The sequence below is a fragment of the Agrobacterium sp. DKPNP3 genome, from assembly GCF_052686535.1.
The window spans coordinates 1-45,076 of sequence record NZ_JBQYSN010000035.1 but is presented as its reverse complement, the minus strand read 5'-3'; the positions used below and the strand labels follow the sequence as shown (position 1 = coordinate 45,076).

46 protein-coding genes are annotated in these 45,076 nt (G+C 58.4%); 20 read left to right on the top strand and 26 right to left on the bottom strand.

Annotated elements, in window-relative coordinates; all coding sequences use genetic code 11:
• The 3 genes from ACUTJJ_RS12055 to ACUTJJ_RS12045 all read right to left on the bottom strand — a co-directional run.
• Positions 1–869 (bottom strand): glycosyltransferase (locus ACUTJJ_RS12055; RefSeq protein ID WP_445542322.1); only part of this gene is annotated, 869 nt, incomplete at its 3' end.
• The gene (gene galE / locus ACUTJJ_RS12050) at positions 866–1,849 is read right to left on the bottom strand and encodes a UDP-glucose 4-epimerase GalE (protein ID WP_445542321.1); all 984 of its coding nucleotides are present in this window, start codon (positions 1,847–1,849) and stop codon (positions 866–868) included. The genes ACUTJJ_RS12055 and galE, both read right to left, overlap by 4 nt.
• Position 1,850: 1 nt before the next feature.
• Complete coding sequence (locus ACUTJJ_RS12045) at positions 1,851–2,873, bottom strand: UDP-glucuronic acid decarboxylase family protein (RefSeq protein WP_445542320.1); 1,023 nt, start codon at positions 2,871–2,873, stop codon at positions 1,851–1,853.
• A 397-nt stretch (positions 2,874–3,270) separates the two neighbouring features.
• Here ACUTJJ_RS12045 and ACUTJJ_RS12040 point away from each other — a divergent pair, with 397 nt between their 5' ends.
• Positions 3,271–3,615 (top strand): hypothetical protein, encoded by a 345-nt coding sequence (locus ACUTJJ_RS12040; RefSeq protein ID WP_445542319.1) that lies wholly within the window; start codon positions 3,271–3,273, stop codon positions 3,613–3,615.
• Positions 3,616–3,666: 51 nt separating this feature from the next.
• Here the strand turns inward: ACUTJJ_RS12040 and ACUTJJ_RS12035 are convergent, their stop codons facing one another.
• Positions 3,667–4,440, bottom strand: a complete 774-nt coding sequence (locus tag ACUTJJ_RS12035; RefSeq protein WP_445542318.1) for a helix-turn-helix transcriptional regulator — start codon at positions 4,438–4,440, stop codon at positions 3,667–3,669.
• 898 nt (positions 4,441–5,338) lie between these two features.
• Between ACUTJJ_RS12035 and ACUTJJ_RS12030 the strand changes: the two genes are divergently transcribed.
• The 5 genes from ACUTJJ_RS12030 (at position 5,339) to ACUTJJ_RS12010 (ending at position 12,695) form a co-directional block, all read left to right on the top strand.
• Entirely contained in the window at positions 5,339–6,304 is a 966-nt protein-coding gene (locus ACUTJJ_RS12030) for a hypothetical protein (RefSeq protein ID WP_063950047.1), read from the top strand.
• A gap of 148 nt (positions 6,305–6,452) precedes the next feature.
• Positions 6,453–8,471 (top strand): hypothetical protein, encoded by a 2,019-nt coding sequence (locus ACUTJJ_RS12025; protein ID WP_445542317.1) that lies wholly within the window; start codon positions 6,453–6,455, stop codon positions 8,469–8,471.
• A 77-nt stretch (positions 8,472–8,548) separates the two neighbouring features.
• Entirely contained in the window at positions 8,549–10,750 is a 2,202-nt protein-coding gene (locus ACUTJJ_RS12020; RefSeq protein WP_445542316.1) for a type I secretion system permease/ATPase, read from the top strand.
• 8 nt (positions 10,751–10,758) lie between these two features.
• Complete coding sequence (locus tag ACUTJJ_RS12015; protein WP_063950050.1) at positions 10,759–12,117, top strand: HlyD family type I secretion periplasmic adaptor subunit; 1,359 nt, start codon at positions 10,759–10,761, stop codon at positions 12,115–12,117.
• An 83-nt stretch (positions 12,118–12,200) separates the two neighbouring features.
• Positions 12,201–12,695, top strand: coding sequence for a hypothetical protein (locus ACUTJJ_RS12010; protein ID WP_445542315.1), 495 nt, complete (start codon positions 12,201–12,203; stop codon positions 12,693–12,695).
• Here ACUTJJ_RS12010 and ACUTJJ_RS12005 read toward each other — a convergent pair.
• The 4 genes from ACUTJJ_RS12005 to ACUTJJ_RS11990 all read right to left on the bottom strand — a co-directional run bounded on the left by ACUTJJ_RS12005 (position 12,692) and on the right by ACUTJJ_RS11990 (position 17,268).
• Entirely contained in the window at positions 12,692–13,960 is a 1,269-nt protein-coding gene (locus ACUTJJ_RS12005) for an O-antigen ligase family protein (protein WP_445542314.1), read from the bottom strand. The two genes, ACUTJJ_RS12010 and ACUTJJ_RS12005, sit on opposite strands and share 4 nt — an antisense overlap.
• A 7-nt stretch (positions 13,961–13,967) precedes the next feature.
• Positions 13,968–15,236 carry a polysaccharide biosynthesis/export family protein gene (locus tag ACUTJJ_RS12000; protein WP_445542313.1) on the bottom strand — a complete coding sequence of 423 codons (1,269 nt, stop codon included), beginning with the start codon at positions 15,234–15,236 and terminating at the stop codon, positions 13,968–13,970.
• Between the two features lie 182 nt (positions 15,237–15,418).
• Positions 15,419–16,099: a sugar transferase gene (locus ACUTJJ_RS11995; protein WP_063950054.1), complete on the bottom strand. Its 681-nt coding sequence runs from the start codon at positions 16,097–16,099 to the stop codon at positions 15,419–15,421.
• A 620-nt stretch (positions 16,100–16,719) separates the two neighbouring features.
• A complete protein-coding gene (locus ACUTJJ_RS11990; RefSeq protein WP_003500658.1) occupies positions 16,720–17,268 on the bottom strand; it encodes a cupin domain-containing protein in 549 nt (182 codons plus the stop codon).
• A gap of 144 nt (positions 17,269–17,412) precedes the next feature.
• On the opposite strand from ACUTJJ_RS11990, the gene ACUTJJ_RS11985 reads away from it, so the two are divergent.
• The gene (locus tag ACUTJJ_RS11985; RefSeq protein WP_445542312.1) at positions 17,413–18,747 is read left to right on the top strand and encodes an aspartate aminotransferase family protein; all 1,335 of its coding nucleotides are present in this window, start codon (positions 17,413–17,415) and stop codon (positions 18,745–18,747) included.
• A gap of 142 nt (positions 18,748–18,889) precedes the next feature.
• Complete coding sequence (locus ACUTJJ_RS11980) at positions 18,890–20,704, top strand: methyl-accepting chemotaxis protein (RefSeq protein ID WP_144577690.1); 1,815 nt, start codon at positions 18,890–18,892, stop codon at positions 20,702–20,704.
• 87 nt (positions 20,705–20,791) lie between these two features.
• Here ACUTJJ_RS11980 and ACUTJJ_RS11975 read toward each other — a convergent pair whose 3' ends face one another.
• From ACUTJJ_RS11975 to ACUTJJ_RS11965, 3 genes are all read right to left on the bottom strand, one after another.
• Positions 20,792–21,577, bottom strand: coding sequence for a L,D-transpeptidase (locus ACUTJJ_RS11975; RefSeq protein ID WP_063950057.1), 786 nt, complete (start codon positions 21,575–21,577; stop codon positions 20,792–20,794).
• 19 nt (positions 21,578–21,596) lie between these two features.
• Entirely contained in the window at positions 21,597–22,652 is a 1,056-nt protein-coding gene (locus ACUTJJ_RS11970) for a L,D-transpeptidase family protein (RefSeq protein ID WP_445542311.1), read from the bottom strand.
• 178 nt (positions 22,653–22,830) lie between these two features.
• The gene (locus ACUTJJ_RS11965; RefSeq protein ID WP_445542310.1) at positions 22,831–23,604 is read right to left on the bottom strand and encodes an SDR family oxidoreductase; all 774 of its coding nucleotides are present in this window, start codon (positions 23,602–23,604) and stop codon (positions 22,831–22,833) included.
• A gap of 185 nt (positions 23,605–23,789) precedes the next feature.
• Here ACUTJJ_RS11965 and ACUTJJ_RS11960 point away from each other — a divergent pair, with 185 nt between their 5' ends.
• Positions 23,790–23,966 carry a hypothetical protein gene (locus ACUTJJ_RS11960; protein ID WP_445542309.1) on the top strand — a complete coding sequence of 59 codons (177 nt, stop codon included), beginning with the start codon at positions 23,790–23,792 and terminating at the stop codon, positions 23,964–23,966.
• Between the two features lie 100 nt (positions 23,967–24,066).
• Complete coding sequence (locus tag ACUTJJ_RS11955; protein ID WP_445542308.1) at positions 24,067–24,648, top strand: DNA-3-methyladenine glycosylase; 582 nt, start codon at positions 24,067–24,069, stop codon at positions 24,646–24,648.
• Here the strand turns inward: ACUTJJ_RS11955 and ACUTJJ_RS11950 are convergent.
• The 3 genes from ACUTJJ_RS11950 to ACUTJJ_RS11940 form a co-directional block, all read right to left on the bottom strand.
• Positions 24,638–24,811 (bottom strand): hypothetical protein, encoded by a 174-nt coding sequence (locus ACUTJJ_RS11950; RefSeq protein WP_404495569.1) that lies wholly within the window; start codon positions 24,809–24,811, stop codon positions 24,638–24,640. The two genes, ACUTJJ_RS11955 and ACUTJJ_RS11950, sit on opposite strands and share 11 nt — an antisense overlap.
• Positions 24,812–25,030: 219 nt before the next feature.
• Positions 25,031–25,228 carry a hypothetical protein gene (locus tag ACUTJJ_RS11945; protein ID WP_445542307.1) on the bottom strand — a complete coding sequence of 66 codons (198 nt, stop codon included), beginning with the start codon at positions 25,226–25,228 and terminating at the stop codon, positions 25,031–25,033.
• Positions 25,229–25,403: 175 nt separating this feature from the next.
• Positions 25,404–26,417: a substrate-binding domain-containing protein gene (locus ACUTJJ_RS11940; protein ID WP_445542306.1), complete on the bottom strand. Its 1,014-nt coding sequence runs from the start codon at positions 26,415–26,417 to the stop codon at positions 25,404–25,406.
• Between the two features lie 267 nt (positions 26,418–26,684).
• Between ACUTJJ_RS11940 and ACUTJJ_RS11935 the strand changes: the two genes are divergently transcribed.
• The 7 genes from ACUTJJ_RS11935 (at position 26,685) to ACUTJJ_RS11905 (ending at position 34,043) form a co-directional block, all read left to right on the top strand.
• Positions 26,685–27,950 (top strand): ABC transporter substrate-binding protein, encoded by a 1,266-nt coding sequence (locus ACUTJJ_RS11935; protein WP_445542305.1) that lies wholly within the window; start codon positions 26,685–26,687, stop codon positions 27,948–27,950.
• Positions 27,951–28,013: 63 nt separating this feature from the next.
• A complete protein-coding gene (locus ACUTJJ_RS11930) occupies positions 28,014–28,988 on the top strand; it encodes a carbohydrate ABC transporter permease (protein WP_063950064.1) in 975 nt (324 codons plus the stop codon).
• Complete coding sequence (locus ACUTJJ_RS11925) at positions 28,985–29,818, top strand: carbohydrate ABC transporter permease (RefSeq protein WP_063950065.1); 834 nt, start codon at positions 28,985–28,987, stop codon at positions 29,816–29,818. The genes ACUTJJ_RS11930 and ACUTJJ_RS11925 overlap by 4 nt, the downstream gene beginning before the upstream one ends.
• A gap of 10 nt (positions 29,819–29,828) precedes the next feature.
• Positions 29,829–30,857, top strand: a complete 1,029-nt coding sequence (locus ACUTJJ_RS11920) for an ABC transporter ATP-binding protein (protein WP_445542304.1) — start codon at positions 29,829–29,831, stop codon at positions 30,855–30,857.
• A gap of 55 nt (positions 30,858–30,912) precedes the next feature.
• Complete coding sequence (locus ACUTJJ_RS11915; RefSeq protein ID WP_063950067.1) at positions 30,913–31,698, top strand: ThuA domain-containing protein; 786 nt, start codon at positions 30,913–30,915, stop codon at positions 31,696–31,698.
• Positions 31,699–31,718: 20 nt separating this feature from the next.
• Positions 31,719–32,768, top strand: coding sequence for a Gfo/Idh/MocA family protein (locus ACUTJJ_RS11910; RefSeq protein ID WP_063950068.1), 1,050 nt, complete (start codon positions 31,719–31,721; stop codon positions 32,766–32,768).
• A gap of 177 nt (positions 32,769–32,945) precedes the next feature.
• Positions 32,946–34,043, top strand: a complete 1,098-nt coding sequence (locus ACUTJJ_RS11905) for a DNA alkylation repair protein (RefSeq protein WP_445542303.1) — start codon at positions 32,946–32,948, stop codon at positions 34,041–34,043.
• Between the two features lie 17 nt (positions 34,044–34,060).
• Here ACUTJJ_RS11905 and ACUTJJ_RS11900 read toward each other — a convergent pair whose 3' ends face one another.
• From ACUTJJ_RS11900 to ACUTJJ_RS11880, 5 genes are all read right to left on the bottom strand, one after another.
• Complete coding sequence (locus ACUTJJ_RS11900; protein WP_445542302.1) at positions 34,061–35,086, bottom strand: sulfate/molybdate ABC transporter ATP-binding protein; 1,026 nt, start codon at positions 35,084–35,086, stop codon at positions 34,061–34,063.
• 5 nt (positions 35,087–35,091) lie between these two features.
• A complete protein-coding gene (gene cysW, locus ACUTJJ_RS11895) occupies positions 35,092–35,979 on the bottom strand; it encodes a sulfate ABC transporter permease subunit CysW (RefSeq protein ID WP_445542301.1) in 888 nt (295 codons plus the stop codon).
• Between the two features lie 3 nt (positions 35,980–35,982).
• On the bottom strand, positions 35,983–36,804 hold the full coding sequence (cysT, locus tag ACUTJJ_RS11890; RefSeq protein WP_445542300.1) for a sulfate ABC transporter permease subunit CysT: 822 nt from the start codon (positions 36,802–36,804) through the stop codon (positions 35,983–35,985).
• A gap of 74 nt (positions 36,805–36,878) precedes the next feature.
• Complete coding sequence (gene cysP, locus ACUTJJ_RS11885) at positions 36,879–37,865, bottom strand: thiosulfate ABC transporter substrate-binding protein CysP (protein WP_144577671.1); 987 nt, start codon at positions 37,863–37,865, stop codon at positions 36,879–36,881.
• A gap of 168 nt (positions 37,866–38,033) precedes the next feature.
• Positions 38,034–39,092, bottom strand: a complete 1,059-nt coding sequence (locus ACUTJJ_RS11880) for an enoyl-CoA hydratase/isomerase family protein (RefSeq protein WP_445542299.1) — start codon at positions 39,090–39,092, stop codon at positions 38,034–38,036.
• A 292-nt stretch (positions 39,093–39,384) separates the two neighbouring features.
• On the opposite strand from ACUTJJ_RS11880, the gene ACUTJJ_RS11875 reads away from it, so the two are divergent.
• On the top strand, positions 39,385–39,639 hold the full coding sequence (locus ACUTJJ_RS11875; protein WP_445542298.1) for a DUF2934 domain-containing protein: 255 nt from the start codon (positions 39,385–39,387) through the stop codon (positions 39,637–39,639).
• A gap of 68 nt (positions 39,640–39,707) precedes the next feature.
• Here the strand turns inward: ACUTJJ_RS11875 and ACUTJJ_RS11870 are convergent, their stop codons facing one another.
• Both ACUTJJ_RS11870 and ACUTJJ_RS11865 read right to left on the bottom strand, forming a co-directional pair.
• Positions 39,708–40,493, bottom strand: coding sequence for an SH3 domain-containing protein (locus tag ACUTJJ_RS11870; protein WP_445542297.1), 786 nt, complete (start codon positions 40,491–40,493; stop codon positions 39,708–39,710).
• A complete protein-coding gene (locus tag ACUTJJ_RS11865) occupies positions 40,490–40,711 on the bottom strand; it encodes a hypothetical protein (protein WP_063950075.1) in 222 nt (73 codons plus the stop codon). The genes ACUTJJ_RS11870 and ACUTJJ_RS11865 overlap by 4 nt, the downstream gene beginning before the upstream one ends.
• A 41-nt stretch (positions 40,712–40,752) precedes the next feature.
• Between ACUTJJ_RS11865 and ubiG the strand changes: the two genes are divergently transcribed.
• Positions 40,753–41,499, top strand: a complete 747-nt coding sequence (gene ubiG / locus ACUTJJ_RS11860) for a bifunctional 2-polyprenyl-6-hydroxyphenol methylase/3-demethylubiquinol 3-O-methyltransferase UbiG (protein ID WP_063950076.1) — start codon at positions 40,753–40,755, stop codon at positions 41,497–41,499.
• 7 nt (positions 41,500–41,506) lie between these two features.
• Here ubiG and ACUTJJ_RS11855 read toward each other — a convergent pair whose 3' ends face one another.
• The 5 genes from ACUTJJ_RS11855 to ACUTJJ_RS11835 are packed head-to-tail and all read right to left on the bottom strand — an operon-like array spanning position 41,507 to position 44,495.
• Positions 41,507–42,076 (bottom strand): DUF3291 domain-containing protein, encoded by a 570-nt coding sequence (locus tag ACUTJJ_RS11855; RefSeq protein ID WP_445542296.1) that lies wholly within the window; start codon positions 42,074–42,076, stop codon positions 41,507–41,509.
• An 8-nt stretch (positions 42,077–42,084) separates the two neighbouring features.
• Positions 42,085–42,513 carry a DUF1178 family protein gene (locus ACUTJJ_RS11850; protein WP_445542295.1) on the bottom strand — a complete coding sequence of 143 codons (429 nt, stop codon included), beginning with the start codon at positions 42,511–42,513 and terminating at the stop codon, positions 42,085–42,087.
• Complete coding sequence (locus ACUTJJ_RS11845) at positions 42,510–43,370, bottom strand: carbon-nitrogen hydrolase family protein (RefSeq protein ID WP_445542294.1); 861 nt, start codon at positions 43,368–43,370, stop codon at positions 42,510–42,512. The genes ACUTJJ_RS11850 and ACUTJJ_RS11845 overlap by 4 nt, the downstream gene beginning before the upstream one ends.
• 30 nt (positions 43,371–43,400) lie before the next feature.
• Positions 43,401–43,655 carry a glutaredoxin 3 gene (grxC, locus tag ACUTJJ_RS11840; protein WP_003522552.1) on the bottom strand — a complete coding sequence of 85 codons (255 nt, stop codon included), beginning with the start codon at positions 43,653–43,655 and terminating at the stop codon, positions 43,401–43,403.
• A gap of 60 nt (positions 43,656–43,715) precedes the next feature.
• Positions 43,716–44,495: a ComF family protein gene (locus tag ACUTJJ_RS11835; protein ID WP_445542293.1), complete on the bottom strand. Its 780-nt coding sequence runs from the start codon at positions 44,493–44,495 to the stop codon at positions 43,716–43,718.
• A gap of 142 nt (positions 44,496–44,637) precedes the next feature.
• Here ACUTJJ_RS11835 and ACUTJJ_RS11830 point away from each other — a divergent pair.
• Positions 44,638–45,076: class I SAM-dependent methyltransferase (locus ACUTJJ_RS11830; protein ID WP_445542292.1), on the top strand; the 439-nt coding region annotated here is incomplete at its 3' end.

The window sequence follows — 45,076 nt, the reverse complement described above, 5'->3', positions numbered from 1 at the left end:
AGCTCCGGCCCGAGGCCGCCAACCTCGCGCAGGGCTTTCGTGCGCACGGCATAGTGCGAACCGATGCAGAGCGGCGCCCAGCCATTATTATAACCCAGCTGCAGCGCGCCATGCAGGCTCGCTTCGGCATAGAGCCTGCCGCGGGCGGCCCAGCTTTCACCGGCGTTGGCGTCGCAGATGCTCGGAGCCGAAACATATCCAACCGCCGGATCGGCAAAGGGACGCATGATCTCACGGAGATAATCGGGTTGAGGTACATGGTCGGCATCGAACTGCGCGACGAAATCATAACGTTCATAACCGTAATGATCGTAGAAATAGGCAAGATTGCCTTCCTTGCAGCGTGTGCGCCGCGGCCAGGTCTTGCGATGATAGTCGGCGACGCCCTGCCGGGTCGAAACGAAAACTCCGTGCGCGCCGCACCATTTCAGCGTCTGGGCATCCGGCGCTTCATCGGCCAGCCAGACATCGAACTCAAGACCCTTTTGCTCGAGCATGGCAAGCAGCGTCTTTTCCACGACCGCAAAAGGTTCCGAGGGCGCCTTGGTGACGACCATCGCCACCCGGCCGCGCGGCAGCGGCGAACGGCGGTCGACGACCTTCGCGTTCAGAAAGATGAAGATGAAATAGGAGGGCAGAAGCGTGATCCACGCGAGCGTGACCGTGACGATCGTGTAATAGGGCCAGTCGACCACCCGGTCGCGGTCGAGCCACCAGATCCAGAAGTAAGCAAGCGTTACCAGCCAGCCACCGATGCCGAGCAGATAGGCGATACGGTTCCAGCCGGCAAAGACAGGCAGCATCCGCAAGTGGACGGCCCCTGCAGCGGCGGCGGCTTTGGGCACCGAAGGAATGGCGTGTTCCTTCATGACCGCACCTCCAGCCCGAAACCGGGGCCAGCTGTGCGGATGATGGTGTCTATATCGGAGCGCGTGGGAGTGAAACCGAGGGTTTCTTCCGCACGTTTGATATCCGCAAACAGCGCGGGCGGGTCGCCGGCACGCCGGGCGCGGAAATGGACTGGCACCTCCTGCCCCGTGACACGGTGGATGGCGCGAATGATATCCCCCACCGAGGTACCGCGGCCGGACCCCAGATTGACCCGCAGCGTCTCCCCGCCATCTATGAGATATTTGACAGCGGCGACGTGCGCATCGGCAAGATCGGTGACGTGGATGTAATCACGAACGCACGTGCCATCGGTGGTGTCATAATCCGCACCGAAAACGTCCAGTTGCGGCAGCTTGGCAGCGGCAGCCATCAGCGCACGCGGGATCAGATGGGTTTCAGGCTCGTGCCGTTCGTAAAGCTCGCCATCCGGATCGGCTCCCGCCGCATTGAAGTAGCGCAATGCCACGAACCGCAGGCCATAGGCAGCGGCATAGTCTTCCAGCGCCATCTCGAAAATCAGCTTGGTTCGCCCGTAAGGGTTGACCGGCATCTGCGCAGTTTCCTCGCGGATCGGCAATTGCGGCGGCACGCCATAGGTTGCGCAGCTGGAAGAAAACACCAGACCGCCGATATTTTCGTCGAGGCAGGCATCCAGCAGCGCCAGGCTCCCGGCAACATTGTTGCGGTAATATTTGCGCGGATCCTCTACGGATTCACCGACATAGGCATTGGCCGCACAGTGGATGACGAAGGATGGCGCGAATTCCCGGAGCGTTGCTCTCAGGAGGCCGTTGTCGAGAATGTCGCCCTCGATAAAGGGACCCCATCGAACCGAATCCGCATGGCCGGTCGAAAGATTGTCGTATGCGATGGGCCTGAAGCCGGATCGTGCAAGCGCCTTGCAGATGTGGCTGCCTATGAAGCCGGCCCCGCCCGTGACGAGGATTGTGCGTGGCATGTCATGCGACCTCCGCCACGGCCTTGCCTGCCAGCATCGCATCGAAATAAGCGATGGTTCTCTCCAGGCCGATTTCAAGCGGTACGCGCGGCTGCCATCTCAGCAACTCGTTTGCCCGTGAGATATCGGGGCGACGCTGCTGGGGGTCGTCGACCGCTGCAGCCAGATGCACGATGCGCGACCGCGAGCCTGTCATGCGGATGACGATATCGGCCAGTTGCCGCACCGGAATTTCCGTCGGGTTACCAAGGTTGATCGGCCCGGTGCAGTCTTTCGACTTCGCCGAGAAGCGCACGAAGCCGTCGATGAGGTCATCGACATAGCAGAAGGACCGCGTCTGGCTGCCATCGCCGTAAATGGTAATGTCGTCGCCCTTCAGCGCCTGGACGATGAAATTCGAAACGACGCGGCCGTCATCAGGGCGCATACGCGGCCCATAGGTGTTGAAGATACGTCCCACCTTGATGTCGACGCCAAAAGTTCGGTGATAATCGAAAAACAGCGTTTCTGCGCTGCGCTTGCCTTCATCGTAGCAAGCTCGCGGCCCGATTGTATTTACATTGCCGAAATAGGTTTCGGGCTGCGGATTGACATGAGGGTCGCCATAAACCTCCGAGGTCGAAGACTGTACGACGGTTGCACCGCACTTGCGCGCCACCTCAAGCACATTGACCGCGCCAAGCACATTGGTCAGCAGCGTGCCGACAGGGTCGCGCTGATAGTCGGGCGGCGACGCTGGTGAAGCGAAATTAAAGATCAGCGATACATCGATATCATAGGGCTTGCGAACATCGTGCTCGACCAGCGAAAACCGCTTATTTTCCCGCAAATGGGCAACATTTGCCGTGCGTCCGGTGGAAAGATCGTCGAGGCAGATCACCTCGTGGCCGCTGCTCAGCAGGCGCTCGCAAAGATGGGAGCCCAAAAAACCAGCCCCACCATTAACGAGGACACGTTGACCAGGTTTCCATTCCGAATAAATGGTTACGCCATTGTCGTGATCGTTGGGAACGAAATTACGCATGACACACGTCTCCCCATGAGGAATCAGCACGGCTGATCCAACTAGCTTTGATCAAACTTCAGATTGCACGGCATTTTGAATATCACCCTCCGGTTTTTACTTCTTCTGGAGGAATTAATATTCACATTCGAAACTTTTCAACTTCCATGATAGGCATAGCCAAAGACAGGTCAACTCTATTTTATCGAAATATTACAATTGATTACCCTAGATTGCTCGAAATAACCCGTCCGTTTAATCCTTTTTAATTATGCCTCTATTATGCCTATCTTATTGAGCATTAGCGCAAGCTTCGCTCAACCCGTCGGGTCTATGTTGGTTTTGTAAGGCTCGGTCCACCGGGATCAAAACCGCCCGGCGAGATGCGACAGACAGTCGGTTTCAGGGGACATAAACCATGAATGAAATGCCTTATTCCCATAGCGGCAAAACACGCCATTTTCGCCTGGCGCTTGTTGCCGCAGCACTCGCAACTTTGACTTTCGCAACGGCATCATGTTCCGTCGTCGAAGACGCTGTTCTGATCAAGGCCGCGTCTGCCGACAGCGCAACCGTCAAGACCCGGGTTGCTCAGTCGAAGGCATCCTATGGCTATCAAAAAACCGGCAACGCGGCCGTCACTCTGGTCGCCGATGCCGCAGACACGCCAGCGGCATCACGGCAGCCTTCCTGGGGCTCATCTCCATACATCTGCTCGCCGAGCGGATTCGGGCAGAAATCCCGCTGCTTCCTGAGACCCTGAGCCTCCGGAAAACCGGAGAACTGGCGTCGGGGCTGATGGTCGCCCTGACGCTCAGTTCTTCCAGCCGCCGGAGACCGTCGCGTCTTCATCTTTACTGAAGAAGCGCGACGCGGCCTCCGTGCGGTTGCGCACGTTCATTTTCTTATAAATATTGCGAACGTGGACCTTGACGGTGTTCTCGGACAGACGAAGCCGATCGGCGATGATCTTGTTTTGCGTACCCTTGCAAAGCAGGTCAAGAATTTGCACCTCGCGCGTCGTTAGCGCCGCCATCTCGCTCTTGGACGCGGCCAAGGCATCGGCGCGGTTGGCGATCACACGGTTGTCCCGCACGCTCTTGGTGCTGACGGAAGAGGTATGGGGCGTAAGCCTGCCGAGAAGAGCTGCCGGAAAATGCTCCCCGCCCTTCATGAGCAGATCCACCGCCGCCATGAACACATCGAGCCTCAGGTTGAGCGGCAGCACGCCATCAATGACACGCATCCCCACCAGCGTCTTTAGCGACTCCTCGAACTTGTCGATTGTTTCCACAACAAGCGCGATCGGGGCATCCGGGTGCTTTTCACGAACATCAGAAAGAACAACCTGCAGGCGCTCTCCTGCCATACGGTAAGGCAGAACCAACCGCACATCGTTGCCGTAATCCTCCTCGACCTCGCCTGACGACGGAATACTAACCACAGCGAACGATGGGAACTTTTTGCCCAGCGCCTCCATGAGACACTCGGAAAAAAGGTCCGGATCCGCTATCACCAATACTGTACCATTTATAGGAATCCCGGCGGTTTTTTGTTTAGCCGTATAATCTGACGTTCCCATGAACATTGACGCCTCCCTCAAGGGCTTACGCGTTACTATCTTTTGGTTGTACAGTCTCTTGCCCGCAGAGTACCCCTCCTCCCCGGATAGCCAGGGACGATTTTCCGCGTCATGCCATGTCAACTATTATTAATCACCCGTTAATTCAGACACGCTAATACGAAAAGCTGTGTAAATAAATGGCCCAAACGGGTTATTTTTTACAATTGACATACAAAATAGGTTACGGCGGGATAGAATCATTCATCCTCGTTCTACCCTGAAACAAGCACCGCGAAAAAACTTTCCCTTTGGTTTCACTATCTGGAAGAACGAAACTTTAGGTTGATATTCGTTCGCATAGCCCCGAAGCGCAGGATGCGCGGGCTGTGCCATTCTGGGATGAAGACGCCTTCCGGCCAAAATAAACCATGTTTCCGGAAAACCCGGATATTTCTGGCTGCGGCTCGAATTTCCAGCGAACTTGAGCGCTGAAAGGCACCCGAAAGACTATACTTTCGCAACAAGCGCCGTGGTGTCTAACCCAAATTGATAGCTAGGAAGCAAAATTTTTCTGCGGCACAGTCTGACCGTCGCTGAACGGCGGCTGACGAAAAGATGCTTCCGGTCCTGACGTGTGTTTGAAGACACCGGTCTCTTTTCAAAAAACAAGCAAGTGAAAAAGACGAGGCCACCGCGCTCCCCATCGGAGCGAGGAACGGATTTGTGCGCCGTTTTAACGAGTAGCGCACAAGGGCTGAATGACAAGAGCCCGGCTACGGGCCGATACCAAGCCGCAGATGATGCGTCATGAGTCCATCTGCAAACATCAATCTTCATACTATTCGGGGCAAGCGCGATAAAATCCCATTTGAGATGAGAGGGATTTCGAAAGCTGCTCCGAGCTTTTTCGGAGGAAATCGAAATGGGTTACAAGCCACAGCCTGCTGGCGACGACATCACCAAGATCGGCGCACTTTCCGAGGGTTTTGCTAACACCTCGACCAACGACGCCGATGTCGACGACAGCAATGTCGGTACCGCGAACGGCGAAAACCGCAACAACGATTACAGCGACAACAGCACGGACAACAGCTCGCATGTTGATCTCGACGCTACGGTCGATGTGGCTGTTGGCAACGGTGACAATCGCGACAACGACTACGACTGGAGCTACGAAAGCAAGTCGTACAGCGACAACGACACCATCACCAAGACGACCACCATCAACGACAACGACACCGACTATGACTGGAGCTACAGCTCCAAGTCCTACAGCGACAACGACACAACTGTGCAGACGATTACGGAAACGGATACCAAGACGTTCTCCTACTCCGACAACGACACGTCAGTGGCGACGACCACCACCACCGGCAGCTTCAACTCGTCAGACAGCTACTACACGTCCGATGACGACTTCGGCAACGTTGGGGGTGTCGCGGATGTCGGCAATCTCGGCATCGCCGGCGGGGACCTCACCTTCAACCTGGGTGACGACTTCTCCTTCACCCTTGATGTCGACAACATCCTCAACAGCTCGCTCAATGGCGAAGGCAACGACACCGGCTTCAGCATGGTGCAGGCCAACCACTTGGCGGACCAGGATCAGGCCTGGGACGTCGACATGCAGAACGGTGGCGCTCAAAACCACCTCAGCGCCAATGCCGGCGACGCCTATGGTGCTGAAGGCATGGACGGCAATTGCTGGGACCTCAACGCCGGCGACGACGCAGCAGGTTCGAGCACGGCAGATGCATCGGCAATCCTGGCAAACTCCGGCTTCCATCTGGAACTGGTGCAGGGCGCTAACATGCTCTCCAACGCTGTTGACGTCACGATCACAGGCGGCAACTCCAGCGTTTCGGACGTTGGTGAAGACCACTCCTGATATCCACCCTTGGTGAAACGAACTGCACCGGCACGCGCCGGTGCAGTTTGCGGTTGATCGACCAGGTCAGGCAAATGACACACCGTCCTTGAGACAGGTGCGACAGCCTCTCCCCGTCCCTGCCGCAATGATCAGGGAGGGATCATCAATGCATATCGACAAGATTTCCGACATGATCGCACATTTCATCGGGCTGTTTGACACGGTTATCGATGAAGCGCGTCTCAGAGCCAATCTGACCGAAGGGCACGTTCGTGCCGCTCCGGACAGACTAGCGGCAGATGAAGCAGCGGGGCTGCCCGACAAGAATTATGACGTTCCGCTTCAGGACTACGAACCCGGCGTCAATTACCGGGCCGGCTATTACGATTTCGACTATGTCCGGCCGCACTTCGCGCGCGGCGTCGAACACGACAGCCAGCAACTCGCGAACAATGTTCCCGCTGACATGTCAGCCAGCAATTTCCGCTTCCCCGGCCGCACTTCATTTGAAGAAGAGCGCGAGTTGGTGGTTCACACCGGTCCAGGCTCCGTCATCGGTCATCTTTCCCAGGTCAATATTCTTCAGGACGATGACTATCTGAACATGACGGATGGTCCGGATGTGGCACGCGACACCTCTTTCGTGACGCAACGGACCGTGGAATTCTATAACGAGGCGTCCGTCTTTACGCCGTTTTCCACCTTCCAGCGCGTCGATGGTTACGATGCCCTGCAGGCGCTGGCCAAATCCGCGCATGACTATATCGATCATGCCCGCGAAAACGGCGTGACCTCCCTCGGCACCGGCGCGGATAAGGATTTCGTTCTCGCCGGCCATGATATCAACGGCCTTTACATCAACGGAGAATTGGCCCAGGCCAAGCCGACGCTTGACGACCTCATGCCGGATCGGGGCATCGCCAAGCCCGCCGATTCGCCTGAAAAAAGCGAGGTTTCGCTGCACGAAGACAGCCCTGCCGGCAACAGCCTTGACGTTGCCGCGGGCGCCAATGTCGTCGCCAACATCGCCACGCTGATCAATACCGGCGTCATGACCTCCGTAACGGCTGTCATGGGCGATTATCACCAGATCGACGCGATCACTCAATCCTATGTCTATAGCGACCGTGACGAGATCGACTCTGTCTTCACGCGGTCCGGTGATCAGGTGGCCACCGCCGCCTATAACATCGCCAGTTTCGAGCGGACGGTTTTTCCGGGTGCCGAGAAGGATGCGGGAGGCGGCGACGACAATGGCGAACCGCCGACATTTCCCACGGCGTGGCGCGTGAGTGTGCTGGCAGGCGACGTCTCCTTCGTTCACTGGATCGAACAATATCAATTCGTCAGCGACAACGACACGATGACGGTAACGACCTCGGGCGCCAGCGTCAGTCTGCTGACGGGCGGCAATGCGACACTCAACGTCGCCAATTTCCTCGGCATCGGCATGCAGTACGATCTCGTCATCGTCGGCGGTCATGTGCTCGACATGAACATCATCAGCCAGGTCGCCGTGCTTTACGACAATGACTGGGTTCGGGCCAATCCGGATGCCCCTGAGGGTGCCACCGTCCAGTCAAGCAACAACCTGCTCTGGAACGACGCCACAATCCACAATGTCGGCAGCAACGAACGTTTCGAGACGATGCCCGACTACATGAATCAGACAGTGACCGCGATCAACGAGCGCGACCCCAACATGCCGGACGGCTTGGCCCATGATGCTAATTTCGCCGGTTATCAGGGGCTCAACGTCCTCTACATCACCGGCAATCTCTACGATGTCAGCATCATCAAGCAGGTCAGTGTGCTCGGCGATTCCGACGATGTGACGCAGGCCGCGGCCAGGGTTATCGAGAACAACGAGGATGCGACCGTCCACATCGACACCGGCAGCAACGCCGTCGTCAATCTCGCGCAGATCATCGATTACGACAGCTTCGGATCAACGACATATGTCGCCGGCGGCGTCTATTCCGACGCGATACTCATCCAGGGCGGCATTATCGAAAATGACATGTCGCAACCCCAGCACGGCCAGCTTGCGAACGAGGTCATCGCCTTTCTTCACGACGATCCGGCCACAATCGAAAACGAATCCGATGGCGTCATCAATGCCGGCCATGACCTGTCCTGGTCGAACGCGCATTCCGCCGACGTCATGCAGACGGTGACCGCGTAGCTCTGGCTGGCGGGGCGGCGAGCGCCCTGCGAAGTCGAACCGCAGACACCGTGAGAACACCGAGGGGACGGATAAAAATGGATCATATATCAAGAAAAACCATTGCCGATGGGCAATCGCTGGACCTGCCGCTCGATCAGGATGTGGAAGACAGCAAACTGACAGCCGCCTGCATTTCAGCCATCAACGAAGCCGTGGAAAACCTGCGCCATCTCTCCGGTTCAGACCAAGAATCAAGAGTGACATCAGCGCCCACTCAGTCCCCTCCCTCACAGGCTCTTTACCAGCCGCAGATAAAAGCGTCCCAGGCGGAGCAATTGCGGGATATTCCCTCGGCAAAACCGGCACCGCAGCCAGACCGGCCACCCGCCTCCCCATCACAACCGCAGACCAAGGTCGACAGTCCCGACCTGCCTTTCGTCAAGACCATCGACAATAATGTCGGTCCAATTCGTGAAAATGAACGCCGTCCGGCAACGGGTGGTGGCGGCAAAGAGCCAATAGAGAATGGCAACGGAGGTGGTGGTGGCGGCGGTGGAAGCCAGAGTGGCTTTCACAAGCGCAGCGAGCCGATCAACTTCGCCGCAAGCCTTGCCAAAGGCATCGCCGCGGTTCGGCGCAACATGGTGGTGGTGATGCTGTTCACCATCGCCATCAACATCCTGCTGCTCGCCATTCCTCTTTATCTGTTCCAGATTTCCGACCGCGTGCTGACCAGCCGCTCCATGGATACGCTCGTCATGCTGACGGTCGCGGTCCTCGGCGCTGTTCTGTTGCAGGCCTTCATGGATGCCATCCGCCGCTTCATTCTGATGCGCACCGCCGTTGAACTGGAAGTCCAGCTTGGGGCACCCATTCTGTCGGCCGCTGCCCGCGCCTCACTGCACGGCAGCGGCAAGGATTATCAGATCCTCCAGGATCTTCAGCAACTGCGCGGCTTTCTGACATCGGGCACGCTGATTGCGTTTCTCGATGCACCGCTGATGCCGCTCTTCATCGTGGTGGTCTATCTCGTCCATCCACACCTCGGCATCATCATCATGGTCTGCTGCGCCGTCCTTTTTGGCATTGCCTGGCTCAACCAGCGTTTTACCGCACGGCAATTTGCCGAGGCATCCGGTTATGCCAGCCGCGCCAACTTCCACCTCGACTCCATGTCGCGCAATTCGCAGATCATCAATGCGCTCGCCATGATCCCCGAGGCGGTGAAGATGTGGGGCCGCGAAACCGCAGGCTCCCTCAAGTCGCATGTGGCGGCGCAGGACCGCAACATCATGTTCTCGGGTGTCTCCAAGGCTGCCCGCATGATCACCCAGGTGGCGCTGCTTGGCTGGGGCGCGCATCTGTCGCTGTCGGGTGAGTTGACGGGCGGTATGGTGATCGCGGCTTCGATCATTTCCGGCCGCGCGCTTGCGCCCATCGAAGGCGCGATCGAAGGCTGGCACCAGTTCAACAAATCCGCAGCCTCCTACGGCCGCATCAAGCAGCTTCTCGTCAACTCGCCGCTGAACTTTCCTCGCCTTCGCCTCCCCAATCCCGAAGGGCGGCTCGATGTGGAGCGCATCCTCTTCGTGCCGCCGCCACAGAAAAAGGTGATCTTGAACGGCATTTCCTTTTCGCTGAAAAAAGGCGAGTCCCTGGCAATTATCGGCAACTCCGGCTCCGGCAAGACGACGCTCGGCAAGATGCTCGTGGGCTCCATCCTGCCGACATCCGGCAATGTGCGCCTTGACCTCATGGATCTGCGCAACTGGGACCAGCGGCAGTTCGGCGAAAGCATCGGTTACCTGCCGCAGGACGTGCAGCTTTTCCCTGGCACCATCAAGGCCAATATCTGCCGCATGCGTGACGATGTCGAGGACCGACAGATTTATGAGGCCGCCGTGCTGGCTGACGTGCACGAGCTGATCGCTGGCTTTCCTCAAGGGTATGAGACCGTGGTTGCCGCCGATGGCGCACCGCTCTCCGGTGGCCAGAAGCAGCGCATCGCGCTTGCCCGCGCCTTCTTCGGCGATCCGAAATTCGTTGTGCTTGACGAGCCGAACTCCAATCTGGATACGGCTGGCGAACAGGCTCTGGCAAAAGCACTGCTGCACGCCAAGAAGCAGGGCATTACGACCGTCACCATCACACAACGTCCGGCGCTTCTGCAATGCGTCGACAAGATCATGGTGCTGAAGGACGGGTCCGTCGCCATGTTCGGTGAAAGGTTGGATGTGCTGAAAGCGCTGTCCGGCAACGGCCGTCCGGGCAGCCAGTCCCCGCAGATCGAGGGTTGAGGATCGTCATGTTCAAGAAGAAGAATGCCGTCGCAGAGGTCAAACCGCAGGGTCAGCTGGAATGGTACAGCGAGGTTCCCCGCTCAATCCGCCTGCACAGTTCGATTGGCCTTGCCGTTTTGCTCGCCTCCTTTGGCGGCTTTGGCTACTGGGCGGGCACAGCTCCGCTGTCCTCCGCCATCATCGCACAGGGCAGCTTCGTCGCCACGGGCAACAACAAGGTTGTTCAGCATCTGGAAGGCGGCATCATCAAGGAAATGATGGTGAGCGAAGGCGACACGGTGAAGGTCGGCGATGTGCTTCTCACACTCGACAAGACGACCGCCCTTGCCAACGAGCGCATGCTGCAATTGCGCCGTCTGCGCCTCGAAACCATCGTCACGCGACTGCGCGCGGAAGCTCAGGGGGAAAAGAACTTCAAGGTTCCCGAGATCGTGATGAAGGAGGCGGGCGATCCCGATATCAAATCCATCATCCAAAGCCAGAACATCGTCTTTCACAGCAAGCTCGTAAAGCTGGAAGAGCAGCTGAACCTCATCAACAAGAACATAAAGTCACTTGAGTTTCGGTATGCAGGGTATGATGGGCAGAAGCAGTCTTTCGACCGGCAGCTGGCGCTTCTCACCCAGGAACGCGATTCCAAGGAGCGACTGGCCAAGGACGGCGTCATTCGCAAGACGGACATGCTGGCGCTCGAGCGCGCAATAGCCGATGCCATGGGCGATATCGCCCGTCTGACGGGGGAGATGAACCAGAGCGAAGCGGAGATCGCCAAATTCAAGCAGGAAGCCATCATCGCCGTCAACGCCAACAAGCAGGCGGCGCTGGATGCACTTGAGACTGCGGAAGCCGATCTCGACAGCGTGCGCGAACAGGTACGCGGCGCCGCCGAAGTGCTGGAACGCACCGTCATCCGCTCCCCCGTCAACGGCACGGTCGTGCGCGCTTATTACCATACACCCGGCGGCGTCATCACGACGGGCAAGCCGATCATGGAAATCCTGCCGGCGCATGTTCCGCTGATCCTCGAAGCTCAGGTGCTCAGGACCTCCATCGACCAGCTGCATGAAGGCCAGACGGCAGCAATCCGCCTCTCGGCGCTGAACCGCCGCACCACGCCGGTTCTCAACGGCAAGGTCTTCTACGTGTCGGCCGACAGCATCGAAGAAAATGCCGGTCTCCAGGTGAAGGATGTCTATATCGTTCGCGTGCAGATCCCTGACGAAGAAATCGCCAAGGTCCATAATTTCCACCCCGTGCCCGGCATGCCGGCCGATGTCCTGATCCAGACGTCAGAGCGTACCTTCTTCGAATATCTGACGAAGCCGATCGCCGACAGCATGTCGCGCGCCTTCAAGGAAAGATGAATAAATTACAGCAGTGTAGACTGTCTTTCGGTGGTGCGTCGACCTATAATGACCTCCTCGGTGCCGGGCTCGGGAGAAGCAAAATGGCGGTAATGTCGGACGTATTGCTGCTGGTCGGCAGGTTGAATTACGTGTGGACTAACACCGAAAGCCTGATGATCTATCTGATCGTCCATCTCCTAAGAGTAGACAAAGAGGCGGCCATCGTCGTGTTCCTCACCCTCAATACCACGCGCGCGCGCATGGACCTGATTGAGCGACTGGCAAAGCTTCCCACCTCCGATGCAAAGGATCGCAAGACGATCCTGTCCATCATGGCACGCCTGAAGAAGGAAGCGAAAACGCGCAACAAATATAATCACTGCATTTATTCGTTCGACGAGAAAGGCGAAATCGCCAGCACGCAGCTGATGCGGTTGGTGGAAGATGACAGACAGGTGCGCTACGGCAAGGTGGAAAAGATGGACGAGAAGGAAATCGAACACCTCGAAAAATCCATTGCCGACATCGTTGCGGTCAGTAAGGACTTGTGGAGTTTCATCCACGCCAGCCCGCATGTCTCAGCGGATTATCTCTAGGATTTTGTCTGTAGTCGCATGCCGATCGCCGGATGAAGCTCGCTACCCCGCGCTGCCCTTGCCGGAAGACACAGCTTGCCCGCCGCGAAATAGAGCAGGAATGAGCCGATCTGGTACGGGAAGATGATGTCGATCTCGACGAATGACCGGACGACAAACAGTGCGCAGATCGCAAACAGGATGACGCCCTGCGGATCGCTCCTGCGCATCAGAACCGAGCGAAGATGCCCGAGCAGGGTACCGTACAGCACGATCGCAAGCAAAATCATGCCGGCGAAGCCGTTTTCGACGACCGTTTCGATATAGGTATTATGGAAATGGAAGCCGCTGCGGCCGGTGATGAAGAAATCATTCCAAAGCCGTTCTGCATCCGCAAAACCCACCACCCAGAAACCTTGGTACCCGACACCCAGGATGGGATTCTGTTTTGCCGCCTCGATACCCTGCTGCCATAGATAGGTGCGGCCGGTCAGCGTCGAATCCTTGCCGAAAATGCCGAGGATGGCGTCTAGCAGGCCAAACTGCAGGGACGCCACAGCCAAGAGAGCGCCGAGACCGCCGAGCGCAAAAAACGTGATCTTGCGGTTGGCAGGGGACAGCATGCCCATCGGAATGAAGCCGATGATGAGGGCGACTACAGCCGCCGTGGTGATGGCTGATGTCGCAGACTGCGACGCCAGCAAACTATAGGCAGACAACAGGCCCGTAACGCCGGCAATCGGCAACCAAATGCCTCGCTGCTTCAGAACCAACACGGAGGATGCGGCGAAAATGACGCCAAGCGACGCATAAAAGCCGAGCTGGTTCTTAGAGGAGAAAGCACCAACGAAACTATAGGTGCCGTCAAGCGCGTCGAAGAGATAGATGCCGAAGAGAAGCGAATAAAGCAGCACAAGGGCGATGCCGATGAGCGCACCCCGTGTCATCGTGCGTATGGAAATTACCCGCATGGCGATGAGCGCGCAGACAATATGCGTCATATATTGGATTGAAGCGCGCATGGTCACGGAGACCGCCTCTGACCAGAAGCTCGACAGGACGGTGAGGATGCCGAAAGCGAATATCCACAAGTAGCGCGGATAATTGCCAAGCACCCGCCGGTAATCTACGAGCACAAGCGGCAGCCACAGGCCATAATAGGCCAGAACCGAAACCATTCCGAAGCGCGACGAATAAGCGAAAACGAAGAATGACAGCGCGATGGCCACCATTCCGTAGATCTCGTTGCGTTCAGGGTCGATCAGGGCCGATTTGGCAATCCGCATGAAGACCTCACTGCATCAGGATTTCAGACGAAACCTTGATGACATCCCCGGGCTGCAGCAAGGCGTTTTCATCCACTTTCAGCTCTTTCGGCGTGCCGTTTTCCTCACGGACGACGACGTAAGAGATGGTGGCGGACTTGCCCGACGGGTCGAAACGGATCGCTTCCGCCGACTGCGCGAGCGCCTCCGACATCAATTCCCGGCTGGTGGTAAGCTGCAGATTGAGCTTGTCGAGTTCGGCTTCCGTGTCCTGCAATTCCTTGGAGCGCTGCGCCACCCAGTCATTGCGCAGGTTGATCTCATCCTGAGTCGCCTTGTTGATATCCTGCTTGGCGCGCAGCGACTGCGTGTCGATATCAAGCAGCGTGGATTCGACCTCGGCCGCGCGCTCTTCCGCGGAAATACGGCGCTGCGACAGTGCCAACCCCTGCTCGTTCAGCCGGTTGACCCGATCGCGGTCCTCGTTGGCAAGCTGGAGCTGGCGGTTCTGGGTTTCGGATTTTTTCTTCAGGGACTCGACCTCGCTCTGCAACAGCGCATGCAGGTCGGTCAGGGCCTTGAGCTGCAGGGTGTAACGCTCGGTTCGAGATTTCATCAGTGCGCTTTCGCTGGCAAGGAGAGTGTCGATCTCGGCAATCTTCTCCATCTCGGGCGTCTTGGTGATCGACTGATCGCCCTTGACCTCGGCAATCAAGCGCGCCTGACGCGCCAGCAACCTTGCCCGCTGGTTGTCATAAACGGCGGCATCACCGCGCGCATTGATGAAGTCGCGTGCAAAGCGCTGCCCCGCATCGGACCGTCGCAACCCGCCAGCCAGGCTGACAGCCTTGAGAACGGTGATATTGGGGGCATAGGGGTACTCACCCGGCGTCTGCACGTCACCGCTCAAAAAGATCGGCCGGAACTGCGCGATCTCGACGGAGGCGGAAGGCAGGTTGCGCAGGGCAAACTTGCTTTGAAGCTGGGCGCCGATCTCTTCGCTGACCTCGGACGGCGTTTTGCCTGCGACGTTGAGCTGACCGATGAAGGGCAACGACAGTGAGCCGGATGGTCCAACGGAATAATCACCGTTGATCACATCCCAGTTCCGGATACTGCCATCCGCCGGTTGCCATTCGGCGACACGGATGCGCAGCTTGTCGGCGGTGCCGAGTTTATACTGGGCGCCGTCCGCAGCCGAGGCGGAAAGCGGCGCGGAAAAGGCAACGGAGGCCGCAAGAAGGAGAGCCACAAACGAGCGATGGGCGGGGCGGCGGGCGGCAGAAAAGCCGTTCATCGGGAAACTCCCTGTTAGCGGATCGCCTTACCGGCGATCAGGCCGTCGCGCGACCCGCGGGCCGCGCCGCAAAAGCGGCCAATACGATTAGCACCAATAACGCACCCAAGGACCGGACTTGGGATCCCGGTCAGGGTGCGTGTCGAAACAAAGATCGATAAAGCCGAACTCAATATCAGTATTCAGTAGCTTCCGCGTGACAGGCACACGGCGGGGATCGTCTTGACGATAATGAACACATCCTGGCGCATGGACCAGTTCTGTACATACTGCGTATCGAAGGCGACGCGGGTCTTGTAGGACACGTCGTTGCGGCCGCTGATCTGCCACAGGCCAGTGAGACCCGGACGGGTGCTCAGGTAATAGGCGGCAGCATTTTCGTAGTAGCTGAGTTCCTCATCCACGACAGGACGCGGACCGACGACACTCATTTCCCCACGAATGATGTTCAGGAGCTGCGGCAGTTCATCGAGCGAGAGCTTGCGCAGAACGGCACCGACGGCCGTGACGCGCGGATCGTTTTTAAGTTTTCGGGTCGCACGCCATTCCTCGGCGGCTTCCGGATTGGCGGCAAGATATTGCCGCAGGATCTCATCACCGTTCATCGCCATCGTCCTGAATTTCAGGCAATGGAAATAACGGCCATTATGGCCTACACGACGGTGGCCATAAAAGATCGGGCCAGGATCAGACAATTTCACCAGCACTGCGATCAACAGGAATATCGGGCTGAAGATAAGCAGCGCAAGTGCAGCAGACGTCACATCGAAGCTGCGTTTTGCGATGCCTCCGATAGGGAAACTGACATCGAAATCTTCGGAGCTGCTGAGTGTCTGTTCAGCCGATTGGGTCGCGGACTTCATAGAGAGAACTCCATTTATGTTTTGCGATTGGTCGGTGCCCGGAGGCGCGTCTTTCCGTCTTAAGGAGATAACAAGTGTGTGTTCGGAATTTGATGCTAATGGATTTTTTGTAAGGCACATTGGCCATCACCGTCTATGCGATTTCTTGCGCAAGCGGCCGATCAACGTTCGGGCAATATTAACGGTTGCATAAAAAAGAAACAAATGTGTCGACGGCCATGTGTTCAGAGCATGGGTGTCGTCTGAACATGTATTGGATTTCGTGTGGTCAGCGGTCTGTTCTTATGTGTTTCTTATGACTTGGCGCAACGGGACAGAAACGATAAGAACAGCCAAGGATCTGGTGGACTATTAAATTTTTTTGCGCCGCAGCAAGATTGTGGCAATGCATATAAAATTTGACATATCGACGCACTGTTTTTTGTACGATACCGTGCTTTGAACAAGAAAAAGCGATGGAAAAATCGCTAAAGCGCGGCAAACGCGGCAGAACCGTGGCGAAATACCGCAGTTTCCTCATGGCAGCCGCGCACTAATCGCATAGCTCAAGGCGCTTTTTTTACCGCGGCGGGGCCTCGCAGCCTACCAGTCGCACATTTCGGGGCAAAAGTCCGCGGGAATCAGAAGGTCGGAGGCGTGCACGCGCTGATGACTTCGCATGGAACCGGACCGACACAGCGAAAGCGGTGAGGCCTTCGGCTTTCGAAATAATAGGCATCGCCCGGCCCGAGCACGCGCCTTTCCTCATCGACAGTCACCTCCAGCCGCCCGGAGAGGATGATACCGCCCTCTTCGCCATCATGAACCAAAGGCACCTTGCCGGTATCGGCGCCGGGCTGATAACATTCCTTCAGTATTTGCAGGCTTCGGCCGAAGACATTGTCACCCACCTGCCGGAAGGAAATCGGACCCTTGCCGATTTCGACGAGCTCATCCGCCCGGTAGAACGCCTTGCGGCTCGTCTCGGGCTCGAAGGCGAAAAACTCGGCAAGGCCGATCGGTATTCCATCTAGGATGCGCTTCAACGCTCCGACAGATGGGTTGGAGGTGTTGGATTCGATCAGCGAAATAGTTGAATTTGTGACCCCGGCGCGCCTTGCGAGCTCCCTCTGGGAGATATTGTGGCGAAGCCTCAAATGACGCAAACGTCCACCGATATCCACCGACATGCCTGCTCTCCCGTTGCCGTTGTTCGAAATATCGAAAACATGCCTTTAGGCGAAGAGCAATATCAATAGCTTGGGCACGAATAGAAAAGGGCTTGTTCAGTCGCCAAAATAGCTTTCAATCGCGGCCACGAACAGGAGACTATCATGGACAACCCGAGCCGATCCAATTCCACCTCTCTCGACAGCTATTGGATGCCGTTCACTGCCAACCGGCAGTTCAAGGCAAATCCTCGCCTGCTGACCAGCGCCGAAGGCATGTATTACACCAGCAACGACGGCCGTCAGGTTCTGGACGGCACCGCTGGTCTGTGGTGCGTCAATGCCGGCCACGGGCGTCACCAGATAGCATCCGCCGTCAAGCATCAGCTTTCGACGATGGATTATGCGCCTTCTTTCCAGATGGGTCACCCGATCGCCTTTGAATTTGCCGAACGGCTGGCGGAAATCGCGCCCGGGCCGGAAGGGGCGAAACTGGACCGTGTCTTCTACACCGGCTCTGGATCGGAATCCGTCGATACAGCCCTGAAGATCGCCATCGCCTATCAGCGCGCTATCGGACAGGGCACGCGGACGCGTCTCATTGGTCGGGAGCGCGGTTACCACGGCGTTGGTTTTGGCGGCATCTCGGTGGGTGGCCTCGTTAACAACCGTCGCGTCTTCCCGCAAATCCCCGCCGACCATCTGCGCCACACCCACGATCTCGCGAAGAACAGCTTCGTCAAAGGTCAACCCGAGCACGGCGCAGAGCTTGCGGACGATCTGGAACGGTTGGTCGCCCTGCATGGGGCCGAAACGATCGCTGCCTGCATCGTTGAGCCCGTGGCCGGCTCGACCGGCGTGCTTGTGCCACCGAAGGGTTACCTCGAACGCCTGCGGGCCATCTGCGACAAGCACGGCATCCTTCTGATTTTCGATGAAGTCATTACCGGTTTCGGCCGCATGGGCTCGACCTTCGCCACGAACTATTTCGACGTTACCCCCGATATCGTCACCACGGCCAAAGGCCTGACCAATGGCGCAATCCCGATGGGTGCGGTCTTTACCAGCCGCAAGGTGCATGACGCCTTGATGCATGGGCCGGAAAACCAGATCGAGCTTTTCCATGGCTACACCTACTCCGGTCACCCGGTGGCCTGCGCCGCCGGCATCGCCACACTTGATATCTATCGCGACGAAGGTCTCTTCACCCGCGCTGCCGGACTGCAAGATGCCTGGCATGACGCCATCCATTCGCTGAAGGGCCTGCCCAATGTGATCGACATTCGCACCATCGGCTTCATCGCCGGCATCGAGTTGCAGCCACGTGACGGTGCTGCGGGCGCGCGCGCCTATGATGTCTTTGTGGATTGCTTCGAGCGTGGCCTGCTGATCCGCGTGACCGGCGACATCATCGCTCTGTCGCCGCCGCTCATCGCCGAAAAATCCCATTTCGACGATATCGTCTCCATCCTGGGTGAAGCGCTCAAACGGGCGCAGTGAAATTACCGATCACTAATAAAGAAAAGGCTGCAATATATATTGCAGCCTTTTTTGACTTCCATCAAGCGTGGAACAAATAGAGCATTCATTAAACATATTCTATTATCGTCTCGCAGTATAACAACTGCGTGGGAACACTCTTATGGCTTCGATTCAAAGCAAAATCATATTGGCGAGCATTGCAATATTCTCCATCACCGGCAGCGCCGCCGGTATCGGCATATGGTCAGCGGCTAAGCTGAACAGTAACAGCGAATATGTCGGCCTTTCCGCCGATGTCCTGCGCAACCACATGCAGGCAGACATGATGCATGACGCGCTGCGCTCTGATGTACTTGCCGCCATCCTTTCCTCCGATGCCCGGATGAATCTCGACCTCAAGGACGTCAAGGCCGATCTTGACGAGCATGAAGCCAGCTTCCGCGAGGCGATCGAAGCCAATAAGTCGTTATCATCAGGCACCGATGTCAAAGCCGTTATCGACAGCGTCGAAAAACCGCTTCTCGCTTATATGGATGCAGCCGATGCAGTCGTGGCGCTCGCGGGTACCGATCAGGAAGGGGCCATCAAACTGGTGCCCGAATTCATGCGGCAATTCTCCGCGCTGGAAAAAGCGATGGAAACCGCAGGCGACCAGATTCAGGCTCTTTCCGACGCCGCCTCGGCCAAAAGCGAAAAGACAAAGGCGACGATCGATCTCGTCCTGAAAGGGCTCTTGGTCGCTGCAGCAATGTTCTGTGGCGCGCTTTTCCTTCTCACCCGCAAATCGGTTATCCGTCCGATCCTGCAATTGGCAAAGAACATGGAGAGCCTGGCGGGCGGCGATACGTCACAGCCGCCGTCCGGCATTGATCGCAAGGATGAGATTGGCTCAATGTCCGGTGCGGTCGAAATCTTCCGGCAGTCGGCGATCACAAATCGCGCCCTCGAGGAACAGGCTGCAGCAGCACGTCTACAGGCGGAAGCTGATCAGGAAGCCGCCCGCCGGCAGGCTGAAGAAGACGCCTCGGAAAGACTGCGTATCGCTACGTCCGGTCTTGCGGCTGGCTTGAAACGGCTGGCTTCGGGAGATCTGGCGTTTCAGCTCGATGACGCCTTCGCGCCGCAGTTCGAGGCGCTGCGCCATGATTTCAACAGCTCTGTCAGGCAACTGGCGGAAACACTTACCGCCATATCAAATGGCGTCGGCACGATAGACGGTAGCAGCCGCGAAATTGCAGCCGGCGCCGGCGATCTTTCGCGCCGCACGGAAAGTCAGGCGGCTTCTCTCGAGCAGACTGCGGCTGCGTTGGATGAGATCACCGTCAACGTCTCGAACGCCAACAAACGCGCCATCGAGGCGCGCCTGGCTGCAACCGACGCCAATGAGAGCGCGCTGAAATCCGTCGAAGTGGTAAGCCATGCCGAAGAAGCAATGCGGCGCATCGAAGCCTCGTCTCAGCAGATAACCGGCATCATTTCCGTTATCGATGAAATCGCTTTCCAGACCAATCTACTGGCGTTGAACGCGGGGGTGGAAGCCGCCCGCGCTGGCGAGAGCGGCAAGGGTTTTGCGGTCGTCGCGCAAGAAGTGCGCGATCTCGCCCAGCGGTCGGCAAAGGCTGCAAACGAAATCCGTGACCATATCCGCCAGTCCTCGGCCGAGGTTGAAAACGGCGTGAAGCTCGTTCTCAATACCGGCACCGCCCTGAAGGATATCGGTGAGCGCATCGCGGGCATTGACCGGCACATGAACGCCATCGCTACATCGGCCAGCGAGCAAACGACCGGTCTTGCGGAAATCAACGCGGCGGTGAATTCGATGGACCACGCGACGCAGCAGAATGCGGCTATGGTCGAACAGTCCACGGCGGCTTCAGCGACGCTCGCGGCTGAAACGGCGAAGCTGCGCTCCCTGGTCTCTCGCTTCCGTCTGGAAATGGAAAAGGACAATACCCGTGCCCGCCGGGTCGCCTAATGGCGAAAGTGGCATGGCAGACTTTTCGACATCCGATACCGGGCGCAACTCACGGCGTATCCGCGCCGTGAGTTGACGTTCTGAAGATCAATAAGCCTGTACCGGCTGCGACAACCCGTCGCCGATGACGCCGTTGCCGTACTGCGCCACGGGTACGCCTTCCTGGCCGATTGGAACGCCCTGCTGGGCCGGGCCGAGAGATGTCACGACAATCGGCGTGCCGGCGGGAACGCGGTTGTAGAGATCGACGATATCCTGGTTCAGCAGGCGGACGCAGCCCGATGACACCGACTTGCCGATGGTCCACCATTCGGGCGAGCCGTGCAGGCGGTAGATCGTATCCTTGCCATCCTTGAAAATATAAAGCGCGCGCGCGCCGAGCGGGTTTTTCAACCCCGGCTCCATACCGCCGTTGCGGCTGCTATAGGGTTCGAGCTCCGGCTGGCGTGCAACCATCTCATCCGGCGGGGTCCAGCGGGGCCATTCGCGCTTGTACTGGATCACGCCGCGGCCGGACCATTCAAAGCCGGCACGACCAAGACCAACGCCGTATCGCATCGCCTGTCCGTTTTCATAGGTCAGGTAAAGGAAGTGGTTGGCGGTATCGACAACGATCACGCCGGGACGCTCGCCTGTCGGGTTTGCAACCATCTGGCGCAGAAACTGTCGTGGAATGCGCTTGTAGGGGATTTCCGGAAGAGGAAACTGCTCATCCGGCTTCGGACCATACATCAGCGCATACATGGGATCATCGGCGGGAGCGGCAGGTTTTGCTACTTCGCGCGCCGTGGTGTTGCAACCGGCAAGGCCGGCAAGGGCCAATCCACCGGCTCCAAGCAGGAAGCCCCGCCGGGTCGTCGTCGTCTCGTTCAATTGAAAAACCTCATTAACGTCATCTCGCGCTGGCAAAGGGGTCTGCCAGCGCCGCCTCGGGGCGGCTGATTGGGTACTTCGTGCCGGAAACCTGAGACGCCATGGCTTTAGCGCCATTGGATTTCAAGATTGCCCGGAAGCTTGGATGCATGCCGCCGTCTACATACGCGCTGAGGGGGGCGGAAGTTCCCTCGCTCATCGCGGCGGCAAGTTTTTGTTGCTCCTGCACCAGTTTCGAGGCCACTTCCGGCTCCGGCTGATTGACGACAGGTGGGCAGGCAGCGAGCGGATCGGCAGGCTCACCTCCCGCAAATTCGCTGTTAAAGACATAACGGCGTCCGCATACGGACACCTTGGGCTGGCGGCGCGTGATCTCGAAATAATCGTAGCCCTCTTTGAGCGTCTTCCAGAAAGACATATTTGGGTCGTCCCGATGCGCCACCATGTTCCGTGCCGTCATGCGGAAGGGATAGGCCTGAACCTGGAAGCGATCCTGGCCGCCCTGAAGCGCCCGCGCCACGATGGCGTAAATCTCGCCTACTTGGCTGTCCGTCATGGCGTAGCAGCCGGAAGATGAGCAGGCGCCGTGGACCATCAAAGCCTCGCCGGTGTAGCCGAGGGCCGATTCCAGCCGGTTCGGGTAACCCAGGTTAAACGAGACGTAGTATTGGGAGTTCGGATTGAGCATGCCCGCGGAAACATGATAGAAACCTTCAGGTGCCTGCCGGTCGCCGGTTTTCGTCTTGGGGCCAAGTTTGCCGGACCAGCGGCACATGGGGTAGGTCTTCAGCAGCGCATAGTTGCCCGTCTTGTCCACCTTCCAGACTTCGAGTTCGCTTTCCTGCTTGAAAATGCGAACGAGGACAGGGCTTTCCGGGCGCATGCTCTTGGCCGACATCTGCGCCATCATTTTTGAAGACAGCTTAGGCGGATCTTTTTTGACGCTATCGAGTCCCATGGAGGTGCATGCGGCAAGGCTGCCTCCGATCGCAACGACCGCAGCCATTCGTGCTCCCGCCCTCACCTTTTGCCGTAACCCCGCAGCTGCGAAAGTCAGCAACGCTTGGATGCTCATGGATCTCTCTACCCGCCTGATTTGCCCGCCTTTGCGGCAGAGGCTTAACTACCGAAGGTGGCCACAACACGGCAACCTCGCAATAGACAAAGTCTCGTGAAGAGACGTTACCCATTCGTTAATCATGGGCACACAAGGCCGTGAGGGTAGGTTCCAAGGGCGCAAGCAGCGCCCGGGATCACCTGAGGAGACCCTGCCCGCCATCGATCCAGACCGGCGTGCCGGTAATATGGCGCGATGCATCGGACGCCAGAAATTCGATCAGGTCGGCAACATCCTCGCTCGTCCCCGCGACACCACCCGTCACCGGAATGTCCCCTTCCGGGAAGCGGACGGGCACCTCGGTCTTTTCGCGGGCGCGGATATCGGTATTTTCGTCGATCGAGGTCTTGATAGCGCCCGGACATACGGCATTGACGCGTATCCGGTGTCGCCCAAGCTCCAACGCCAGTTGCTGCGTCATGGCCACCTGCCCGGCCTTGGTGACGGAATATGCGGTTGCCCCCGGCGAGGTGAAGGTGCGCGTACCATTGATGGATGAAACGATGATGATCGAGCCTCCGCCTGCGGCCTTCAGATGCGGCACGCTGGCATGGATCGTCAGGTAAGTGCCGCGCAGATTGATGCGGATCGTATCGTCCCATTCGGAAGGCTTCAATTCATCGATCGGCGCCCAAACACCGTTCACACCCGCATTGGCCACGACGACGTCAATTCGGCCGAACTCTCCAACCAGCGATTCGATAGCAACTCGCATCGCCTCCTCATCGGACACATCAGCGACGAGTATTTTGGCGGGCGCGTCCCCCATCTCCGCCGCGACATCCTGCAGCTCACTTTCGGTGCGCCCGAGAAGGCCGAGCGCAAACCCCGCGGCAGATAGTTGAATGGCGGCGGCGCGCCCGATCCCGGAGCCGGCACCTGTGACGAGAGCAACTTTGCGGTCAGCCACGATCAATATCCTCCCTTTGCCGATGCAATGGACGTGACGGTTGCCGACGCTGGCTTGCCCACTGGGAGACTGGCTCCTTCCTCCACAATCCCGCGATCTTTCGCTTCGCACGCGCTTTCCTGAGATTCTGGGGCCTCGCCCTGTACAGTGCTCAACGCGGAGAACTGAGAGGGAGCGTCCGTTCCGTGACGCGTTCCGAAAGCCGTGAGCTGAACCAGCACTGCACTTGCGCGCCGCATCGCTTCCACGTCATCGATATCATGCAGACCATCGGCAAGACGCACGGACACATGATCGCCATCGCTACCGACGAACTCGACGGAGGTGGCGCCGTTATTGCGTTTTACATGGGTCGTGGATAGTTGCATGAAGTGCCCTCCGGTTGGCGATCAGCAACGAAAGTCGATGCTGGAAACGATAAATATATGATTTCAGAACAATTCAGGGCGGCAGGGGTTCCCGATGAATGATGCCTTCGGTGCGGAATTGCAGAAGCGTTTTTTTGAGCGCGATGCCGTAGAAGTGGCGCGCGACCTCGTCGGCGCAGAGTTTCGCGTCGGCAATGTCGGCGGCCTGATCGTTGAAACGGAAGCCTATCACCCGGATGACCCGGCCTCGCACAGCTTTAACGGTCAAACACCGCGAAACAAGGCAATGTTCGGCCCGGCTGGGCATCTCTATGTGTATCGCTCCTACGGCATCCATTGGTGCGCCAACTTCGTATGCGCCCCCGGATCTGCGGTGCTTCTGCGTGCCATCGAGCCAACAGCGGGTATGGAAATGATGAAAGTCAGGCGCGGAACAGACAAGCTCAAGCTCCTCTGTTCGGGCCCCGGCAGACTTTGCCAGGCATTGGCGATTACGGGGGATATGGACGGGATGCCACTTCAAGCGCCACCGTTTTCGCTGCGCCTCGCGAAGGAAGCCGCCGCGGTCTCAAGTGGCAGACGCATCGGCATAAGCCGCGCAGTCGACTATCCTTGGCGCTTTGGGCTTAGGGGCTCTGCATTCGTCAGCAAGAAATTTGACGATGTCACCGGGTGACAGACGAAAAGACTTTCGGCGGCTCGTCATTTTCGTCAGGATTTGGATTGGGCAGCTCATCCGGCAGCCTGTCCGGCTCGGGCTCCTTGACCGGAGGGATGTCCGGCTGCGGCGGTACCGGCACTGGCTGATCCGGATAGGGCTCAACGGGTATGGTGGTCATCGCGGTCTCCTGACAAACGCAATGCCCCTTGAAGCGAATTGCGGTTTGGATTTCGGGAGGCGGCAGGCGCCATCTCCAATCGGGCGGCACAACGTGAAATTCGCCCACCGGTCACATGCCGATCAGGTCCCTTGGGTTCCGTTGCGCCGCCCAGGGGTCTAACAGGAAACGTCGGAACGACAGGTCCGTTCCGTTTGATGGGGAAGTTTCTGACTTTGCTCAGGCGAAGCCAAGCGCGCTGCGGGAGACATTGCGATCATTGCAATAATCTCTGGAATGGGCTTCGTGCCCATGTTCCCGCGCTGTAGAAACTGTCAGTTCCGGGCTCGAAACGTTGAGAAATGCGTCCGCATAAGTCCCGGTTGCTTCGACGTCATCGATGACGGGCTGCTGTTGCGGTTTTAGAAATTCAAACATCTATCATCCTCCCTCAACACGTCCCCTCAACGCGCCGGCACGGGTCCTGTTCCATCAAGCCCGCTGCATTTCCGATTATACAGAAGATGAGGCAGCCGTATAGACGGCCAAAGACGAACAGCCATCACACGATGTTCACAAAATGGAATGGAATCAGCATTCTATGCTGACAAGCTCAGACGGGGCCGACTGATTCCCGCAGGATCAACTCGACCGGCCAGAGTTCCTGGACCTCCTGCACCGGACGACCGCCTATAATCTGCAACAGCAGGTCCGTTACCCGCATCCCCGCCATGCGCATCGGCGAGCGCGTGGTGGAAAGGGGCGGCATCATGCTCTCCGGTGTCAGGTACGGAAACACGTCGTCGTGAGCGATGACGGAGACATCCTTGCCGATGGTGAGCCCCATCTGCGTTGCGGCGCGGTAGACGCCCTGAGCGGTCATCATTGCACCGGCAACGAAGGCCGTGGGGCGCGGTGTCTGCTCGAGAAGCGAGCGGGCGAAACGAAACGCCGTTTCCTCGCTGAAATGCTCATTCATCATGAAACGCGGCTCCGGCGTTATCCCGTGGGTTGCCAGTGCCTCGCGAAAGCCCCGTTCGCGGTCCTGCACAAATGTGCGGCCAACGGGACCGTTGATCAGGGCGATGCTTCGATGTCCACGTTCCAGAAAATGGATCGTCGGGCGGTAGGTGACATCGTGGTTGTCGATATCGAGCCAGGCATGTTCGAACGCTGTCCTCGAGCGTCCGTGAACGATGAAGGGAATACCCAAGCGGTTCAGCAGTGCAATACGTTCATCGTCAGGGCGCGGAGAATGCACGATGATGCCGTCCACGCGGCCGCTCGCGGCAAGCCGGCTGAAGATCGCCAGTTCCTCATCAAGATTATTGTCTACGGTGACGCTGACAAGAATATCAGTCTCTTCCCGTTCGAGCCGCGTCGCCATGCCGCCCATGAATTCCGAAAAGAAATGCCCGCCACCCGACCGGCCCATTACGACCCCAATCGCGCCTGCCCTGCCGGTCGCCAGCCTGACGGCGTTGGCATTCGGCCGATAGCCGTATTTCAGGGCGGCATCCATCACCCGCTGCCGCGTCTCCTCGCGCACCTCGGGGTAACCGCCAAGCGCGCGGCTGACTGTGGTCGGCGAGAGCCCGACCTTTTCTGCAAATTCCTTGAGCTTCATATTTTTTGCCAATTTGCCCCTGCATGCGTCGCCGCCGCGGATTTTTCAAGCCGACAAAAATTGAAAACGATTTCAATTTTCTTCCATCTGAAACCTTACAGTTGATCTCCCTGAAAGGCAAACATCGAAAATCGCGAACGAAATCGCCCGATTTCCAGTGAGTTAGAAAGAGTATTGACAGATTGCTCGGCTTTTGAGAGCCTCGCGCCAGTCAAAAGCGCTTTCAATTTTGAGGACAATCGGGAGCGTCAACGGAGGAGTTTGACAATGAATATTTCAATCAAGACTTTGTTCCTGTGCGGCAGCGTACTTTCCGCTGCTGTTTCGGTGCAGGCGGCGGAGATTTCCATCGCTGCGAATTCCACCGGAAAGAACGTCGCATTTTTCCGCGAACGGATTGCTGCCTTCGAAAGAGAAAGCGGGCACAAGGTCAATCTGGTGACCATGCCTTCTTCTTCGAGCGAACAATTCAGCCAGTACCGGCTTTGGCTTGCCGCCGGCAACAAGGACGTCGACGTCTACCAGACGGACGTTATCTGGGCGCCGCAATTGGCAGACCAGTTCGTGGATCTGACGGCAGCGACCAAGGATGTCATCGGAGATCATTTCCCCTCGATCGTCGCCTCTCAGACGGTGGACGGCAAACTCGTTGCCATGCCGATGTTTACCGACGCGCCGGCACTGTTCTATCGCAAGGACCTTCTCGAAAAATACGGCAAGCAGCCACCGAAGACCTGGAAGGAACTCAGCGAAACCGCCAAGGAAATTCAGGAGAAGGAGCGCGCGGCCGGCCAGAAGGACCTCTGGGGTTTTGTTTTCCAGGGCAGCGCCTATGAGGGTCTAACCTGCAACGCGCTGGAATGGATCGCCTCAGCCGGCGGTGGGCACATCGTAGAAACAAATGGCGATATCTCCGTCAACAATGAAAAGGCCGCCGCGGCCATCGAAACCGCCAAAGGCTGGGTCGGCACCATCGCGCCCCAGGGCGTGCTTGCCTACAAGGAAGAGGAAGCGCGCGGCGTCTGGCAGACCGGCAATTCCGTCTTCATGCGCAACTGGCCATACGCCTACGCGCTTGGCAATGGCGACGATAGCGCCATCAAGGGCAAGTTCGGCGTCACCCCGCTGCCGGCTGGCGCAGAAGGCGAAGCACCGGCCTCGACGCTCGGCGGCTGGAACCTCGCGGTCTCGAAATACTCTGCCAACCAGGAAGCGGCCATCCAGCTGGTGAAATTCATGGCGTCCAAGGACACCCAGAAGATGCGCGCCGTGCAGCTTTCCAACATGCCGACGATCGCCTCGCTCTACGACGACAAGGATGTTGCGGCGGCGCAGCCCTTCATGCCCACGTGGAAGCCGATCTTCGAGACCGCTGTTCCCCGCCCTTCCGCCTCCGCCAAGGTAAAATACAATGAGGTTTCGGCCAAGTTCTGGGGCGCCGTGCACAACACGCTCTCCGGCAACGGTACGGCGGCGGAAAATCTCGAGCTTCTCGAGGTCGAACTGACCGATCTCAAAGGCAACGGCTGGTAACCCGCCCGCACGGGAGGCGGTCACGCCTGATCATCTCCCGTGCCCAAACCGCGAGATATCTTCATGAACGACATCGCCCTTCAAAGGCCGGTCGCGGCTTCCGGCACCGGCTCCGACCTGCAGTCGGAACGACTGAAATCCGCCTGGCTGTTTCTGGCCCCCACATTTCTGGTTCTGGCGCTGGTGGCCGGTTGGCCGCTCGTGCGCACCGTCTGGTTCAGTCTTACCGATGCGTCGCTGACCAATCTCGAAGGCGCGCAATTTGTCGGCCTCAAGAACTACCTCACCTGGATCACGCTCAGCAGCGGCCGCACGATCTATCGCGGCCTGCTTGCCGACCCCGCCTGGTGGGGTGCGGTTGTCAATACGCTGAAATTCACTGTCGTCTCCGTCAGCCTCGAAACGGTGCTCGGACTAATCGTCGCATTGGTGCTGAATGCCGAATTCAAGGGCCGCGGTCTCGTGCGTGCAGCCATTCTCGTTCCCTGGGCGATCCCCACCATTGTCTCCGCGCAGATGTGGGCATGGATGCTGAACGACCAGTTCGGCATATTGAACGACCTGTTCCTCAATCTGGGGCTGATCTCCAACAAGATCGCCTGGACGGCCAATCCCGAAACCGCGATGGTCGCCGTCTTGATCGTCGACATCTGGAAGACCACGCCCTTCATGGCGCTTCTCATTCTCGCCGGTCTTCAGATGGTGCCGAAGGATATGTATGAGGCAGCGAAGGTGGATGGGATTCATCCCGTCAAGGTGTTCTTCCGTGTCACCCTGCCAATGATCCGTCCGGCGCTGATGGTCGCCGTGATCTTCCGCATGCTGGATGCGATGCGCGTGTTCGACCTGATCTACATCTTGACGCCGAATAACGCCCAGACGCGCACCATGTCCGTGCTCGCACGCGAGAACCTGTTCGATTTCGACAAGTTCGCCTATGGCGCGGCCGCCTCCACCATGCTGTTCCTCATCATCGCCTCGATCACGGTCATCTATATGTGGCTCGGGCGCGTTAACACGGATGGAGCCCAGCGATGACAATGCCAAACATCCTGAAAACCACCGCTTTTTATGCGCTGGTCGCCGTTATCATGGTGATCTCGGTATTCCCCTTCTATTACGCGATCCTGACCAGTCTGAAATCCGGTTCAGCCCTGTTCCAAGTCAATTACTGGCCGCGCGAATTTTCGCTTACCAACTACAACTTCGTCATCGGCAATGGCACCTTCCTGCGCAATCTCGGCAATTCGTTGCTGGTTGCGTCGTCCGTGGTCATCCTGTCGCTGTTTCTGGCGGTTACGGCATCCTATGCGCTGGCTCGTGTCCGCTTCCGCGGCCGCGCGCTACTGCTGCTCACCATCCTTTCGGTTTCGATGTTTCCGCAGATCGCCGTCCTCGCCGGCCTGTTCGAATTGATCCGCTGGGCCGGCATCTTCAACACGCCGCTCGCGCTGATCTTTTCCTACATGATCTTCACCCTGCCTTTCACGGTCTGGGTCTTGACGACCTTCATGCGCGACCTGCCGATCGAGATCGAGGAAGCGGCGATCGTGGATGGCGCGACACCATGGGTCATCATCACCCAGGTCTTCATGCCACTGATGTGGCCCGCACTCGTTACGACAGGGCTTCTCGCCTTCATCGCAGCGTGGAACGAATTCCTCTTCGCGCTCACCTTCACCTCATCCAACGAGCAGCGCACTGTGCCCGTCGCCATTGCTCTTCTGTCTGGCGGCTCGCAGTTCGAAATCCCGTGGGGAACGATTATGGCAGCGTCCGTCATCGTCACCGCTCCGCTCGTTGTCCTCGTTCTGATCTTCCAGCGACGCATCATCTCCGGCCTCACCGCCGGCGGCGTCAAAGGCTAGGAGAAATTTCATGACCACCATTCAACTGCGCGATCTTCGCAAATCCTTCGGCGCCTTCGATGTCATCAAGGGCATCGACATGGATATTCGCTCCGGCGAGTTCATGGTCTTTGTCGGTCCCTCCGGCTGCGGCAAGTCCACCCTTCTGCGCCTCATTTGCGGGCTGGAAGAAATCACCGGCGGTACGCTGTCCTTCGACGGCGAAACCGTGAACCGTCTGCCACCCGCCAAGCGCGGCGTCGCCATGGTCTTCCAGTCCTATGCGCTTTATCCGCATATGACCGTGTTCGAAAACATGGCGTTCGGCATGAAACTATCCGGTGCAGACAAGGAGCAGCGGCGCAAGCGCGTGGAGGCGGCTGCCGAGATGCTGCAACTCACGCCTTATCTGGAGCGTCTGCCAAAGCAGCTCTCCGGCGGCCAGCGTCAGCGCGTCGCCATCGGCCGCGCCATCGTGCGCGATCCCAAGGTCTTCCTCTTCGATGAACCGCTCTCCAACCTCGATGCAGCGCTGCGCGTCGCAACCCGCCTGGAAATCGCCAAGCTGCACCGCGAAATGCATGATACGACGATGATCTATGTCACGCATGATCAGGTGGAGGCCATGACGCTCGCCGACCGCATCTGCGTGTTGCGCGATGGCCGTGTCGAGCAGATCGGCACGCCGCTCGAGCTATACGAGAGCCCCGTCAACACCTTCGTCGCGGGCTTCATCGGCTCGCCGAAGATGAACTTTCTGGCGGGCAAATATGCCGAAACCGAGGGCGCGAAGACCATTGGCATCCGCCCTGAACATATTGCCATCACAACGGACGGGAACGGTTGGAATGGCGAGATCGTTCATTCGGAGATGTTGGGATCTGACAGCTACATCTATGTCGAGATCGGCTCTGGCGAGCCGGTCGTCGTTCGCGAAGAGGGCGTGACAGGCCGACAGGCAGGGGAACGCATCACTATTGTGCCGGATGCGGCGCAAATCCACCGTTTTGACGCTGAAGGCAGGGCGCTTTCCCGCAACCCCGCCCGGGGTGCTGCCTGATATTTCACTTTTGCCGGTCACCCCAAGGAGCCGGCTTTCACCAAGGAGCATGAGAATGGCCATCAACACCGTTGTATGGGGCGAAAATATTCACGAACACATCAATGAAACGGTGCGTTCGATCTATCCAAACGGCATGCACAACACGATTGCCGACGCTCTGAACCAGGACGCGGAGATCAACGCCACTACCGCCACACTGCAAGAGCCGGAACACGGGCTTTCGCAGGAGCGTCTCGACAACACCGACGTTCTGGTCTGGTGGGGCCACAAGGATCATGGCGCCGTACAGGATGAGATCGTCGAGCGCGTTGCCAAGCGGGTCTGGGAAGGCATGGGTCTCATCGTCCTGCATTCCGGCCACTTCTCCAAGCCCTTCAAGCGGCTGATGGGCACGCCCTGCGCGCTGAAATGGCGTGAGGCAGGTGAACGCGAGCGCCTGTGGACGATCAATCCGCGCCACCCGATTGCCGCTGGTCTGCCTGAACATTTTGAGCTTGAGAACGAAGAAATGTATGGCGAACAGTTCTCGGTACCGGAACCATTGGAAACCGTCTTTATTTCTTGGTTCCAGGGCGGCGAGGTCTTCCGTTCCGGACTGACCTGGCGGCGTGGGGCTGGCAACATTTTCTATTTCCGTCCTGGGCATGAAACCTATCCGACCTACCATGACGCCAACGTCCAGAAGGTCATCAGCAACTCGGTCAAATGGGCCTATAACCCGGCCGGCGCCCTGAAGAGCATCCACACCGCTCCCAACGTCCCCGTCGATCAGGCGCTGGAGCCGATCGAAGAACGCGGTCCGAAGCTGCACAAGGCGGGCGAAGCAGGTTATAGATAAGGGCTTGGAGATAACTGGCCATGAGACTTCTCATTCTTGGAACCGGTGGCATGGCGAACAATCACGCCACCTACTTCTCGCAAATCGCTGGCGTTGAACTTGTCGCGGCGGTGGATGTGGACGATGTGGTGGTGCGGGCATTCGCGCTGCGCCATAACATACCGCTGTCATTCACTTCTCTCGATGATGCGATCGCCTGGGGCGAATTCGATGCGGCGGCCAATGTCACGCCGGACGCCATTCATCATCCCACGAGTTTGAAACTCCTTGCCGCGGGCAAGCACGTCTTCTGCGAGAAACCGCTTGCGGAAAACTATGCCAACGCTGCGGAAATGGCCGATGCTGCCGAAAAGGCCGGGCTCGTGGCCATGGTCAACCTCACCTATCGCAATGTCGCCCCACTTCAGGCGGCACGCGAGATGGTGCTTTCAGGCAAGATCGGCAAGGTACGCCATCTCGAGGCCTCATACCTCCAAAGCTGGCTCGTTTCCAAGGCCTGGGGCGACTGGATGACGGAAAGTAAGTGGCTTTGGCGGCTTTCCACCAAGCATGGCTCGAACGGCGTGCTCGGCGACGTTGGCATCCACATCCTCGACTTCGCCTCCTATGGTGCTGGCAGCGATGTGGAGCGCATCTTCACGCGCCTGAAGACCTTCGACAAATATGAAGGCAACAAAATTGGCGCTTACGATCTCGACGCCAACGACAGCTTCACCATGACCGCCGAACTGGAAAACGGGGCCATGGGCGTCATCCATGCCAGCCGCTGGGCAACCGGCCACCTGAACGAGCTTCGCCTGCGCATCCACGGCGACAAGGGCGCGCTTGAGGTGATCCACACGCCTGATTATTCAAGTCTGCGTGCGTGCATCGGCGAAGACGTCGAAAAAGCGATCTGGAAGACGATCGATGTCGATCCCGTGCCCACCAACTACGAAAAGTTCGCCAAGGCCGTTATGGAAGGCGGCGTCGCTGATCCAGACTTCCGCCACGCCGCAAACCTGCAAAAGGTGCTCGATCTGTCGATCATCGCCGATCGGGAGCGCCGCGAGCTGGCCGTTTCTGCTTGATCTGCGAAAGAGCGGTGGCGCGAGCCGCCGCTCGAACGCTTCCTGATCATGTCTGATGGGAACTCCGCGCACTCGCTCCCACCACAAATCTCAATATTCTGTTGCTCTCCGGTTTCGCAACTTGCCTTCAAACCTTCCCAAGGCTAAAAGAACAAAAAGTGAACTACCGGAGGTCTTATGAGCGACACGGCGGCGCCCGCACTGAAGGAAATCTTCAACCGCGAAAAACTGCAGCATATCGCTGATCAGACCAAAGCTGTTTATCCGCCCTTCGACGTGTCCGCCTTCATGGCGCTTGCGACGGCGAATCTCGAGGCGCTTGGGATCATGCAGCGCATGCGCCAGGTGGCGACCAGCCTGCACGCAACTCTTCCCGGGGACTATGCTCGCAATATTGAGATTCTCAGCGCTACAGCTCCTGGCATCGGCAATGGTTTTGCCTCCATTTCGCTGCCGGAATATGTCGCACTGTACGGCCTAAATGATTTTGATCTCTCCATGGAGGCACTGCAATATTTCACGCGTTTCGGCTCTTCGGAATTCGCCATACGGCATTTTCTGCAGAAGGATATCGCGCGTACTATCGCTGTGATGGAAACATGGACGCAACATGATAACGAGCATGTCAGGCGGCTGGCGAGCGAAGGTTGTCGGCCTCGGCTTCCCTGGTCGTTCCAGCTTAAATCGCTCGTTGTCGATCCCTCTCCCGTCACCGCTATCCTGGACGCCCTGAAAGCGGACGAGGCGCTTTATGTGCGTAAATCCGTCGCCAATCACCTGAACGATATTACCAAGGACAATCCCGACTTCGTACTGGCGCTGATCGACACCTGGCCGAAAGACGACCCGAATACGCGCTGGATCATGCGGCAGGCCCTTCGCACCCTTATCAAGAAAGGCGATGCCGCAGCACTCGCCCATCTGGGTGCGCATGGTGAGGCGCAGATTGCGCTCGCGTCTTTTCAGGTATCGCCGGACAAGGTTGTTCTTGGCAATCCGGTGCGGATTGCAACCTCTTTCACGTCGACGGCGAAGAGCCCGCAGAAACTGGTGATCGACTACGCCGTCCACTACGTGAAGAAGAGCGGCGGCACGTCCGCCAAGGTCTTCAAATGGAAGGAAGTCGAGCTTCAGCCCGGCGAAACCTGCGCGCTGTCGATCAGCCGCGCCACCAGGGATTTCACCACCCGCAAACATTATGCCGGCACCCACAGGGTCGACCTTATGATCAATGGCAGGCTCGCCGCCGACAGCGCTTTCGAACTTCTGGTCTGAAGCCGGTCTTTTACCTTTTACGCCGCCGGGAAAATCTTTGCCCGGCGGATGATGACGGAACCGCGATCACCCGCCGTGACGTCGTTTTCCGGCGGCACGTCGAACTCGAGAATGTCCCCGCCATCGGTGCTGACAATCACCCGTCTTTCCCCGGCGCGGTCGAGAACACGCTCCACGGAGGCGGGAATGCCCTCATGGAGATCCTCCCATTCGAGATCACCCGGTCGGGCATAGATATCAACGGCACCGTCGCCCTGGCCATAAGAGAAAGGCAGCTCGTTATCGCCGACATAGATTTTTCCGCCCCGCGCCACACCGGGCACGCGGTTGGCATCGCCGAGGAAACGCATGACAAACGAGCTGTTGGGTTGGCGGCAAACCTCTTTCGGCGTGCCCTGCTGCACGATCTCCCCCTGGTTGAGAATGACCACGCGGTCGGCAAGATCGAGCGCCTCTTCCTGATCGTGGGTCACGAAGATCGTGGTAATGCCAAGTTCGGAATGGATCTCACGAAGCCAGCGCCGCAGGTCGCGACGCACATTGGCATCCAGCGCCCCGAAGGGTTCGTCCAGCAGCAGCACCTTCGGATCGACCGAAAGAGCGCGCGCCAAGGCAACCCGCTGTCGCTGCCCGCCGGATATCTGCGCCGGAAAACGGTCGCCGAGACCCTCAAGCTTCACAAGGCGCAGCAGCTCCTGCACGCGGGCATCGATCGCCGCCCGGCCGCGCTTTATCTTCGAGACCTTCATGCCGAAGGCGATGTTTTCATTCAGTGTCATATGCGGAAACAACGCATAATGTTGGAACACGAAGCCGACACCGCGGTCGCGCACCGGAATATTGGTCGCGTCCTCGTCCCCAAAAAGGATGCGACCGCCATCGCTATATTCGAGGCCGGCCACCATGCGCAAAATCGTCGTCTTGCCGGAGCCGGAGGGACCGAGCAGGGCGAGAAGCTCGCCACTTTCGATATCCAGGGAAACATCGCGCACGGCGCGGAAGGTATCGAAGGTCTTCACTACATTTTCGAGGCGGATTTTCATTGAAATCAGGTCTCCGTAGCGATGGCGGCATCGCCGTTGGTCTTTTTACGCCCGCGGCCGGCACCGCGTTGCTCCAGCGCCATTTTTGCAATGATGGTGACCACGGCGAGCAAGGCAAGGATGGAGGCTGACGCAAAGGCGCCGGCCGTCTGGTAATCGTGATACAGCAGCTCGATATGCAGCGGCAGCGTGTTTGTCTGGCCGCGAATATTGCCGGAGACCACAGACACAGCACCGAATTCACCCATGACGCGGGCATTGCACAACACGACGCCATAAAGCAGCGCCCATTTGATGTTCGGCAAGGTCACCGAAAAGAAGGTGCGCCACCCGGAGGCACCAAGCGAAGTCGCCGCCTCTTCGAGATCGCGGCCCTGCGCCTGCATCAGCGGGATAAGTTCTCGCGCCACAAAGGGTGCGGTCACGAACATCGAGGCGATGACGATGCCGGGCAGCGCAAACAGTATCTTGATATCATGGGCATCGAGGAACGCGCCGAAAAGGCCCTGCAGGCCATACACGAAGAGATAGGCGACACCCGCAACGATGGGGGAAATGGAGAAAGGTATCTCGATCAATACCAACAGAAAGCGTCTGCCGGGGAAATCAAACTTCGTGATGGACCAGGCCGCCGCAATGCCGAAGGCGGTGTTGACGGGCACCGCGATCAGCGCCGTCAGAACTGTCAACATGATGGCGTGGCGGGTATCGGGATGTGTGATGGTGGCCGAATAGGCTTTCCAGCCCTGCGAAAACGCTTCGACGCCGATGATGACAAGCGGCGCCACCACCAGCACGGCGCCAATGATGAGCACGAAGGCGACGAGGCTGCGGCGCACCCATGGGGCATCACCAACGCGCGGCGGTTTGCGGTGCGAAGAAACGGTGCTCATGGCTTAGCTCCTCACCGTGTAACGCAAGGCGCGCGACTGTAGAAAGTTGGTCAAAGCCAGCATGACGAATGCGGTGATGAGCAGAACTGACGCGATCGCGGCCGCGGCCTGATAATCATATTCCTCCAGCCGGATAAAGATCAGCAGCGCCGTGATCTCCGTCGACAAGGGCTGGTTGCCCGCGATGAAGATGATCGCGCCGAATTCACCAAGGCTACGGGCAAAGGAGAGTGAGAGACCGGCAAGCAGCGCCGGCGTCAGCAATGGCAGAATGACCTTGCGGAAAATCTCCATGTCCGAGCCGCCAAGCGACTGTGCTGCTTCCTCCAGTGCCGGGTCGAGGTCTTCCAGCACCGGCTGAACGGTGCGCACAATGAAGGGGAGGCTGGTGAAGGCCATGGCCACCATAATGCCGAGCGGCGTATAGGCGACCTTGATGCCCAATTGGGACAGAACCGAGCCAAACCAGCCATTGCCCGCAAACAACGTCGTCAGCGCAATACCGGCGACGGCCGTGGGAAGCGCAAAGGGCAGATCGACAATGGCGTCGACGAGACGCCACCCCGGAAAGCGATAGCGCGTGAGCACCCAGGCAAGGGCAAGGCCAAACACGACATTGAAGAGGGTGGCAGCGAGAGCGCAGACAACCGTAACACGATAGCTTGCAACAGCGCGCGGCGACGAGATGATCGACCAATACTCGGCAGGTCCGAGGCTTGCCGCCTTGAAGACCAGCGCCGAGAGAGGCAGAAGCACGATAATGGCGACGTAGGTGAGAGTTACGCCAAGGGACAATTTAAGTCCCGGCAGAACATTCCGCTTCAAACCGCGCCCCCATTAATCATAAAACGACCCGGCAGTGTCCCGCCGGGTCTTGTACTTGTTGCTTGTCGCTGTGATTAGCGGCTGCCGTAAAGCGTATCAAGCGTCGCGCCGGATGCAAAATGCTCTTTCTGGATTTTGTCCCAGCCGCCGAAGACATCGTTGACGTTAACGAGGCGAATGGCAGGGAACTTGTCCTTAAATTCGCCGACGACTTTTTCGTCGTGGACACGATGGCCGAACTCGGCAGCGATACGCTGGCCTTCTTCGGTATAGAGGAAGTCGAGATAGCTTTTCGCCAGCTCACGCGAACCGCGCTTGTCGACCACCTTGTCCACCACGGCGACAGGGAATTCGGCGAGCAGGCTGACGGAGGGCACAACGCCTTCCACCTTGTCGGCTCCATATTGCTTGGCAATGCCGCGTGTCTCGGCTTCGAACGTGATCAGCACATCACCGATTTCACGTTCAACGAAGGTCGTGGTGGCGGCGCGGCCTCCAGTGTCGAACACTGGCGTGTTGTCGAAGATTTTCTTGACGAACTCCTGCACCTTCTTCTCATCGCCGTTGAACTTCTCCTTGGCGTAAGCTGTGGCGGCAAGATAGGTATAGCGGGCGTTACCAGAGGTTTTAGGATTGGGGAAAACCACTTTCACATCGTCGCGGGCAAGATCGTCCCAGTCCTTGATGCCCTTGGGGTTACCAGCGCGCACGAGGAAAGAGGGAAAAGAGTAAAACGGCGAAGCGTCGTTCGGAAAATCCTTTTTCCAGTCGGCGGAAACGAAACCCTGCTTCACCAGAAAGTCGACATCCGTCACCTGATTGAAGGTGACCACATCCGCCTCCAGGCCCTCAACGATAGCGCGGGCCTGCTTGGAGGTGCCGGCATGCGACTGATCGACGGTAACACCAGGGTGCTGCTTGATGAACGCCTCGTTCTCGGCTGCGAACACTTCACGGGCGACATCATAAGACGCATTGAGAATGGTGGTCGGAGCCTGCGCCTGCGCTGCACCTGCAAATAGTGCGGCGATGGCAGTACCGATAATGAGAAGACGTTTCATGAATACCCCCGGCAATTCGAATGGCGCCCACAATAGCGGCGAGCCTCAACATCAGCGAGAAACAGAAATTCCCGACCGATGACTTAATCGGAAATATCGCCTAAAGAATCGAGGTCCGGCAGGCGGCCATTTCATTTAGATCAGGAAGTGGGATTTGTTTTGCAACGCTCAGAGGCGATGATCGGGAAACAGATTGCCGGAATGCCCGGCAAGATAGGGTTCCAAATCCACCTCCCGCACTTCCTCCAGCCGTGCAGGTCGCCAGCGGGGGTTACGGTCTTTATCGATCAGCGCGGCGCGTACGCCCTCATAAAAATCGTGCTGCCGCAATATTTCCGTGCCAGCGGCGAATTCCCGTTCCAGGCATTCGATGAGGCTCATGCTCTCCCGCCCGAGGCGTAGTAGTCTCAGCGTCAGTTTCAGGCTCGTCGGGGATCGCTTTTGGAGAACCTCCAGCGTTTCGCGCGAAAATGCATCCTGTCGTGCCGACAGCGCAGCGACAATCTCCTCGATGGTGTCGAAGCCAAATGTCGCGTCGACGGTATTCTGATTTGCCTGCAAGATGCTTTCACCAGCCTGCGCAACGTAAGCGCCGATCGTCGCCTCGATATCTTCGCGGTCCGTGGCCTGCGAGAGGTCCTGGACCAAGTCATCGAGCCGGTGTGAAGGAACAAGATAATCCGCAAAGCCGGCATAAAGGGCATCGGCGGCCCCGATGGCATTTCCCGTCAATCCCAACCATGTGCCACATTCCCCGGGCGCTTTCGGAAGCAGCCATGACCCACCGACGTCGGGGAAATACCCGATCCCGGTTTCCGGCATAGCGAGTTTGGCGCGTTCGGTCACGATGCGGTGGCTGCCGTGGGCCGAAATGCCGACGCCGCCGCCCATGACGATACCGTCCATCAAGGCGACATAGGGCTTACTGAAATGGGCGATACGATAGTTGAGCGGAAACTCTTCCTGCCAAAACTCCAGCACCTGCGGGTCGCCGGCCTTGCCGAGATCGTGAATGATGCGGACGTCGCCACCGGCGCAGAGGCCCCGCTCCCCCTCCCCGGTCAGCACCGCGCATGAAATGTCAGGGTCCTCCTCGAAACGCTGCAAGGCCCGCGAGAGCGCGCGCACCATCGGGAGTGTGAGGCTGTTGATGGCTTGGGGGCGGTTAAGCCTGATGACTCCGGCCCTTCCTCGCTTCTCGACGATCACCTCCGCATGCGCCTTCATTCTCTGTTCCAAAACCGCCTCCTTCGCTGCCATTTATCGAGCCATTCTGGCGGCCTTGATGCAATCACGCAACGTTGATCTCGTCCTTAAGGAACGTCTTTCGCCCAAACCGCTTTGACGGGTAAGAAATGCCAGAATTCCGATTTTGCGATGCAGCATGTTTGCTTGACGCCCGCAAAGTCATGGCGTGTAATGAGGTCTGATAATGCCGGCATTGATTCCTGTCGAGCGTGCCGGACCAAGCAGATTGTCGCCTTCCCAAAGGCGCTGTGAACAGCAACTGGAGACGAGCATGCAGGTTTCGGAACAGGAATGGATCAGCAAAAGGGCCTACACACTTTGGGAAAAGGAAGGCCATCCGCATGGCCGTGACGCCGACCATTGGGAACAGGCCAAGCACGAGTTCTCACTGCTGAAATCGTCGGAAGCGACCAAACCGGCAACGCGCAAAAAGGCCGCTCCCAAGGCCGCCGTCGCAGAAGTCGCGCCTGATGCGGAAAATGCTGCAAAGCCGAAGAGCCGCGCGCGCAAGGCTGCCGCAAAGTAGGCACGCGCCGAGACCTCAGGAGACGGCATAAATGAAGAAGCCCGCCGAACTATAGACGGGCTTCTTTCTTATCGATACGTGCACCCAGGAGTGCCGAGGATGCAAGCTGTTTCAGGGGTGCCGGGCCCCGGTGCTTGCGGCTGGCTTTCGGGCATGTTGCGTGGGCGGTCGCGATTGACATCACGATTAACGTCGCGGTTCTGATCTTCCCAGCGCCGGCGATCATCATCCCGACGCGGCCTCTCCTGATTACGGTCGCCTTGATCCCAGTTACCGTTGCGACGTTCCCAGCGTCCGTCATTCGGCCCCGCTCCCCGGCGGCCATCTCGCCACTCGTCGCGGCGACCGTCACGCCAGTCATCACGACGGCCGTCCCGCCATTCGTCGCGCGGACGTGGGCGGTCCCAGCCGGCGCTCGGAGGCGGTGCGTTCCAATAACCACCAGACGGCGGCGGACGACGCCAGCGGTCACGCTCGCGGTAGAAATCGCGGTCACGATAGTAGCGATCCCAGTAGCGGCCGGCTTCGAAGGTGATGATCGGAACGCCGAGATCGCGATAATAACGGGGCTCGACGTAGACCCGGTTTTGCCGGAACGTCGTCTGGATATAACGACCGGCGACCCAACCACGACCATTGACAAAAGAGACGTCGCACCACGGCGTGTCTGACAGGCAGCCGTGAACGGTCAACGGTGCGCCAACGGGAATCACAACGACGGCCGGATAGGCCGTACTTGGGCCGGAGCGCATGTTTACATTTGCGGTGGCGAAACCGCGCGTCGCAGCCTCGGCAAGAGCCGGCGCGGCGAGCATGGCCACCAGCGCAATTGCGCCAAACAATTTTTTCTTCACTTCTTTCTCCTCAAGCAAAGGCCCGCTTTGCCCTTGTCGGCATCCACCATTTTCGATGGACGAGCATGCGTTTCGCATACTGCCACGATCAGAAAATACGCGTTGCTGCATGAACGCAGCATGAAACAAACGAGGTACCTGATCAGTTCCACCTGCGGCAAACCGCGCCGATAAAATGCCAAGGGAATAAACCCGCCGGTCTTGACTTCGAAGACCAATCATCCGACTTCCAATAAAACGGCAATATGGAGCAGCACCCATGAGCGAAACCGCACAGACGACCGTCGATCAGAGCGAGGTGGATCGTTTTTCCGCGATGGCTGCGGAATGGTGGAGCCCGACGGGCAAGTTCCGGCCATTGCACAAGTTCAATCCGGTGAGGCTCGAATATATCCGCAACCGTGTCTGCGACAATTTTGGTCGCGATCCGAGGGGGCACCGGCCTCTGGAGGGGCTGCGGGTTCTCGATATCGGCTGCGGCGGCGGTCTTCTTTCCGAGCCGATCGCGCGCATGGGGGCGGACGTTGTCGGCGCCGATCCGTCCGAGAAAAATATTGGCATAGCCTCAACTCATGCCCGGGAGAGTGGCGTCAGCGTCGATTACCGCGCTGTGACTGCAGAGCAGTTGCAGGCAGCGGGCGAATCCTTCGACGTCATTCTCAACATGGAGGTGGTCGAGCACGTCGCCAATGTCGACCTCTTTGTCACCACCTGCGCAAAGATGGTACGCCCCGGCGGCCTCATGTTCGCGGCCACCATCAACCGCACGCTCAAAGCCCGCGCACTGGCAATTTTCGCGGCAGAAAACGTGCTCCGTTGGTTACCACGCGGCACGCACCAGTATGAAAAGCTTGTGCGCCCGGATGAACTCGAGCGACCGCTGGTAGCAAGCGGCATGGATATCATCCATCGCACCGGTGTCTTTTATAACGTCCTGCAGGATCGCTGGAACCTGTCGCCGGATATGGATGTCAATTATATGATGCTGGCAAAACGGCCAGCATAACGAGCTGTCAGACGGGGATTGCCTGCACCTGCGCAAGCAGTTCCCGCTGCCCGGCAGCGTTGCGTTCGGCAATGTCTTTCACCCTTCCGCGGTTGATCGCAGCTGGAGCACCATCCGCGTCAAAGGGCATCTTGAAGTGAAAGGCGCGCGGCGACGGGCCTTGGTCGTGCAGATGCTCCAGCCGTTCAACGGCCTGCGACCATACCGGTTGGTGGGTGGCGTCAACCCACCAGAGCACCAGCGGCGGCCACTGCTGCGGAATGTTCCAGTGTCTGCCGTGTTTCAGCGCCTCGGCATGTACTCCCGAGTAGGAATAGGCCACCACCGATTCAATATCGCGCCAGAGTGACAAGGACGAGACGCCGCTCGCGGCACCGTTCTCTTTCAGAAATCGCGGAAAGACCTGCTCACCCCAGCTTGGAGGGCCCGGCTCGCCATCATAGCCAGACCTTGCGATAAACCCCTCTGACCGTTCTGCCGCCTGGAAGTTGAGCGGCTCGCGGCGAGCGAACCCTGCAACGCGTGGATTGTCATAGGGCGCGATCTGTATTCCGAAATTATAAATCGCGAGCCGCATCAACAAACTCAATTCACGTCGTCGGGCAGCAGCGGCAAAGGCGCGATATCGATACCTTCCTCCAACAGGGCTTTCGCTTCCTGAACAGAGGCATTACCGATGATACCGCGTTCATCCGCCTCGCCGTAATGGATTTGTCGCGCCTCTTCGGCAAACTTGTCACCGACATCCTCTGCGCTGGCGCGAATGGTGGCCACAGCCTCGCGGATTTTTGCGAGCGCTTCTTTCCGGGCAGCGTCCATTGCAAGCGTCTGGCGTTCTTCCTTCCTGCGGGCCGTGGAGACCGACGGCGCCATTAATGTCTTGGAAACCTGGAGCGAATTGCAGATGGGACAGGACAGAAATCCGCGCTGCAACTGATTGTCGAAATCGTCGCTACCCGCAAACCAACCCTCAAACTCATGACCTTTTTCACAGGCCAGCGCATACCGTATCACGCCGCTTGACCTCCGGCGGGCGTCAGGGGATTAACCGTATCGACGCCGAACTCGCGGCTATTACGCAGATTGGGTATCTTGCCGCGAGCGGCGGCGACCAGCGACGTGTCGATCTCGGCGAATATGATTTCTTCGCCGCTCCCGCCTGCAATCGAAAGCACCCTGCCCCACGGGTCTATGATGATCGAGTGTCCGTAAGTCACTCGTCCATCCTCGTGCACGCCGGCCTGAGCCGCGGCGATGACAAAGGCACCGTTCTCGATGGCGCGGGCGCGCAGCAATATCTCCCAATGCGCTTCGCCCGTCTGTCGGGTGAACGCTGCCGGAACCGTTAGAATTTCTGCGCCCGCAAGCGCTTCCGCCCGGAAAAGCTGCGGAAATCGGACATCGTAGCAGATCGCAAAGCCAAATTTCGCGAGCGGTACATCAGCAACGCGCGCCACTTCACCCGGTTCGTAAGCAGCACTTTCGCGCCAGCTCTCACCATTATCGAGATCAACATCGAACATGTGGATTTTGTCGTAGCTGCAGATACGCGAGCCATCCGGCGCGAAGAAAAATCCGCGATTGGCAATTTTTCCATCGGGTCGGGCAATGGCGGTCGAGCCGACATGAACGTGGATCCCGAGATCGCGGGCAAGCCGGGCCGCTGTCGCGACGATGATGTCGCCGTCGTCATCGCGTAGCTGCGCGCGCAACGCCTGCCTGTCCTTCTGGATGGCCCCGGTCATCTCCGGGGTTTGCACATAGACGGCCCCCCCCGCCGCGGCCGCCCGTACAAGGCGCTCCATATCCGCAGCATTTTTTGCCGTGTCCACACCCGAACTCATCTGAATGGCCGCAGCCTTGAAAGTCATCCTATCCTCCATGCCCGCAAATGATGCCGATCAGGCGGCCAGCAGCGCGTCCAGTTTGCCGGCGCGCTCCAGTGCGTGCAGATCATCGCAGCCACCCACATGCTGGCCATTGATGAAGATTTGCGGGAAGGTTGTGCCGCCGGATTTCTCGATCATCTCCTGCCGGTATTCCGGCGTGGTCGTGGCGTTATATTCGGCATAATCCACGCCCTTGCTGTCCAGCAGTGCCTTGGCGCGTGCGCAATACCCACAAAAATCCCGCGTATAGATCGTTACCGGTGCCATGTTTTAAACGCCCTCGCAAACGCGCGGCAAGCCGCACGATAAAGTCATGTCTTTCAGCTTTCATATAGGCTCCGAAATGGCCATTGCAAAGGTCAAAACAGTCACATCCGCCGCACCGGCCTTGCGTAGAACCCGGCTTGCTGCACCCACCGTCGCCCCGGTGGTGTAGACATCATCCACCAGCACCACCCGCTTGCCATGGACATCCATCTCACTGCCCGCCGCAAGCGAAAAAGCGCCGCGAACATTGTCTCGCCGGGCGTTCGCCGAAAGCCCGACCTGACGCTCGGTTGGCTTTACACGCAGCAGCGTGCCCGCGAGCATTGGTTTGCCAGATAACTTGGCCAGATGGCGAGCCAGCTCTGCCGATTGGTTGAAGCGGCGACGAAGGAAGCGGCCGCGATGCAACGGCACGGGAATGATGCAATCGCAGTCGGCAACGGTTCCGTCGCTCGCCCGCAGCATCCACGTCGCCATCACGTGAGCAAGATCGATGCGATCCTGGTACTTCAGCCGGTGTACGAGCTTTCGAGCCGTACCATCATGGCTTGCAACGCTGCGCAGGCGATCAAAGGGAGGCGGCTCGGCAATTGCCTTAGCGCTGACAAAACCGTGTCCGTGATCCCGCGCAAAGGGTATGCCGAGAACCTCGCAAAAAGGGCGATCGATAAAGGCCACATCCCGCCAGCAATCCGCGCATAGAGCGGCTTCCCGGCCGGTCATGCAGTTGCAGCCAGCACAGGTCGGTGGATAGATCATGCGAAACGCAGCGCGCCCCGCGTCCGACATGATCGCGGACGCCGATAACAATCCCGAAAATAGGCTGTCACCGATACCCATGAGGTTGACTTTAGCGCCGAACGGGTGCCTTTGCGAGAGCGATAGTTCACCCCGCCCCTGCGGATAACGACACCCCAAGTGGGACGGGAACAACGAGACGGCCCGCCAATCCTAAGGCGTTTGAGGCCGAGCAGGCAAAACGATGGATATTCTTTTTGACCAGGCCCTGATCGAACAAAACCGCCGTCGGGCGTGGGCAAGACGTGATGACAAGGCGCTATTTCTTCTCGATATGGCAGCGGAGGAACTGGCCGACCGGCTTGCCATCGTCGAGCGTCAGTTCGAGACCGCGATCGAACTTCACGGAGGAAACGGCGTTACGGCCCGGCGCCTGGCCGAGACCGGCAAGGTCGACACCATCCATCGCATCGAGACGGAGCGCTATTTTGCCGCTGACGGTAATATCCCCGAGGCTGCTTCAATGGAGCATCTGCCGCTTGAGGAGGCCTCAGCCAATCTCATCGTTTCACCACTCGCGCTGCATCTGACAAACGACACACCCGGTGCGCTGATCCAGATTCGGGGGGCGCTGAAGCCGGACGGACTGTTTCTCGGCGCGATACCCGGCAGCGGGACGCTCC

What these genes read in the sequence shown, in the direction of transcription:
- galE (WP_445542321.1), bottom strand. Translation starts at nt 1,849, where the DNA reads ATGCCACGCACAATCCTCGTCACGGGCGGGGCCGGCTTCATAGGCAGC.
- ACUTJJ_RS12045 (WP_445542320.1), bottom strand. Translation starts at nt 2,873, where the DNA reads ATGCGTAATTTCGTTCCCAACGATCACGACAATGGCGTAACCATTTAT.
- ACUTJJ_RS12040 (WP_445542319.1), top strand. Translation starts at nt 3,271, where the DNA reads ATGAATGAAATGCCTTATTCCCATAGCGGCAAAACACGCCATTTTCGC.
- ACUTJJ_RS12035 (WP_445542318.1), bottom strand. Translation starts at nt 4,440, where the DNA reads ATGTTCATGGGAACGTCAGATTATACGGCTAAACAAAAAACCGCCGGG.
- ACUTJJ_RS12030 (WP_063950047.1), top strand. Translation starts at nt 5,339, where the DNA reads ATGGGTTACAAGCCACAGCCTGCTGGCGACGACATCACCAAGATCGGC.
- ACUTJJ_RS12025 (WP_445542317.1), top strand. Translation starts at nt 6,453, where the DNA reads ATGCATATCGACAAGATTTCCGACATGATCGCACATTTCATCGGGCTG.
- ACUTJJ_RS12020 (WP_445542316.1), top strand. Translation starts at nt 8,549, where the DNA reads ATGGATCATATATCAAGAAAAACCATTGCCGATGGGCAATCGCTGGAC.
- ACUTJJ_RS12015 (WP_063950050.1), top strand. Translation starts at nt 10,759, where the DNA reads ATGTTCAAGAAGAAGAATGCCGTCGCAGAGGTCAAACCGCAGGGTCAG.
- ACUTJJ_RS12010 (WP_445542315.1), top strand. Translation starts at nt 12,201, where the DNA reads ATGGCGGTAATGTCGGACGTATTGCTGCTGGTCGGCAGGTTGAATTAC.
- ACUTJJ_RS12005 (WP_445542314.1), bottom strand. Translation starts at nt 13,960, where the DNA reads ATGCGGATTGCCAAATCGGCCCTGATCGACCCTGAACGCAACGAGATC.
- ACUTJJ_RS12000 (WP_445542313.1), bottom strand. Translation starts at nt 15,236, where the DNA reads ATGAACGGCTTTTCTGCCGCCCGCCGCCCCGCCCATCGCTCGTTTGTG.
- ACUTJJ_RS11995 (WP_063950054.1), bottom strand. Translation starts at nt 16,099, where the DNA reads ATGAAGTCCGCGACCCAATCGGCTGAACAGACACTCAGCAGCTCCGAA.
- ACUTJJ_RS11990 (WP_003500658.1), bottom strand. Translation starts at nt 17,268, where the DNA reads ATGTCGGTGGATATCGGTGGACGTTTGCGTCATTTGAGGCTTCGCCAC.
- ACUTJJ_RS11985 (WP_445542312.1), top strand. Translation starts at nt 17,413, where the DNA reads ATGGACAACCCGAGCCGATCCAATTCCACCTCTCTCGACAGCTATTGG.
- ACUTJJ_RS11980 (WP_144577690.1), top strand. Translation starts at nt 18,890, where the DNA reads ATGGCTTCGATTCAAAGCAAAATCATATTGGCGAGCATTGCAATATTC.
- ACUTJJ_RS11970 (WP_445542311.1), bottom strand. Translation starts at nt 22,652, where the DNA reads ATGAGCATCCAAGCGTTGCTGACTTTCGCAGCTGCGGGGTTACGGCAA.
- ACUTJJ_RS11955 (WP_445542308.1), top strand. Translation starts at nt 24,067, where the DNA reads ATGAATGATGCCTTCGGTGCGGAATTGCAGAAGCGTTTTTTTGAGCGC.
- ACUTJJ_RS11950 (WP_404495569.1), bottom strand. Translation starts at nt 24,811, where the DNA reads ATGACCACCATACCCGTTGAGCCCTATCCGGATCAGCCAGTGCCGGTA.
- ACUTJJ_RS11945 (WP_445542307.1), bottom strand. Translation starts at nt 25,228, where the DNA reads ATGTTTGAATTTCTAAAACCGCAACAGCAGCCCGTCATCGATGACGTC.
- ACUTJJ_RS11940 (WP_445542306.1), bottom strand. Translation starts at nt 26,417, where the DNA reads ATGAAGCTCAAGGAATTTGCAGAAAAGGTCGGGCTCTCGCCGACCACA.
- ACUTJJ_RS11935 (WP_445542305.1), top strand. Translation starts at nt 26,685, where the DNA reads ATGAATATTTCAATCAAGACTTTGTTCCTGTGCGGCAGCGTACTTTCC.
- ACUTJJ_RS11930 (WP_063950064.1), top strand. Translation starts at nt 28,014, where the DNA reads ATGAACGACATCGCCCTTCAAAGGCCGGTCGCGGCTTCCGGCACCGGC.
- ACUTJJ_RS11925 (WP_063950065.1), top strand. Translation starts at nt 28,985, where the DNA reads ATGACAATGCCAAACATCCTGAAAACCACCGCTTTTTATGCGCTGGTC.
- ACUTJJ_RS11920 (WP_445542304.1), top strand. Translation starts at nt 29,829, where the DNA reads ATGACCACCATTCAACTGCGCGATCTTCGCAAATCCTTCGGCGCCTTC.
- ACUTJJ_RS11915 (WP_063950067.1), top strand. Translation starts at nt 30,913, where the DNA reads ATGGCCATCAACACCGTTGTATGGGGCGAAAATATTCACGAACACATC.
- ACUTJJ_RS11910 (WP_063950068.1), top strand. Translation starts at nt 31,719, where the DNA reads ATGAGACTTCTCATTCTTGGAACCGGTGGCATGGCGAACAATCACGCC.
- ACUTJJ_RS11905 (WP_445542303.1), top strand. Translation starts at nt 32,946, where the DNA reads ATGAGCGACACGGCGGCGCCCGCACTGAAGGAAATCTTCAACCGCGAA.
- ACUTJJ_RS11900 (WP_445542302.1), bottom strand. Translation starts at nt 35,086, where the DNA reads ATGAAAATCCGCCTCGAAAATGTAGTGAAGACCTTCGATACCTTCCGC.
- cysW (WP_445542301.1), bottom strand. Translation starts at nt 35,979, where the DNA reads ATGAGCACCGTTTCTTCGCACCGCAAACCGCCGCGCGTTGGTGATGCC.
- cysP (WP_144577671.1), bottom strand. Translation starts at nt 37,865, where the DNA reads ATGAAACGTCTTCTCATTATCGGTACTGCCATCGCCGCACTATTTGCA.
- ACUTJJ_RS11880 (WP_445542299.1), bottom strand. Translation starts at nt 39,092, where the DNA reads ATGAAGGCGCATGCGGAGGTGATCGTCGAGAAGCGAGGAAGGGCCGGA.
- ACUTJJ_RS11875 (WP_445542298.1), top strand. Translation starts at nt 39,385, where the DNA reads ATGCAGGTTTCGGAACAGGAATGGATCAGCAAAAGGGCCTACACACTT.
- ubiG (WP_063950076.1), top strand. Translation starts at nt 40,753, where the DNA reads ATGAGCGAAACCGCACAGACGACCGTCGATCAGAGCGAGGTGGATCGT.
- ACUTJJ_RS11855 (WP_445542296.1), bottom strand. Translation starts at nt 42,076, where the DNA reads ATGCGGCTCGCGATTTATAATTTCGGAATACAGATCGCGCCCTATGAC.
- ACUTJJ_RS11845 (WP_445542294.1), bottom strand. Translation starts at nt 43,370, where the DNA reads ATGACTTTCAAGGCTGCGGCCATTCAGATGAGTTCGGGTGTGGACACG.
- grxC (WP_003522552.1), bottom strand. Translation starts at nt 43,655, where the DNA reads ATGGCACCGGTAACGATCTATACGCGGGATTTTTGTGGGTATTGCGCA.
- ACUTJJ_RS11835 (WP_445542293.1), bottom strand. Translation starts at nt 44,495, where the DNA reads ATGGGTATCGGTGACAGCCTATTTTCGGGATTGTTATCGGCGTCCGCG.